This window comes from Acidovorax sp. FG48 (assembly GCF_057809085.1).
This window is the reverse complement of sequence record NZ_JBMDJH010000023.1, coordinates 1-57,671: the sequence shown is the minus strand read 5'-3', so window position 1 is coordinate 57,671 and position 57,671 is coordinate 1. Positions and strand designations below refer to the sequence as shown.

Genomic DNA, 57,671 nt, shown 5'->3' with positions numbered 1-57,671 from the left:
TGCGGGCCGTATCCTGGGCATGGGCGACATCGTGGCGCTGGTGGAGCAGGTCACCGCCGGGGTGGACATGGAGGCCGCACAAAAGCTGGCGGCCAAGGTCAAGAGCGGTGACGGGTTCGACCTGAACGACTTTCTCTCGCAGATCCAGCAGATGAAGCAGATGGGCGGGCTTTCGAGCCTGATGGACAAGCTGCCCTCTCAGCTCACCGCCAAGGCCGGTTCGCTGGACATGGACAAGGCCGAAAAAGACATCAAGCGCAAGGAAGGCATCATCCAGAGCATGACCCCCCTGGAGCGCCGCAAGCCCGAACTCATCAAGGCCACGCGCAAGAAGCGCATCGCCAACGGCGCGGGCGTGCATGTGCAGGAGGTCAACCGCCTGCTCAAGGAGTTTGAGCAGATGCAGGGCATGATGAAGAAGATGAAGGGCGGCGGCCTGATGAAGATGATGAAGCGCATGGGCGGCATGAAGGGCATGGGCGGCGGAGGCATGCCCAAGATGCCTTTCTGAAAGGTTTTCAAGCCTTTTTGGCACCAGGCGCTACAACCATATGCCTGAGCTGCTATGAAAATATGAGTGAACAAAAAAGCCGACATGTGTCGGCTTTTTTATGGCCCGCCCGGCTGGGGGCGGTGGTTCGGTCTGGCACCTCAGGCGGTTTGCAAGGCCATGGGCCGCCCCATGCGCCCCGCATGCAGCCAGGCGCGGCGCAGCACCGGGGGCGACCACGACTCTTCAGGAATCAGCAGCAGTCGCTGGGCACGCAGCGCACGGCCCAGCGCGATCTGGCTGGTCCACACCGCCAGCGGAATCGCCAGTGCCAGCGGCAAGCCCACGGGCATCAGCCACAACAATGCGCTGCTGTCGATCAGCGCCACGCCCGCTGCCAGCAGGGCGATCACGGCGCTCATGGAGGCCAGCTGGCGCACGGCGTGGCGCCAGGGCACGGCATGGGCTTCGCGCGGGGGCGACTTCCACTCCAGCTTCAGTCCGGTCAATGCGATCAGCACGAACAGCGAATGCGCCAGCATGCGAACGGGCGCCTGCAGGATGGCCATGACGCTCTCCAGCACGGCGCTCTTGAGCAGGCTGAAAGCGCCGCCGTACTGCTTTTGCTCGCGGCGCATGAACACCGCCGTCACGCCCAGGATGCGGGGCAGGAACAGCAGGCACAGGGTCCAGGCCCACAGCGCTAGCAGCTCGGCGGGCAGGATGTGCCAGTCCGCCACCAGCTTGGCGCCCGACAGCCACAGGGCCGTGCCCAGCGTGAGGAAGGCCAGCCACAGCGGCGCCGACAGATAAGCCATGGCGCCGGTGATGAACATGGAGCGGTGCACGGGGTGGATGCCGGGCTCGGCCATCAGGCGCGCGTTCTGCAGGTTGCCCTGACACCAGCGCCGGTCGCGCTGCAGTTCGGCCAGCAGGTCGGGCGGCTGCTGCTCGTAGCTGCCGATCAGGTCGGCCACCAGCCACACGTGGTAGCCCGCGCGGCGCATCAGTGCGGCCTCCACAAAGTCGTGCGACATGATGCCGCCAGACAGACCACCCGTGCCCTGGATGGGCGCCAGCGCGCAGTGCTGCATGAAGGGCGCCACGCGGATGATGGCGTTGTGGCCCCAGTAGTGCGATTCGCCCAGCTGCCAGTACTGCATGCCCAGCGTGAACAGGCGGCCCGTGACGCGCGACGCGAACTGCTGGGCGCGGGCGTGCAGCGTGACATGGCCGATGGCCTGCGTGGCGGTCTGGATGATGCCGGCCGTGGGGTGGGCTTCCATCAGCTTGGCCATGGAAACGATGCAGTCGCCGCTCATCACGCTGTCGGCGTCCAGCACCACCATGTAGCGGTAGTCCTTGCCCCAGCGGCGGCAGAAGTCGGCCACGTTGCCTGCCTTGCGGTGCGTGCGGCGCGTGCGCAGGCGGTAGTACACCTGCACCTGGGGCTGCTGGCTGAGCTGCGCCAGGGCGTTGCGCAGCTCTTCCCAGGCAGCGCGCTCGGCGCGAGCAATGGCGGGGTCGTTGCTGTCGGAAAGCACAAACACGTCGAACGTGGTGCCGTTGCCGGTGGCGGCCACCGACTCGCAGGTGGCCCGCAGCCCGGCAAACACGGTGGCCACGTCTTCGTTGCAGATCGGCATGATGATGGCGGTGCGGGCGTCGGGCGCCAGGGTGTGCCCAGCTACGCTACGTGCCGAGAGCGCATGCCGGTCGCCGCGCAGCATCACCCAAAAGCCCATCAGCCCGGTCAAAAAGCCGGTCACCACCCAGGCGGACAGCAGGGCAAACAGCGCGATCTGGCCGTAGCTCAGCCACGCGTTTTCGTAGTCGGGCTGCACGCTGGCAAACAGGGTGCTGGCCAGGGCCGTCGTCAGCACGGTGAGCAGCGCAAACGTCCAGCGGCGGCGCTGCGCTGCGCCTTGCCAGGCGGCGGTGGATTCAGCGGGGGCCTGTGCCACCGTGGCCGGTGCGGGTTGCGGAGATGTACGGCCCGTCAGGCGCAGCAGCACGGCAGTGCCCACGCTGTTCCAGAAGCCGCGCCAGGGCAGGGGCACCATGGAGCCGCGGTGCAGGGGCGGTGCCGTCACCGCATTGGGGTGGCGCTCCTCGCGCAGGGTGCTGCGTCGGCTGGGGGTTGGCCGGGGGTAGGCCACACCGCGCCGCGCGACCACGGCAGGGCCGGTGGATGCGTGGGTGCCGTGGGGGTCATGAGGGCTTACTCGGGAAGACTGATGTGCGTCCATGTTTCACTCACAGCGTGGTTGTCGTGTTGTAGAAAAGCGCGCAGCTCGATGGGCCGGTCGGCCTGCAGGCGCTGGATGCGAACGGTCATGCGCCACCCGCCGGTGGCGGGGTTGCGGTAGGCAATGTTTTCCAGCACCTTGCCGTTGGCATCGCTGGTCACAACGGCCTTGAGGGAGGCCTCCGCAGGCAGGGCCTCGAGAGCAGGGCCCTCGAAATCGACCACGTACTGCACCTGCTGGCGCAGGGCCTGGGCTGACAGTTTGGTGTAGCCCATGCCGCGGCGCGACTGGGTGGCCCAGGCGCTGGGCGGGCGCTGCTGTTCGTCGCCCTGCCAGCTGAGCTCATAGGCAAATTCCAGCGGCTGGCCGGGGGCCGGCATCTGGGCGGGCACCCAGTACGCCACGATGTTGTCGTGCGTCTCGTCGGGCGTATTCAGCTGCACCAGCTCCACACGGCCCGCGCCCCAGTCGTGCAGGGGACGGACCCAGGCGCTGGGGCGGCGCTCGTAGCGGGCCTCCACGTCCTCGTAGCTGGCCCACTGGCGGTCGCGTTGCATCAGGCCAAAGCCCTTGGGGTTTTTGGTGGCGAACGAGGTGACCAGTGTTTGCCGGGGGTTCTGCAGCGGGCGCCACAGCCACTCGCCTTCGCCCGTGGCCACCATGAGTCCGTCGGAGTCATGCACTTCGGGGCGGAAGTCTTCCTTGCGCGGCTGGTTCTCGCCAAAGAAGAACATGCTGGTCAGCGGCGCAACGCCCAGCGTGGCGATGGGTGGGGTGCCCGAGGCGGCGCGCACAAAAATGCGGCTGCGCACCGTGGTGGTGGTCTGCGCGCCGGGCTGGATGTCGAAGCGGTAGGCGCCCGTTGCGCGTGGCGAGTCGAGCAGGGCGTATACCGTGACCTGGGTGGACAGCGGGTCGGGCCGCACCAGCCAGAACTCGGTGAAGCGGGGGAATTCCTCGCCCCGGCCGCCCACGGTGTCGATGGCCAGCCCGCGCGCCGACAGGCCGTACTGCTGGCCTTGGCCCAGCGCGCGGAAGTAGCTCGCACCCTGGAAGACCACCAGTTCGTCCTTGTAGGCGCTGGAGTTCAGGTGGTTGTGCAGACGAAAGCCTGCAAAGCCCAGGTCGCCCCAGGCCTCGGGCCGCAGCTGGTTCTTGCCGTAGTCAAAGTCCGCGCGGCTGTAGGGGAGGTGGCGCACGCCCTGGGGCGTCACCTCGTTGATCAGCACCGGCTCTTTCTGGTACAGCCCCAGATGGAAGAACATGGCCTCGTAAGGCAGCTTCTCGGCGCGCCACAGGGCGCGATCAGGGCGCCAGCGGATGTCGCGCACCTGGTCGTAGTTGAGCTTTGCGAGGTCGGCCGGGAGCTTGTCGCTCACGGGCCGGTAGGGTTGGCTGGCGCGTTCGCGGGCGAGGCGGGTCACGCTCTCGAAGTCAAAGCCCTGTGCGTGCGCGCCCCCAGCCAGCAGGGCGGTGGCCAAGGCCACTGCGGGCCCTGCGCGCCTGCCGATTTGGCAAAAAAAGGAGGGAAAAACTGCGTGCATGCCAGGCATAGGGCAAACCCTGTGCCAGCTGTAAAAAACGCTTTGAAATCAATGGGTTGGAGTGGCCTCTGCGTGTAAGCAGTTGTGCAATGGCCTGTGGGCGCCGATCAGCCCCTGCTTTTTGTCGCCGGATGGCGACAAGGGGTGGGTGGTTGGATCAAAACACCCGGTAAATCAATGACTTATTCGTGTCGCTCATCCACGACATCGTCTGAATCGCCTGCATCCTGCTTGAACTGCCCCGGCGTCAGCGCGTGCTTTTGCAGCAGGCGGTAGAACTCGGTGCGGTTGCGTTGCGCCAGCCGCGCCGCATCGGCCACATTGCCATCGGTCATCTTGAGCAGGCCCACCAGGTACTCGCGCTCGAAACGCTGGCGGGCCTCCGCAAAGCTGAGCACCTGGGTGGATGGGGTGCGGAGTGCGCGCTGCACCAGCGTCAGGGGCACCAGGGGAGTGGTGGACAGGGCGCACACCTGCTCGACCACGTTGTAGAGCTGGCGCACGTTGCCTGGCCAGGCGGCGGTGGTCAGTGCCTTGAGCGCCTCAGGCGCAAAGCCAGACAGGCGCTTGTCGTATTTGCGGGACAGGCGGTCCAGAAAGTGGTTGGCCAGCAACGCAATGTCCTCGCGCCGCTCGGCCAGGGTGGGCAGCACCAGCGACACCACGTTCAGTCGGTAGTACAGGTCCTCGCGGAACTGCGCGCTGGCCATGGCGGCTTCCAGGTCCCGGTGCGTGGCCGAAATGATGCGCACGTCGATGGGCGTGGCCTGGCTGGCACCCACGGGGCGCACGGCGCGCTCCTGCAGCACCCGCAGCAGCTTGACCTGCAGGGCCGGGGGCATGTCGCCAATCTCGTCCAGCAGCAGGGTGCCGCCGTCCGCAGCCTGGAACAGCCCCTTGTGGTTGCTCACCGCATCGGTGAAGGCGCCTTTGACGTGGCCGAACAGCTCGGACTCCAGCAGCGCCTCGGGGATGGCGCCGCAGTTGACGGCCACAAACGGGCGGGCCGCACGCGGACTGGCGCGGTGGATGGCGCGTGCCAGCAACTCCTTGCCAGAGCCGCTGTCGCCGCGCAGCAGCACGCTGGCGTCGGACTGGGCGACCATGTACGCCTCGGACAACAGGTCCGTCATGCGGTGCGACCGGCTCACGATCTCGGCCCGCCAGTCCTCGTTGGCATGCGGCTGCGCCACGGCAGGGGCGCTGAGCGCCAGCGCCTGTGCGATCTTTTCCAGCAGCTCCTTGCCGTCGTAGGGCTTGGTCAGGTAGGTGAACACCCCGCGCGACGTGGCCTCGACGGCATCGGGAATGGTGCCGTGTGCGGTCAGCAGGATCACGGGCAGTGAGGGGTGGCGGGCGCGCACTTCGTCAAACAGGGCCAGGCCGTCGCGCCCGGGCAGGCGCACATCGCTGAGCACCAACTGCGGGCGCGCAATGTCCAGCTGCGCCAGTGCCGCTTCGGCAGAGCCCACGGCCACCACGTCGTGCCCGGCGGCTTTCAGGCGCAGCGACAGCAGCCGCAGCATGTCAGCGTCGTCGTCCACCACCAGGATGCGGGCGGGAGGGGCGGCACGGTGGGGGGCAGAGGAGTCCATGGCGGGGGGAGATGGTCAGGGCGCGGGCCGTGGCGCGGAGCCGCTGCCCACCGCTGGTGCGGACGGAGATGCGGCGGGCGCTGGGCGGGTGCTCAGGCTGCGTTCGATGGCGCGCACGGCTTCCAGGCGTTCGCTGAGCTGGTCGTTGCGGCGTTGGGTGTCGCGCAGTTGCTGCGCCTGGCGGTCGAGCTGGTCCTCCAGCCGGCGTTGTTGCAGCAGTCGGGCCTCCAGCAGCCGGGCCAGGGGGTGCAGCGGCTGCGCTGCGGGGCTGGTGTTGCCCAGCACACGCTGCACCAGGCCCAGCGCGCGGGCGGTGTCCACGGCCTGGCGTGTTTGCGCCAGGGCCGTGGCCAGCAACAAGGGGGTCTCGGGGGGGGCGTCCTCCGCTTCGCCCAGTCGGGCGATCTCCTTGGCGAGTTCGGCAGGGGGCAGCTTGAGCACACGGTCCGTCTGGGTCAGCAGCAGCGCGACGGGGGTGTGGTGGGTGTCCGCGTCGTTGCCCCGTGCTTCGGCAGGGCCCACTTCCACGGTCGGGGCCACGGGCACGGCAATGATCATCGCGACCGGTGGCGTCTGGGCGGGGGCGGGTGGGGGCGTGGTGGTGGCACAGCCCGCCAGCACGGCGCCCAGCGCAAGCAGCGGCCATCGCAGGGCGTGGGAGGGAAGGGGAGGACTGCTAGGCGGCATGGGGAAGTTCGATGCGAAAGAAGGAGTGTGCGCCTTCGTCCACCAGGCGCACGCTGCCGCCATGGGCGTGCACATATTCCTGCACGATGGACAGACCGATGCCGGTGCCGCGCACGGCATCGTCCGGTTGGCGAACACCCCGGTAAAAGGGTTCAAACACGCGGTCGCGGTCCACCCGGTCCACACCGGGGCCTTGGTCAAAGACGTCCAGACGCACATGACCGGGAGGTTGCGAGAGCACCAGCCGCACCGTGCCCCGGGGCGGCGAAAAGCGGATGGCGTTGGACAGCAGATTGCTGACGGCGGAGGTGATCTTGTCGGCGTCGATGAGCATGCGCACGGGCGGCCCCTCTACCCGCACGGTCAGGCCCTTGGCCTGCCACTGCAGCCGCTGGGTCTCGATCTGGGCCTCCAGCAGCGCCAGCAGGTCGGTGTCGCGACGCTGCAGTTGGCGAGCCTCAAAAGCGGCGGCATTGAAGCGCAGCAGGGCCTCGATCTCACCTTGCAGCTGCAGCGTGTTGTGGTGCAGGATTTGTGCGACCTCGCGCTGGCCTGCGGTGAGTTCGCCCGTCACGCCGTCCTGCAGCAGCGCCACGCCTTCGCGCAGCGCGGCCAGCGGCGTCTTGAGTTCGTGGGACACATTGCGCAGGAAGCGCGCCTTGTCGGCATCCAGCTCCAGCAGCCGCAGCCGCAGCCACTCCAGTTGCTGGCCCAGCCGGCGCACGTCGTCCGGGCCGGAGATCAGCACCGGCTCGTCCAGCTGGTTTTCGCCCAGCTGACGGATCGCACCCTCCAGCCGCTTGAACGGCCGCGCGAGCCAGATGCCCAGCGACAACGCCAGCACCAGCGCCAGCACAATCGCGCCCACCACCTGGTGCGTCACGCTGCGGCGGCTTTGCTCCACCTCGTCCTGCAGCGCGTTGTTGCGTTGGGTGTTGAGGTCCTGTACCGTCTGCACCATGGTGCCGTGCAAGGTCTCCAGGGCCACAAACTCTTCGGCAACCAGGCGTTCGTTGTCCAGTGCGCGGTCCGGCGGTGCGTCCAGCAGGGCTTTGACGGCATCGAGGTGGGTACGCCATGCCCCGGTCTGCGCAGCGGGCAGGCCTGCGGCCTGCAAATGGTCGAGCACCGTGAGGGCCTCGACCGCCATGTCGTCGAAGCTGCGGCGCAGGGGCGCATCCCGCAGCACCAGGGACTGCCGCGCCGCGCGCTCCAGGGCCTGGCCGCGCTGGTTCAGGCCCTGTGCGGCTGCAGTCAGCGCAGTGGCCTCGGCTGTGCCGTGGCGGCTGAGCACCATGAGCTGCTCCAGCGTGTGCAAAGCCCGCAGCGAGCTGACCCCCAGCAAGCCGGCAATCAGCACGAACGCCAGCAGCAACAGTTGCTGGAAGGAGAGGCCATGCAACAGGCCTTCGGCGGGTGGCGGTGCCTTGGGCGGTGTGCTGGGGGTGGGCATTGCAGCCAAAAGGGCGCGGGGCGTGCGGGGTGTCGGTACCCGCGCGTCAGCCTGCCAGTGCGGCGGTTTCGTGCGTCAGCACCTCGCCCCGCAGGGTGTAGGCCTTGGCTTCGGTGATGGTCACATCCACCATCTGCCCCACCAGGCGGGGCTGCCCGGCAAAGTTGACCACGCGGTTGCATTCGGTGCGGCCCATCAGCTCGCCCGCATCGCGCTTGGAGGCGCCCTCCACCAGAATGCGCTGCACCGTGCCCACGCGGCTTTCGCTGATGGACTTGATGTTGGCGTTGATAACGCCCTGCAGGTGCTGCAAGCGGCGCAGCTTCACATCGTGCGGCGTGTCGTCGTGCAGGCCCGCAGCAGGCGTGCCAGGGCGTGGGCTGAAGATGAAACTGAAGCTGTTGTCAAAGTGGATGTCGTCGATCAGCTTCATCATCTTGTTGAAGTCGTCTTCCGTCTCGCCGGGGAAGCCCACGATGAAGTCGCTGCTCATGGCCAGATCGGGGCGGATGGCGCGCAGCTTGCGCACCGTGCTCTTGTATTCCATGGCGGTGTAGCCGCGCTTCATGGCCATCAAAATGCGGTCGCTGCCGTGCTGCACGGGCAGGTGCAGGTGGCTGGCCAGCTTGGGCAGCTTGGCATAGGCCTCGATCAGCCGGGGCGTGAACTCGTTGGGGTGGCTGGTGGTGTAGCGGATGCGCTCGATGCCGGGAATGTCCGACACGTATTCGAGCAGCAGCGCAAAGTCGGCAATTTCGGCCGTGCCGCCCATCTTGCCCAGGTAGGCGTTCACGTTCTGGCCCAGCAGGGTGATTTCCTTCACGCCCTGGTCGGCCAGGCCCGCCACTTCGACCAGCACATCGTCAAACGGGCGGCTCACTTCTTCGCCACGGGTGTACGGCACCACGCAGTAGCTGCAGTATTTGCTGCAGCCTTCCATGATTGACACAAAGGCCGAGGCACCTTCGACGCGCGCGGGCGGCAGGTGGTCGAACTTTTCAATCTCGGGGAAGCTGATGTCCACCTGTGGCTTATCGAGCTGCTCGCGCTGGTTGAGCATCTCGGGCAGGCGGTGCAGGGTTTGCGGGCCAAACACCACGTCCACATACGGGGCGCGCTTGATGATCTCGGCGCCTTCCTGGCTGGCCACGCAGCCTCCCACGCCAATCTTCACGCCGCGCGCCTTCAGGTGCTTGATGCGACCCAGGTCGCTGAAGACCTTCTCTTGCGCTTTCTCGCGCACGGAGCAGGTGTTGAAGAGGATGAGGTCGGCCTCGTCCACGTTCTGGGTGGGCTCATAGCCCTGCGCGGCGTTGAGCACGTCGGCCATCTTGTCCGAGTCGTACTCGTTCATCTGGCAGCCGAAGGTTTTGATGAAGACTTTTTTGGCCATGGCAATTTCGCAAAAAGGCAAGCAAACACCGCGCCCTGCGTGGCGCGGAGACTGTGAAGGAGCAGCGGCGCAGCGGCCTGGCAGTAGCGCGGCGGAGGGGTTACTTCAGCGCGGCGCCCGAGCTGGTCGTGATGTTGGTGATGACGGCGTCACTGCCCTTGCGGGGCTGCGCGGCCTCGCCTTCGGTCAGGATCCAGGCAGCGTGCAGCATGCCGGTGCTGTTCTCCAGCACATAGTTGACCTTGAAGGTCTGGCCCATCACGGTGTGCGCCATGACCAGGGTGTTCTGGGGGCTGAACAGCCGCATGCCCGGGGCCATGCGGATGGTCTTGCCATTGAGTGTGGCTTCGGACGCGGTGTTGATGCTCAAGGTGCCACGCAGTGCGGCTTCAGGGAACGGGCGTGAAAGGCCCAGGCCGGGCTGGGTCTGGGCCGAGGCGGGTGCCAAGGCGCAGAGGGCTGTGCTGGCCATCACTGCCAGCACAGCAGCATGGAAACATCGAGGTGCCCGACGGGAGGGGGCTGGGCCGGAAGAGCGTGTGGTGCAGCGGTTCATGGTTTACATCCAGGGGCTGAAGGCACAATTTTAGAAGGGGGTTGCCAGCGTGGCACATCCCTCCGACAAGTCAAGCGGCCCGTGCATCAATGGTCACTGGAGCGGGTTCTTGGGCTTGCCTGAAAGAAAAAACCCACAGTGGGTTGCCTCACTGTGGGTTTTTGCATTTGGTGGTCGTAGGTGGACTTGAACCACCGACATCAGCATTATGAATGCTGCGCTCTAACCAACTGAGCTATACGACCGCAGACCAAGATTATAGAACAAAAATTATTGGTGTGTGAAGTTTGCCGTGCGTTTGTTCATGAACGCGTCCATGCCTTCCTTCTGGTCCTGGGTGGCAAACAGCGCGTGGAACAGGCGGCGCTCGAACATCACGCCGTCGGCGAGCGTTCCCTCGAAGGCGCGGTTGACCGACTCCTTGGCCGCCATGACGGCAATCTGCGAGAAGCCGGCAATGATGATGGCAGCGCCCAGCGCTTCGTCCATGAGCTTGTCGTATGCCACCACGCGGCTGACCAGCCCGGCGCGCTCGGCTTCGGTCGCGTCCATCATGCGGCCTGTCAGTGCCATGTCCATGGCCTTGGACTTGCCCACGGCGCGGGGCAGGCGCTGCGTGCCACCGGCACCAGGGATCACGCCCAGCTTGATCTCGGGCTGGCCGAACTTGGCATTGTCCGCAGCGATGATGAAGTCGCACATCATTGCCAGCTCGCAGCCACCGCCCAGCGCAAAGCCGCTGACGGCTGCAATGACGGGCTTGCGGATGGAGCGAATGGTCTCCCAGTTGCGGGTGATGTAGTCGCCCTTGTAGGTGTCAGCAAAGCTGTACTTGGCCATAGCGCCAATGTCCGCGCCCGCCGCAAAAGCCTTTTCGCTGCCGGTGACGATCATGCAGCCGATCTTTTCGTCCGCATCGAAGGCCTTGAGGGCAGCGCCCAGTTCATTCATGAGTTGGTCGTTCAGCGCATTGAGCTGCTTGGGCCGGTTGAGGGTGATGATGCCGACCTTGTCCGCTTCAACGCGCACCTCGATGGTTTCGTAAGCCATGAAATCTCCTGGGGGTTATGGTTGGTTATGAAAGCTGCAGCAATATACCCAAGGCAGCGGGGCTTTGCTGTCGTCAGGTCAGCCAGCGTCCCAGCGCGGCGGCGTCTGTCACCGTCAGGCTGATGGTGTCTGGCGTCATGGATGGGGCTGCGGTGCTGCGTCGGCCTTTGGCCGAGGCTCCAGTCGACTGGACCGGCGGCATTTCCAAGGGCAGGCGAAGGAGCCACCCGTCGCGTGCCACCAGGGCCTGCAGGGTGGTGTGGGTTCCCGCGTAGAAAGTGACGTCGTCGAGCTTGCTGACGCGCCAGCCCTGGCCCTGCACTTCTATGCCCAGCCACTCGTCGCCGGCAGACATTCCTGCCTTCTCTGCGGCTCCGCCACGCAGCACGGTCTTGATCTGCACGCTGTGGTTCTCGGCCACACGCAGACCCAAGCGCTGGGCCAGCTGCGGCCGGTCGGCCTTGAGCGCCACGCCGTGGGCGGCCAGCAGTTCCTCCAGGGGCATTTCTGCGGTGCTGTGCACCCAATCGGCCAGCTCTTTGTCGAATGGGCGGCCGGCCAGGTCGTGGAGCACGGCGCGCAGATCTGCTTCGGTCATCGGCCCGCCCGCGCAGCGCTTCCACAGTGCACGCATCACATCGTCCAAAGTGGCTTTACCCTCGCGCCGCAGGGCCAGGTCCAGGCACAGGGCCACCAGAGAGCCCTTGGTGTAGTAGCTGACGGTAGTGTTGGGTGTGTTCTCGTCCTGCCTGTAGTACTTCACCCAGGCGTCAAAACTGGCCTGGGCCACCGTTTGTACCGACCGGCCGGGTGTTTGCAGCACCTGGTTGATCGTTTTGGTGATGAGCTTGAGATAGGTTGCGTCGTCCAGCAGCCCTGCGCGGCGCAGCAGCAGGTCGTCGTAGTAGCTGGTGAAACCCTCGAAGAACCACAGCAGCTCGGTGTAGTTCTCCTGCGCATAGTCGTAGCGGGCGAACTCGGCGGGCCGCAAGCGCTTGACGTTCCAGGTGTGAAAGTATTCGTGGCTGATGAGGCCCAGCAGCGTGGTGTAACCCTCGCTGGCCCGCGCCTCGCCCTGGCGCGGCAGGTCACGCCGTCCGCAAATCAGCGCCGTGGAGTTGCGATGCTCCAGCCCGCCATAGCCATCTCCCACGGCGTTGAGCATGAAGACGTAGCTTTTGAAAGGCGCCTTGCCCTCGCGGTGCCAGAAGCGGATGGCGGTTTCGCAAATTTTCTGCGTGTCGGCCAGCAAGCGCTTGCCGTCGAACGACGGAGCCGCACCCGCCACCACAAACTGGTGAGTAATGCCGCAGGCCTTGAAGCGCCCCACCCAGAAGTTGCCCAGCTCCACCGGGCAATCCACCAGCTCGTCGTAGTCGGCCGCCAGGTACAGGCCAAAGCAGTGCTTGTCGGCATCCAGGGGCCGCAGACCGGTGGCGGCAGCCCAGGTCGCCGTGGCAGCCGTGCGCGCCAGCTCCAGGGTGTGGGGCTGCGTCTCCTGCCCATGCACGCGCAGGCACAGACTGGTGCCGTTGAAAAAGCCGCGCGAGGTGTCCAGCCAGGCGGTGCGCACGGAGCTGTCGTAGGCGCACACCTGATAGGTCAGCACCAGGGGCTTGCGCTCCGTGCATTGCACTTGCCAGCGGTGCTTGTCCAGCTGGGCCGGTTGCAAAACGCGTTGGCCTTGCCGAGCCGTCAGAACCTGAAGATTCTTGGAGAACTCCCGCACCAGGTAGCTGCCTGGAATCCAGACCGGCAGAGACAGCTCTTGCGATGCCGCTGGCCGCTGCACCGTCAGCGTCACAGTGAACAGATGTGCGTGCAGGTCTGTGGGTTCGACGCGGTAGTGAATGTCTGCAGCAGAGGCTTGGCGTGAGAGGGGCATGGCGTGTGCGACACAAGGGCCGCGCGGGGTCGTCGGTCAGGGGCGTTCAGCGGCTATCAATTGGCGGAGGGCGTTTCGCTGGCTGCTTCGGCCAGTCGCTTTTCGACCTCCTGGGCGCCGATCGCACCTGGCACACGCGTGCCGTTGGCAAAAATCAGGGTGGGGGTGCCGGTGATCTTGTACTTCTTGCCAAAGGCCAGGTTGCGCTGCAGCGCGCTGGTGTCACAGCTAGCCGCCGGTGCGGGCTTGTCACGCACCATCTGGTCTTGCCACGCCGTGGCCTGGTCCTTGGAACACCAGATGTTGCGCGACTTTTCGGCCGAATCCGGGCTCAGGATGGGGTACAGGAACAGGTATACCGTCACGTTGTTGATCTGCTGCAAGTCGCGCTCAAAGCGCTTGCAGTAGCCGCAGTTGGGGTCCTCGAACACGGCCACCTTGCGCTTGCCGTCGCCGCGCACAATGGTTACGGCATCTTTGAGAGGCAGGGCCGAGAAGCTGACGGCTGTCAGCTTGCTGATTCGGTCTTCGGTCAGATTGCGGCGCGCCTTGGAGTCGATGAGTTCACCCTGGATCACATAGTCGCCCTTGGCGTCTGTGTAGAACAGGTCGGTACCGATGCGCACTTCGTACAGACCCTTCATGGGAGTGGGGCGCACTTCGTCGATCTTGTCCATCTGAGGAATACGCTGGGCCAATGCCTTGCGGATGGCGTCCTCTTGCGCCGTGGCGCTCAGGCTCAGGGTGGCTGCCGCAGCGGTCAGCAAAGCAGTGGTCAGTTTCATCGTATTCCTGTCTATCAAACTTGCGCGTTCAGCGCATTCCCATGGCTTGGCGGGCCACAAAATCTTTCAGCAGGCCGCTGCGCTCAAAACCCTTCATGCCCCAATTGCGCAGGGCTTGCCAGGGGGCTTCCGGGCGCGCAAACAGTTGCTGCAATCCATCGGTGGCCAAGCCCATCGCTGCCAGGGCTGCTTTTTGCTGCCGCTCATAGCGTCGCAGCAGTCGCAAGTCGGCCACGCTGCGCCAGTAGTCGCGGGTGCGCAGTACCTCGGCCAGGGCTGCCACATCAGCCAGCCCCAGATTCAACCCTTGCCCCGCCAGCGGGTGCACGTTGTGGGCTGCATCGCCTGCGAGCACCCAGCTTCGTGCAGCATTTCCGGCCGAGGTGGCGCCGCACCAGCGGTCTGCCTTGGCCAGTTGCAGCGGCCACGTTGCACGCTCTGCAATGAGTTGAACGTTGCCCAGTGTTTGCTGGCTCGCCGTCTGCAACTCTTGCGCAAAAACGTCGGCAGACAATGCCATCAGCCCGGACACCCGGTCCTCAGGAACGGACCACACCACGGCCACAGAGTTCCCCTGGGCGCCCTCCAGCGGCAAAAAAGCCAGGATGCCTTGTGGCGAAAGCCACTGGCGTGCCACCTGTCCATGCGGGTGTTCGCAGCGCACCCGCGTGGCAATCGCGTGCTGGGCATAGGGCGTCACGTCAAAGCGCACGCCAAACTCGGCCCGGGTGGTGCTGGCGCGGCCTTCGCACACCACGGTCAGGGGCGATGCCACCGGGCTGTCCACCACCTCCACCAGGGGCTGAAACCGCACAGCCTGGGCCAAGCGCTCTTCCAGCGCCGGTACATCCACGATCCAGGCGAGTGCTTCCACCCCCTGGGGAGCGGCATCGAAATGCACGCAGCCGTCCTGATCACCCTGTACCTGCATGTGCTTGACGGCAGTGGCGTGTTCAGCATCGGGCCAGCTGCGCAGCGATTCGAGCAGGCTGCGGGACGCTGCATTCAAGGCATAGGCCCGTACGTCGGCGGCCGCCGCGCTGTGTGGGCCCGGTGCGGGCACCAGGGCCACCTTCAGTCGTTCCCGTGCCAGCAACAAGGCCAAGGTTCGGCCCACGATGCCGGTGCCACGAATACAGATATCAAAGGTTGGGGCCATGAGAGGCATTGTAGGAGGGGTCTTACTCCCTGCGATGAGAGGGCAGAATTGAGGTCTGGCCTTTCTGGCCCCCTTCTTCAGGAGCCCCCGGCGTGAGTTTCCCTTCCGAGTCTGATCTGTCCGGCACCATTGCGCGGCTGTTTGTGTACCCCGTCAAATCCTGTGCGGGCATCGAGGTGCAGCAGGCGCTGCTCACCGAGACCGGGTTGGATCTGGACCGCGCCTGGATGGTGGTGGATGCGCAGGGCATGTTCCTCACCCAGCGCAGCTTGCCCCGCCTGGCGCTGATCCGGCCCCAGCTCAAGAGCGACGAAATGGTGCTGCGGGCTCCGGGCATGCTGGCGTTGCATGTGGCGATCGACGCGGTGGAAGCGCCGGCCACGGTGACCGTCTGGCGCGACACGGTCCCTGCGTGGGACATGGGCCCTGTGGCGGCGCAGTGGTTCAGCGATTTTCTGGGGCAGCCTTGCCGCCTGGTGCGGTTTGACCCAGAGCATCGGCGCCTGTCCAGCCTGGAGTGGACGGGGGGCGTGGAGGTCCCCAACCAGTTTGCCGACGGGTTTCCGCTGCTGGTGACCAGTGAGGCCTCCTTGCAGGACCTTAATGTGCGGCTTGCCGCCGAGGGGCATCCCTCCGTCGGCATGGAGCGGTTCCGGCCCAATGTGGTCTTGGCCGGAGTGGATGCCCACGACGAAGACCGTGTGGACATGATTCACGTGGAGGGCGATGGCACCGCCGACGTCCACCTGCAGCCGGTAAAGCCCTGCGCGCGATGCCCTATTCCTGACATCGACCCGGCCACAGCTGAGAGCCATCCGTCGGTGGGTGACACCCTGCGCACCTACCGCCAGGACAAGCGGCTGGACGGCGCCATCACCTTTGGCATGAACGCCATCGTGCGCAGCGGTGCGGGGCAGTGGCTGCGCGTGGGGCAACGCATGGCCGCCGATTTGCGGTTTGAATGAAGGCCTGATGCAGGCCCTCGGCAGCGGGTGCTGGGCGGGCCCGTAAAATCGGCGGTTTGTCTCCAGAACACCAGAAAGCCCTGCCATGAGCCTCCAATGCGGCATCGTGGGCCTGCCCAACGTCGGCAAGTCCACCCTTTTCAACGCGCTGACCAAGGCTGGTATTGCCGCCGAGAACTATCCCTTCTGCACCATCGAGCCCAATGTGGGCGTGGTGGAAGTGCCGGACCCCCGCCTCCAGCAACTGGCCGAGATCATCTCGCCCGAGCGCATCGTCCCAGCCATCGTCGAGTTTGTGGACATTGCCGGCCTGGTGGCTGGCGCCAGCCAGGGGGAAGGCCTGGGCAACCAGTTCCTGGCCCACATCCGCGAAACCGACGCCATCGTCAACGTGGTGCGCTGCTTTGAAGACGACAACGTGATCCACGTGGCAGGCCGTGTGGACCCGATCTCGGACATCGAAGTGATCCAGACCGAGCTGTGCCTGGCCGACCTGGGCACGGTCGAGAAAGCCCTGAACCGCTACACCAAGGCCGCCAAGTCGGGCAACGACAAGGATGCTGCCAAGCTGGTGGCGCTGCTCACGCGCATCCAGGCTGCCCTCAACGATGGCAAGCCTGCCCGCTCGGTCGAGATCACCAAGGAAGAGCAGCCCCTGCTCAAGTCCCTGTGCCTGATCACGGCCAAGCCCGCAATGTTCGTCGGCAACGTGAGCGAAGACGGTTTTGAGAACAACCCGTTCCTGGACCGCCTCAAGGACTACGCGGCCAGCCAGAACGCCCCTGTGGTGGCCATCTGCGCCAAGATGGAAGCCGAGATGGCCGAGATGAGCGACGAAGACCGCGACATGTTCCTGGCCGAGATGGGCCAGACCGAACCAGGCCTCGCGCGCTTGATCCGTGGCGCTTTCAAGCTGCTGGGCCTGCAGACCTACTTCACGGCGGGCGTGAAGGAAGTGCGCGCCTGGACCATCCACATCGGCGACACCGCCCCCCAGGCGGCGGGCGTGATCCACGGCGACTTCGAGCGCGGCTTCATCCGCGCGCAGACCATCGCCTTTGAGGACTTCATTGCCTACAAGGGCGAGCAGGGGGCCAAGGATGCCGGCAAGATGCGCGCCGAAGGCAAGGAGTACGTGGTCAAGGACGGTGATGTGCTGAACTTCCTGTTCAACGTCTGACCGCCCCCCAGACCCGTGTGGGTCTGCCGTGCTCCCCGCCATCCCTGTCTGCCCTTGGGCTGGCAGGGATTTTTTCTGGCGATGCCGCGTTCGATCCCGCGGCTGTCCACCCATTCACCCGTTCTGGGTTTTTTGCGCATGAATACCGGAATCCTCTACGCCGCCCTGGCCTATGTCGCCTGGGGATTGTTCCCGCTGTACTTCAAGCAGGTGGCCGATGTGCCCTCGCTGGAGGTGGTGATGCACCGCACGCTGTGGTCGCTGGCCGTGGTCCTGGGGCTGCTGGCGGTGCGCAGGCAATGGGCATGGATGGCGTCGGTGGTGCGCCAGCCGCGTGTGCTGGGGGCCTTTGCGCTGTCGGCAGTGCTGCTGTCGGGCAACTGGCTGACCTACGTGTGGGCCGTGCAGAACCACCATGTGGTCGATGCGAGCCTGGGGTATTTCATCTTGCCGCTGGTGAATGTGGCGCTGGGCTTCGTGTTCCTGCGCGAGCGCCCCCGGCCTGGGCAATGGCTGGCCGTGGCGGTTGCTGCGGCTGGTGTGCTGTGGCTGGCCGTGCAGGCAGGGCGCCTGCCCTGGATCGCGCTCGTGCTGGCCCTGACTTTCGGGTTCTATGGCCTGTTGCGCAAGGTCGCGGTGCTGGGCGCGCTGGAGGGACTCACCCTGGAAACCTTGATGCTGGCGCCGGTGGCGGCCGTGGTGCTGGCGTGGTGGAGCTGGCAAGGGCAGGGCGCTCTGGTGCAAGGGGACCTGTCCACGGTGGGGTGGCTATTGTTGGCCGGGCCCATGACCGCCATTCCTTTGTTGCTGTTTGCCGCCGGTGCCCGGCGCATTCCCATGTCCACGCTGGGCATCCTGCAATATATCTCTCCCAGCCTGCAGTTTGCGTTGGGCGTCTGGGTTTACAACGAGGCCTTTCAGCCTGCGCGTCTGGTGGGCTTTGTACTGATCTGGGCGGCGCTGGTGGTGTACAGCGTGGAGGGCTGGTGGGCGCGCCAGCGGGCGGTGCTCGCATAGCACGCCTGCGGGTGGACGGTTGTCGCCTGGGCTACTGGAAAACGCGCAGATCGATTTTGTCAGCCACGCGTAAGATCCTGCGATTTGTCTGACGGGTGCCGCATGTGTGTTGCTGCGCCACCTTTCCTTCCTCTTCCAGGCCTGAGCCCGCCACCACATGCTTTTTGGACGCAAAAACCTGTTTTCGGCGACGGATGCCTTCCCGTTGACCGATGCCGTGCTGGAGTTCGACGATTCTTCGTCGGTGGCCGTCCGACCTGGACGGCGCGCGCTGGACGGCTTTGGCCCCCGGGGCGAACGCAGCGCTTCGTCCAAGTGGTGGGCCGTGGCAGGGCTGATTGGCTTGTATGCGGTGGCCCTCGCAGGGTTTTACGCCCTGGGCGTGGTGGGGGCTCAGGTGCTGTGGGTACTGGCTGGCCTCACGGCTGCGGGCTTTGCCGTGTTCGGTGCCGTGTTCCGGTCGGGCTTGCAGCGCAAGCTCAGGCTGCGCCACCTGAAGCTGGGCATCGTGACCACGGCCATCAGCGGCATGCTGGTGGTGTTTTATCTGGAGCCGGTCACGCAGATTCTGTTGGCACCGTTCATGTTCGTGGCAGTGGCCTACGGCATCTTCACCGTGCCCCGGCGCACGCTGCTGGTGCTGACGGCCGCTGTGTTGTGCGCCTATGCGGCGGTGATTGCTGCTCACTATGCAGAGCAGGGCAACGACGCCCTGTTGCGGCTGGAGCTGATGCACCTGTTGGCGCTGGCCGTATCGGTGCCGGCGTTCATCGTGCTCATGGGCCGCGTGCAGCGGCTGTACCGCAGCCTGTACCAGGCCAGCCGCAAGATCAAGAACATCCAGGAAGACGCGCAGCGCGACACCTTGCTGGGCTGCTTCAACCGCCGCTACATCCTGGCGGCGCTCGAAGAACAAAAGCAGCTGGCCGATGAAAGCGGGATTCCGCTGTGCCTGGCCGTGCTGGACATCGACCACTTCAAACGCATCAACGACGAGCTGGGTCACCTCGGGGGCGACGAGGTGTTGCGCACCTTTGCCCGCATTGCGCAGCAGGGTGTGCGCGGTGGCGACGTGTTTGGGCGGTATGGCGGGGAAGAGTTCTTGCTGATCTTCCCTGCCACCTCGCTGCTGCCCTCGCTCAACACCTGTGAGCGCATACGGGCCCAGGTCGAGTCGCACGCCTGGACGGGCCTGCTCAAAGGCCGCGTGACGGTCTCCATCGGCGTGACGCAGTATGTGCTGGGCGAGTCGGTGCTGGAGTTCTTCTCGCGGGCAGACACCGCCATGTACATGGCCAAGGAGGGCGGGCGCAACCAGGTGGTGGTCGAGGAGCCGATTGCCAAGGGCGACTCGCAGATGTCGGACTTGTCGATTCCCAGCAGCCACGCGTTCTTGTAAGGACTCGCCCGCATGGGCGCACAAGCCCCCGGGTGCCCTGCGCATCGGAGGCATCGACCCACCATGAGTCCAACGCCAAAGCCAATTGCAGCAGAGCTCTGACCGGCAACCTAAATCGCCAGATGACCAGGCATGAAATACAGCAGCACGCTGGTCATCGCCAGATAGCGCAGAAACTTGCCCACTGCCATATAGGCCAGGCATTGCCAGAACGGCAGCTTGAGCCAGCCGGCCACCGCGCACAGCGGGTCGCCCACCACCGGCAGCCAGCTCAGCAGGCAGGCGCGCGCGCCAAAGCGCTTGAGCCAGTTCAGTGCCTGTACCTCGGTGGCACTGCCGCGCGCCTTGTCCACGGCCTTGTGCGCCCCCAGACCCATCCACCAGCTCACGCTGCCGCCCAGGGTGTTGCCCACGGTGGCGACCAGGATGGCAGGCCAGAACAGGTCCGGGTTGAGCTTGATCAGGCCAAACACGGCGGGCTCGGAGCCCAGTGGCAGCAGCGTGGCCGAAACAAACGACACCACAAAGACCGTGCTCAGCCCGAACTGCGGCAGGGCCAGCCATTCGAGCAGCTGGTGCATCCAGATTTCCATAGCGGTTGAGTGTAGGGGGCTGCCAGGGCTCCGTTGGCCCCTGGGGGATCTGTCCTACAGCGGCGCGCGCCATCGGCGCATGGCCGGGCTGGAGGGGCTTCTGTATCGTGAAAACACATTGGCCCTGAATGACACACCCAGGAGGTCGCCCATGCTGGCATTGCTCACCACGCCCACTCCCCGCCGCTTGAATCCCATCGCTGCCATGCCGCCAGCGACCCGCTGGTCGTCCGTGGCCGTGGCCTTGCTGCTGTCGGCGTGTGCGCACAGCCCCCAGGCCGCGGTGCCTACCCCGGGACTGCAAATCGGGGTCATGCCGTGGGAGCAGATGGCCATCTCGCCCTGCGACAAGGAGCCCACCGCAAGGCCCGCGCTGGAGCGTATTGGCCGTGAGCTGCAGTCCCAAGGGATGGCATTGGAGGCCACCTGCAACGCTGCCAGCGGGGGCTGGGTGGTGCAGGTGCAGGTGGTGGATGGCACCAAGGCCCACAAGGTGGTGCGCGGGCCGCTGGCCGACGGGCAAGCGGTGGACATGGGCACCCCGGCGGGCGCTGCACGATCCGAGGCCGCAGCGGGAGCCACGGGTTTTTCCCCCGATGTGTTGTACAACCGCCAGTGGCTGCGTGCGCTCATGGCGCGCCACCAGTTCGACAACCTGCCGGATGCCTGGTGGCATTTCGCGCAGCGGGGTCTGCCGCCCGCGCAGGCTGCAGACACCGATCTCGCCGCACGGTGAAGTGAGGCTCTGTCCCCGGGGCACCTGACCTCAGGGGGAGGTTAGAGGGCGCAGGCCCATAGCGGTCCGTCAATGGAGCCTTGGCCGCAGATAGAAAGCGCGTGCACCCCATTTCAGTTGCTGAAATTTTGAGCAGGTACAATCCCGCCTCCTTTTTCAGCATCTTTTGCTGCCTCCCCGCTTCCTACCCCGCCCATGCAAATCGGCCACATTCCTTTGGCGAACCGGTTGTTCGTCGCCCCGATGGCGGGCGTCACCGACCGGCCGTTCCGCCAGCTGTGCAAGGCGCTAGGGGCAGGCTATGCGGTGAGTGAGATGGTGACCTCGCGCAAGGACTTGTGGAACAGCCTCAAGACCTCGCGCCGGGCCAACCATGAAGGGGAGCCGGGGCCCATTGCCGTGCAGATTGCCGGCACCGATGCGCCGATGATGGCCGAAGCAGCGGTCTACAACGTGGAGCGCGGCGCGCAGATCATCGACATCAACATGGGCTGTCCGGCCAAGAAGGTCTGCAACAAATGGGCGGGCTCTGCGCTGATGCAGAACGAAGCCCTGGCGGTGGAGATTGCCGCTGCCGTGGTCGAGGCCTGCGCTCCCTACAACGTGCCCGTCACGCTGAAGATGCGCACCGGCTGGTGCCAGGAGCACAAGAACGCTGTGCAGCTTGCGCGCCAGTTCGAGGCCGTGGGCATCCAGATGCTCACGGTGCACGGCCGCACACGCGAGCAGGGCTACAAAGGTCAAGCCGAGTACGACACCATCGCAGCCGTCAAGGCGGCGGTGAAAGTGCCCGTGGTCGCCAACGGCGACATCACCTCGCCCGAAAAGGCGCGCGACGTGCTGGCCGCCACCGGCGCCGACGCGATCATGATCGGCCGCGCTGCCCAGGGCCGGCCGTGGATCTTCCGCGAGATCGGCCACTTTCTGGCCACGGGCGAACACCTGGCACCGCCGCTGGTGGCCGAGGTGCGCCGCCTGCTGCTGGACCACCTGCACGACCACTACAGCCTGTACGGCGAGCTGACCGGGGTGCGCAGTGCGCGCAAGCACATTGCCTGGTACCTGCGCGCGCTGCCCGGCGGCGAGGCCCTGCGGGCACACATCAATACGATCGAAGACTGCACCACGCAGTGGCAGGCCGTGGCCGACTACCTGGACGCCCTGGGCCAGCAGATGGACCGCCTGCCTGCCGCCACCGACGTGGATGCCGACACAGAAGAACAAGAGGGATTGGCTGCATGAGCAAGAAACACATAGAAGAATGCGTGCGCGAGAGCCTGCAGGGCTACTTTCGCGACCTGGGCGGCGAGACGCCCGATGGCATGTACGACATGCTGGTGCGTGTGGTCGAAAGGCCGCTGCTGGAAGTCGTGATGCAGCAAGCCGACAACAACCAGTCGCGCGCCGCCGAATGGCTGGGCCTGAACCGCAACACCCTGCGCAAGAAGCTGGTCGAGCACAAGCTGCTCTAAGAGACTGAGAGTCTCTTGTCCGAACCCGCCATGCACGCCAAAACACTCCGGCTCGTCGTTCCAAATGCTCGCCATAGCCTGAGCTATGGCTGTGCTTTGCGCCTAGATCCGAAGCGTTTTCGCACGCCTTTCGGGCTCGGCCAAAAAACTCTCAGCCTCTGACTGCTCTACAAGATATACAACTACTAAATTAATAGCTGCCAGCGCATGATGCACTAGCGCTACAGCCCGTTTTTATTCAAAACCTCCGCACCACCACCATGAACGCACTCCTCTCCGTCTCTGACAAGACCGGCATCGTCGAATTCGCGCAAGCGCTGCACGCGCTGGGCATCAAGCTGCTGTCCACCGGCGGCACCGCCAAGCTGCTGGCCGACAAGGGCCTGCCCGTGACCGAAGTGGCCGAGGTCACGCAATTCCCCGAAATGCTCGACGGCCGCGTGAAGACGCTGCACCCCAAGGTGCACGGCGGCCTGCTGGCCCGCCGCGAGCTGCCCGAACACATGGCCGCGCTGAAGGAGCACGGTATCGACACCATCGACCTGCTCGTGGTCAACCTGTATCCCTTTGAAGCCACCGTGGCCAAGGCCGGCTGCACGCTGGCAGACGCCATCGAGAACATCGACATCGGCGGCCCCGCCATGGTGCGCAGCGCCGCCAAGAACTGGAAGGACGTGGGCGTGATCACCTCGGCCGACCAGTACGACGCCGTGCTGGCCGAACTGAAGGCCGGTGGCAAGCTCAGCGACAAGCTGCGCTTTGCACTGTCGGTGGCCGCGTTCAACCGCATCGCCCAGTACGACGGCGCTATCAGCGACTACCTCTCGTCCGTCATGTTCGAAGAAGACAAGCTGTCGGAAACCTACGTGCCCACGCGCACCCAGTTCCCCGGCCAGAGCAACGGCATCTTCACCAAGATGCAGGACCTGCGCTACGGCGAAAACAGCCACCAGCAGGCTGCGCTGTACCGCGACCTGCACCCTGCACCCGGCTCGCTGGTCACCGGCGTGCAGCTGCAGGGCAAGGAGCTGAGCTACAACAACATCGCCGACGCCGATGCCGCGTGGGAATGCGTGAAGAGCTTTGAAGCCGCGGCCTGCGTGATCGTCAAGCACGCCAACCCCTGCGGCGTGGCCGTGGGCCTGGACGCCCTCAGCGCATACACCAAGGCCTTCCAGACCGACCCGACCAGCGCTTTCGGCGGCATCATCGCCTTCAACCGCGTGGTCGACGGCGCTGCTGCAGCGCAGGTGAGCAAGCAGTTTGTCGAAGTGCTGATGGCCCCTGACTTCACCGCCGAGGCGCTGGAAATCTTCAAGGCCAAGGCCAACGTGCGCCTGCTCAAGATCGCGCTTCCCTCGACATCTTCCGCCCATGGCGGCAAGACCGACTGGGAGCGCGGCCGCAATGCCATGGACGCCAAGCGCATTGGCTCGGGCCTGCTGCTGCAGACGGCCGACAACCACGAGCTGTCTCTCATCGACCTCAAGGTCGTGACCAAGAAGCAGCCCACGCTCGAAGAGATGGAAGACCTGCTGTTCGCCTGGAAGGTCGCCAAGTACGTCAAGAGCAATGCCATCGTCTTCTGCAAGGGCGGCATGACCATGGGCGTGGGCGCCGGCCAGATGAGCCGCCTGGACTCGGCCCGCATCGCCAGCATCAAGGCGGGCCACGCAGGCCTGACCTTGCAAGGCACGGTGGTGGCGAGCGATGCGTTCTTCCCCTTCCGCGACGGCCTGGACGTGGTGGTGGATGCGGGTGCGACCTGCGTGATCCAGCCCGGTGGCTCGATGCGCGACAACGAAGTGATCGACGCTGCCAACGAGCGCGGCGTGGCCATGGTCTTCAGCGGCGTGCGCCACTTCCGCCACTGAGATGATAGGGATGGCGACGGGGCCTGCAGCGGTGCGCGTGCATGATGCACCGCGACGATGAGACCCCGCCACCCCGGCCCCGCTGGCTGGGTTGGGCCCTGATGGGGTTCATGGCGCTGGTGGTGTTGGGCATGCTCAACCTGGGCTGGCGCATGTTGCAGCCCGTGTCGGGTGCTGGCGGGCAAGACAGCGCTGCTTCACCGCCCTCCGCATCGGCCGGACTTCGCCTGGTGGAAGCATTCGATTGCCTGCGCTGCCATGGCATGGAGCGCCACTACGTCGGTCCGTCGTTTCAGCAGATTGCAGCGCGGTACCGTGACCGCGCCGACGCCGTCGATTACCTGGCCGGCAAGATCCGCAACGGCAGTGTGGGCGCGTGGGGGCGCACCGTGATGCCCCGCCACCCGCAAGTCACGGAAGCCCAGGCGCGTGAGATGGCGCAGTGGCTGGTGTCGCTGCCGGTGCCGTCCGCTGCGGCACCGGGCGCGTCGGCCTCAGAGGCCGCATCGGCGCCACGCTGACGGCGGCGGCAACCGGGGCAACAGGGGTAAGGAGCGAGATGCTCGCTGGGGCTCAGGTCCCAAAGTTCATCGGCAGGCCCACATAGTTTTCCGCCAACGACACCGAGGCCGCACGCGAGTGCACCAGGTAGTCCAGCTCCGCTTCCTGGATCTTCTGGCCGAACTCGCCGGTTTCCGGAAAGCGGTGCATCAGCGAAGTGAACCACCAGGAGAAGCGCTCGGCACGCCACACACGGCGCAGGCAGCGGTCGGAGTAGGTGTCGATGCCAACGGCTGACTTCTCTTTGTAGAACTCGGACAGCGCGGTCCACAGATAACCCACGTCGCTGGCGGCCAGGTTCAGGCCCTTGGCGCCCGTGGGTGGCACGATGTGGGCGGCATCACCGGCCAGGAACATGCGGCCAAAGCGCATGGGCTCGGCCACAAAGCTGCGCAGCGGGGCGATGCTCATCTCCAGCGCCGGACCGGTCACCAGGTTGGCGCGGGCCTCGGGGTCCAGGCGGTTGCCCAGCTCGGTCCAGAACTGGTCGATGGTCCAGTTCTCGACCTTGTCAGTCGTAGGCACCTGCACGTAGTAGCGGCTGCGCGTGGCGCTGCGCATGCTGCACAGCGCAAATCCGCGCTCGGTGTTGGCGTAGATGAGTTCGTGCGACACGGGCGGCACGTCGGCCAGCACGCCCAGCCAGCCGAAGGGATACACGCGCTCATAGGTCTTGAGCAGGTTGGCCGGAGCGCTGGCGCGGCACACGCCGTGGTAGCCGTCGCAGCCCGCGATGAAGTCACAGGCCAGCTCGTGGGTCTGGCCGTCCTTCTCGTACGTCACGCGCGGGTGCTGGCCATCAAAGTCGTGCACTTGCACATTCTGTGAGTCGTACACGGTGATCAGGCCCGCCGCTGCGCGCGCATCCATCAGGTCGCGGGTCACTTCGGTCTGGCCGTACACGGTCACGCGGCTGCCGCCGGTCAACTCGTGCAGGTCGATGCGGTGGCGCTGGCCCTTGAACAGCAGCTCGATGCCGTCGTGGGGCAGACCCTCGGCATGGGCACGGGCGCTCACGCCTGCCTGGTCCAGCAGGTCCATGCAGACCTTCTCCAGCACCCCGGCGCGGATGCGGCCGAGCACGTAGTCGGGGCTGCGCTGCTCGATGATGACGGCGTCAACGCCGGACTTGTGGAGCAACTGACCGAGCAGCAGGCCGGCGGGGCCGGCACCAATGATGGCAACCTGGGTGCGCATGGGAAACCTCTGGGAAAGGGATGTGGAAGCTGGGGAGATACCGAAAACCAATGGCCTTGAGCGTAGGTTGATCCAGATCAAAGCGATATCCGACAATGCCGATTGCGTGCGATCAGTAAATGCTTTGTGCGATGATCGCGCAGTCTCAAGGGTGGCCGATGTCTGCAATCTGGGCCGCCATGGCTCTGAGCCGCTGCAGGGTCTCCGCCAGCGCTTGTTTCCCCCCGAGTCTGTCCACCTGCAATTCACTCATCACCTCTCATGGCCTCCACCCCCATCGCCAAGGCAGACTTCATTGAAGGCATGGCCAAGGGCATGGCCGTGCTGGAAAGTTTTGACACCGAGCGCCAGCGCCTGAACGCCACCCTGGCAGCGCAACGCACGGGCCTCACGCGCGCGGCGGCGCGGCGGCACCTGTTGACGTTGGCGCACCTGGGGTACCTGGAGACGGATGGCAGCTACTTCTGGCTGGCGCCCAAGGTGCTGCGGTTCTCGGGCAGCTACCTTGCGTCTGCACGGCTGCCGCGCGTGCTGCAGCCCACGCTGAACCGGCTGGCCGCGCAAACCCAGCAGTCGTTCTCGGCGGTGGTGCTTGACGGGGATGAGGTGGTGATCGTGGCGCGCAGCGGCGTGTATGGCGCGCCGGCGCGGGTGCTGGCCTATGGCTTGCACCTGGGTGCGCGGCTGCCGGCCCACCCCACGTCCACCGGGCGGGTGTTGCTGGCGGCGCTGCCCCCGGCGGAGCTGACGGCCTGGCTCAAGAACCGGCCCCTGCACCGCCTCACGCCGCTCACCATCACGCAGGTGGGCCCGCTGCGGCAGGCGATCGCCAAGGTGCGGCGCGACGACTATTGCCTGGCGGTGGAGGAGCACGAGCTGGGCGTGCACGCGCTGGCCGTGCCGCTGCGCAACCTGCAGGGCCACACGGTGGCGGCGCTCAACGTGGTGGCATCGCCCAAGCAGATGGACGAGGGCAGTCTGCAGCGCGATATGCTGCCCCTGCTGCAGGAGGCCGCCCGCGAGTTGCGCGGACTGCTGTGAGTCTCCTCCGTTGCAAGCCTCGCCGCCATGAAAAATGGCCCTCGTGAGGGCCATTCAGTGCCAAATTGGCAGGAAGCGCTAGTGCAATATGCGCTGCTAGCTATTATTTTGAGAGCGTTTTGAACACTTCACGCGCAGCAGCCACCGTGGCTGCCACGTCGTCGGCAGTGTGGGCGGCGCTCACAAAACCGGCTTCGTACAGGGCCGGTGCAATATAGATGCCCCGGTCCAGCAGACCGTGGAACAGCTGGTTGAAGCGTGCGCTGTCGGTCTTGAGCACCTGGGCATAGTTCTGCGGCAGCTCCGGCAGCAGGAAAAAGCCGAACATGCCGCCTTCGCAGTCACCGCAGACCGGCACACCTTCAGCCTTGGCAGCCCCTTGCAGCCCATCGACCAGCGAGCGGGTGCGGGCCGACAGCGCATCGAAGAAGCCGGGCTTTTGGATCTCGCGCAGCGTGGCCAGCCCGCAAGCCGTGGCCACCGGGTTGCCCGACAGCGTGCCCGCCTGGTACACGCCGCCCAGTGGCGCAAGGTGTTCCATGATGGCGCGCGGCCCGCCAAAAGCCGCCAGCGGCATCCCGCCGCCGATCACCTTGCCCAGCACGGTGAGGTCGGGTTGGAAGCCGGGGATGCTCTTGGCGTACACGCTTTGGGCGCTGCCCAGGGCCACGCGGAAGCCCGTCATCACTTCATCCAGCACCAGCAGCGCACCGTACTCGGTGCACAGCTCGCGGCAGCGCTTCATGAAAGGCACGCTGGCGCGCACCAGGTTCATGTTGCCCGCGATGGGTTCGATCATCACGCAGGCCAGCTCCCTGCCGTGCAGGGCAAAGGCTTCTTCGAGCTGCGGGATGTTGTTGTATTCGAGCACGATGGTGTGCTGCACTACCTCTGGCGGCACACCGGCGCTGGTGGCATTGCCAAATGTGGCCAGGCCCGAGCCGGCCTTGACCAGCAGCGAGTCGGCATGGCCGTGGTAGCAGCCCTCAAACTTGATGAACTTGCTGCGACCCGTGGCGCCGCGCGCAAGGCGAATGGCGCTCATGCCCGCCTCGGTGCCCGAGCTGACGAGGCGGATCATCTCCATCGAAGGGACCAGGCTCAGGATCTCTTCGGCCAGCTCCACTTCGCGCTCGGTGGGTGCGCCAAAACTGAAGCCTTCGAGCGCGGCCTTCTGCACGGCCTCCAGCACCGCCGGGTGGCCGTGGCCCAGAATCATCGGGCCCCAGGAGCCGATGTAATCAATGAAGCGCTGGTCGTTGGCGTCCCAGAAGTAGGCGCCTTGTGCGCGTTTCACAAACCGGGGCGTTCCGCCCACCGCCTTGAAGGCCCGCACTGGCGAATTCACGCCGCCGGGGATCAGCGCCTTGGCGCGTTCGAACAGGGGGATATTGAGATCAGTGCTTGGTGTCATGGGGTGGCATCACAAAACCCTCCAGGGCCTGTGTTTCGTCAATCGTGGGTTCTTCTTCGTCGCCGTCGGTCTCTTCGTCCTCGGGCTGCGCCCAGAACATGCGGTCGGGCACGATGTGCCCCATGCCGGGGCGAAAGCCTGCATCCAGGCAGCGGTCCAAGTAGCCCAGCGCTTCGCTGGTGGCTTCGCCCAGATCGTTGCCGGCGGCCACCAGGGCGGTTAGGGCTGCCGACAGGGTGTCGCCTGCGCCGGAGAAGGTGGCATCGAACAGCTCGAACTTGCCGCTACCCAGCACGGTCTGGGGCGAGGCCAGTACGTTCTCGACAAACTGCTCGGGCAAGGGGATGCCAGTGACTAATGTGTAAGGCACGCCCATCTCGGAGGCTGCGCGGGCAATGTCGCGCGCGGTGGGGCTGCGCCCGCCCGTCCAGTCCGGCAGCAGCCAGCGCCACAACGTGCTGTGGTTTCCAACCAACACCGAGGTCTGGGGCAGCAGCAGCTCGCGGAAGGCGTCGAGGTACTCGTCGATCAGCTCGTCGCGCCACCAGGACAGGTTGGGCATGTAGGCGATCACGGGGACTTCGTCATAGTCGGTCGTGATCTCGGCAATGGTGCTTATGTTCTCGGGGCTGCCGACAAAGCCGACCTTGATCGCCTGCACGGGCAGGTCTTCCAGCACCGCGCGTGCCTGCTCGGACACCGCCTCGTCGTCGAAGCTGAAGTGGTCAAAAATCTGAGCCGTGTCGCGGGCATAGGCTCCGGTGACCACGGCGATCGGGTGTCCGCCGACGGAGGCGATGGTGGTGATGTCGGCGGTCAGTCCGCCCGCTCCACTGGGGTCGCTGGCGTTGAAGACCAGCACACAGGCCGGGCTCGCTTCCTCCGCGTCATCGTCGTCAATATCTGGGATTTCAGAGGGGGGAAGGGAGGCTTTGGTGGTCATGGACCAGATCCTGCTGGAGGGGTGGCACGGAAGCTGCAGGTCGCGGAAATCGCTAGATACAATCGTTGCATTCTATGTGAAGGCCCTTTAAGCTGTGACCGACTTTAAAACTTGGATGTGTTTGATTTGCGGCTGGATTTATGACGAAGCGGCGGGGTCTCCCGAGCACGGCATTGCACCCGGCACGCCCTGGGATCAGGTCCCGATGAACTGGACCTGCCCAGAATGTGGCGCCCGCAAGGAAGATTTCGAGATGGTCCAGATCTGAGGCGCTCCAGCACCACTCGCTGCTGCGTTGTTTATTTTCTCCATCGGGAGCAGTGACAATTGACTACAACAGGCGCATCTTTCAAAGTGCTCGTGGTGGATGACAGCAACACCATCCGTCGAAGCGCCGAGATTTTTCTCAAGCAGGGGGGGCACGAAGTCTTGTTGGCCGACGACGGCTTTGATGCTTTGGCCAAGGTCAACGATTACCAGCCTCAGCTGATTTTCTGCGACATCCTCATGCCCAAGCTCGACGGGTACCAGACCTGCGCCATCATCAAGCGCAACGCCCGTTTTGCGGATACCCCGGTGGTCATGCTGTCCTCCAAGGACGGTGTGTTCGACAAGGCGCGTGGGCGCATGGTCGGCTGCCAGGAATATCTCACCAAGCCGTTTACCAAAGACCAGCTGTTGCAGGCCGTGCAGCAGTTTGGCAATTCCCAACAAGGAGCCCTCTAATGCCCATTCAGAAAGTATTGGTCGTCGACGACTCGAAGACCGAGTTGATGTTTTTGACGGACCTGCTTCAGAAAAAAGGCATGCAAGTCCGTACTGCAGAAAATGCCGAAGAGGCATTTCGCCGTCTGGCCGAAGAAAAGCCCGACCTCATCCTGATGGATGTGGTGATGCCCGGCCAAAACGGATTCCAGCTCACGCGTGCCATTACCCGCGACCCCCTTTACGCTGATGTGCCCATCATCATGTGCACCAGCAAGAACCAGGAAACCGATCGTGTCTGGGGCATGCGCCAAGGTGCGCGCGGCTACATCACCAAGCCGGTGGACCCCGCAGAGCTGCAGGCCAAAATCGACGCTCTGAACTAAGGCAGCGGCGCGCTCATGGCAAACCGCGAAGCCCTACGGGAGCTCCAGACCCGACTTGCCAGCCGCTTGCAGGCTGCAAGGTCCGAAGGTACGTCCGTGTCCTCCTGGCTGGCTGTAGAGTCCGCCGGGAATTTCTATTTGCTGCCCCTGGGGCAGTCCGGGGAGATCTTCCCCTGGGTGTCGGTGCAGGCCGTGCCTTACACCCAGAGCTGGTTTCTGGGCGTGGCCAACCTGCGCGGTGGCCTGGTGGGGGTGGTGGACCTGGCGGGTTTGCTCGGTTCCACCGTACCGCGCACCGAGCAAGCCTTGTCCGAGGCCAGCCTGCTCGCGTTCAACGCCGCGCTCGACGTCAATGCCGCCCTGCTGGTGGACCGCTTGGCCGGGCTGCGCGGCACGGACGCGTTTGTGTCGTCCGAACCGCCGGCCGAGGATTCGCCCAGCTTCTTCGGCACCACCTATATCGATTCCAGTGGCACACGCTGGCAGGAGCTGAACTTGCAGATCCTGTCCCAACATCCCGCTTTCCTGAGCATCAGTGCTTGAGTTTTTCTGTAAGGCTGCACCATGTCCGTCGTCAATCAATTTGGAAAACTGTTCAACCGGAAACCCGCCACGCCTGATACCGGCGCAGCCACCGGCGCGACCGACGATGGGCAGGACCTCCTGGCCACGGGAGCCCTGGATGGCTCGCAACTGCGCGACTCCTACCAGGCCGAAGCCATGAACAGCGTCCAGGGCGATCCCGACGACTACACGCCGGAACTGACCGCGCCCGAAGCGGAAGAAGACCTCATCAGCCTGCCCTTGCTGGGCCGCTCGACCGCTGCCGGCCATCAGCGCCGGCTGCTGGCCTTGCTGGCCGTGGGGGTGGTGGTGCTGGCACTGATCGCCGGTTGGGTGCTGCAGCAGGCCGATCGTTCCGCGCAACAACTGGCGGCTACCGGCCAGTCGCTGATGCAGTCGCAACGTCTCGCCAAGTCGGTGTCGCAGGCGCTGGTGGGTAGTCCACAGGCGTTCCCGGACGTGGTGGAAAGCTCGGGCGTGTTGGCCCGCAACGTGCGCGCCCTGAATTCGGGTGACAACGAGCTGGGTGTGCAGTCGCTGGGCGAACCCTTCAAGCCCGATCTGGACGCCGTCAACCCCCTGATGGAGCGCGCAGAGCGCAATGCTAGCGTGGTGATGGGCCAGCAAAAGATCCTGACGCAGGTGGGTGACGCTCTGCGCACTATCAACCGCCAGTCGTCCGACCTGCTGGAAATCGCTGAAACGGTGTCGTCGCTCAAGCTGCAGCAAAACGCTCCTGCGGCCGAAATCTCTGCCGCAGGCCAGCTGGTGATGTTGACCCAGCGTATCGGTAAGTCTGCCAACGAGTTCCAGACCATGGAAGGCGTGAGCCCCGAGGCGGTGTTCCTGCTGGGCAAGGACTTGAATTCCTTCAAGGAAATCGCGCAAGGCCTGCTGGAAGGCAGCCCCGAGTTGCGCCTTTCGGCCACCAAGGATGCGCAGACCCGCGAACAACTGGAAGCCCTGATCAAGCTGTACGAACAGACCCGCACACAGGCCAGCGCTATTTTGGGCAATCTGCAAGGTCTGGTGTCTGCCCGCGAAGCGCAGTCCGCCATCATTGCCGACAGCGAACCCCTGCGCCGCCAGCTGGAAGGTCTGCAGAGCAAGCTGTCCGCCCAGACCGGTCTGGGTGCAGGCCAGTTCGCCGCGCTGGCGCTGGCAGGCTTGTTCGTGCTGCTGTGCGGTATCGGTATTTCGCGCGTTCAGCTGCTGGACAGCCGTGGCCGTCAGGCAGCTGCTGAAAACCAGCAACGCGACGCCAAGCGCCAGGAGCAGGAAGCCAAGCGCGTCAACGACGCCAACCAGGCCGCCATTTTGCGTTTGATGAACGAACTGCAATCGGTTGCTGAAGGTGACTTGACGCAAGAAGCCACGGTGACGGAAGACATCACTGGCGCTATTGCCGACTCGGTGAACTACACGGTGGAAGAGTTGCGTCAGCTGGTGGGCAGCGTGCAGAACACGGCGACCCGCGTGGCGCAGACGACCGCTCAGGTGGACAACACCTCGACCGAGCTGCTGGCGGCATCGACCGAGCAGCTGCGCGAAATTCGCGAAACCGGCCGCTCCGTTCTGGACATGGCGACCCGAATCAACGAGGTGTCCACACAGGCGCAAGAGTCCGCCACGGTGGCCCGTCAGTCGCTGCAAGCTGCTGACTCGGGTCTGCAGGCCGTGCAGAACGCCATCGGCGGTATGAACTCCATCCGCGACCAGATCCAGGACACTTCCAAGCGGATCAAACGCCTGGGCGAATCGTCGCAGGAGATCGGTGAAATCACCGAGCTGATTTCTGACATTACCGAGCAGACGAACGTGCTGGCTCTGAACGCCGCCATTCAGGCCGCATCTGCGGGTGAAGCCGGTCGCGGCTTCTCGGTGGTGGCGGAAGAAGTGCAGCGCCTCGCTGAACGCTCCGCAGACGCTACGCGCCAGATCTCGGCGCTGGTGAAAGCCATTCAGACCGACACCCAGGACGCCGTGGCCGCTATGGAGCGCTCCACGCAGGGTGTAGTGGAAGGGGCTCGGCTGTCCGACAGCGCCGGTACCGCACTGACCGAAATCGACCGTGTGTCGCGCCGTCTGGCTGAACTGATTGAGCAGATTTCGTCTTCGACTTCCCGGGAAGCTGTTCTGGCCAACGAAGTGGCCGACAACATCCAGCACATTTTTGCGGTGACCGAACAGACGGGTGAAGGTACCCGCACGACTGCGCAGCAGGTGCGCGAGCTTTCGCACATGGCCGAAGAACTGCGCCAATCGGTGGCACGGTTCAAGATCGCCTGACGCAGCAGTTAGTCATCAACCAGCTGGCTCATTGCAGCCGGGGACGAATCCATGTCATCTATTGATGTCAACAATGCACCGGCCGCCGACGGGACCCAGGGAGATCAGGACCTGGGTCCTTTGGCTTGGGTGCTTGACGAGCTGCGCAAATCGCTGGACGGCGCCGTCAAGGCGATGCGGCGCTTTGTGCGTGATGCCGAGGTAGCACGCGAGTCCGATCTGGCGGCGCTGGACGCTGGCCCCCTTCGCATTGCGCGCCAGCAGTTGCACCAGGCCTGCGGTGCGCTGGAAATGGTGGGCATGGGCCCGCCCGCACTGGTGCTGCGGTCCATGGAATCGGCGGTGCAGAAATTTGTTCAGCGCCCCGAGACTTGCAGCGATGACGCTGCCGCCGTCATCGAGCGTGCCAGTTTTGCACTGATCGAATACCTGGAAACCGTGCTGGCGGGCAAAGCTGTGTCGCCGGTGGCGCTGTTTCCGCAATACCGCGATGCCCAGGCCCTGGCGGGCGCTGATCGTGTTCACCCCGCAGACCTGTGGCCGGTGGAGCGCCGTTTCCGCGAGCCTGAAGGCGCGGTGTCGCTGCCTCCCTTGCCTTATGGTCCCGAGGCGCGTGCGCGGCTGGATGCTGCAGTGCTGCGCATCGTCAAGTCGGGTGATCTGAAGGCCGCCCTCAGCTTGCGCGACACCTGCCTGGGCTTTGTGGCTGCCCAGACGGATCGGCAAGCGCGCGCGTTCTGGAAAATCTGCGCGGGCTTTTTCGACGCCTTTGGCTCGGGCCTTTTGCCGCCGGATGTGTACGTCAAGCGCGTGGCGTCCCGCGTGCTCATGCAGTACGCCACCCTGGCCAAGGGTGATCCGACGATTGCCGACCGGCTGGTGCAGGATCTGCTGTTCTTCTGCTCGCAGGCACGGGTGGCAGATCTCCCGGATGATGCTGCCCCCTCGCTGCGGGCGGTTCGCCAGGCTTTTGCGTTGGACCGCTTCAAGCCGGTGGACTACGAGACCGCCCGTTTTGGCCGTTTTGACCCGGCGGTGTTGGCCCAGGCGCGCAAACGCATTGCCTCGGCCACGGAAACCTGGTCCGCCTTGGCGGGAGGCGATCGCAACAAACTCAAGCCAGCGGCAGACCAGTTCAGTCTGGTGTGCGATTCGCTGCGCAAGCTCCACCCCGGCAGTGAGAACCTGGCGCAGGCGCTGACGCGTGCCCTTGATTCCACCACCCGATCGGGTGAGCCTCCATCGCCCGCGTTGGCCATGGAAGTGGCCACCTCGGTGCTGTATCTGCAAGCGGCTTTTGAAGAGCTGGACACGGCGGACGAGCAGATGGAAGCCCGCGCCAGCCGTCTCGCAGAGCGTCTGGACGCGGTCACGGCGGGTGCTGAACCCGAACCGCTCGAACAATGGATGGAAGAGCTGTACCGCCGGGTCAGCGACAACCAGACCATGGGCAGCGTGGTCGATGAACTCCGCGTGACCCTGGGCGAGGCCGAAAAGGCCATGGACCAGTTTTTCCGAAACCCCAAGGACACCGCTGTGCTGGCGACCGTGCCAGGGCATCTAGCGCAAATGCGTGGCGTGCTGTCGGTGCTGGGGTTGGACCAGGCGTCGCTGGCCGTGGTTCGCATGCGCGACACGGTGGAGCGTCTGCTGATCAATGAAGTGCCCGAAGAAGAACGCCAGGGCGCATTTGAAAAGCTGGGCAACAGCCTGGGAGCCTTGGGCTTCCTGATCGACATGCTGAGCTACCAGCGCACCATGGCGCGCAAGCTTTTCGTCTACGACGAAGATCTGGGCGAGTTGCGCATCCTCATGGGCAAGACCCGTGCGCGCGCCTCCGATGCGGTGGAAGAAGCGCCCGCCAAGCTGGAAGAGCGTTCAGCCACCGTGGTGCCCGACGTGATTCCCCGGTTCCCTGTGCAGGAGCCTGCCAGCGAGCCCACGGACTTTGCGCCGTTCCCTGATTTTGATTCGGCCCCTGCGGCCGATGCTGGCGTGGCGGCTGAGCCCGCCGGCCTGGCCCCGGACATTTCTTTTGACGTTCCGGCCCCTGCCGTGGTGGCCCCTGCGCCAGCCGAGGCGGCGTCGCCGGTGCCCGCCGCTGCGCCCGCCGCAGTGCCCGATGTGGAAGACGAACTGCTCGACGTGTTCCTCGAAGAGGCGCGCGAAGTGGTGGTGAACGGCCTGGCTGCCATCGAGCAGCTGCGGGGCGAGCCCGGTGACCTGAGCGAGCAGACCACACTGCGTCGTGCGTTCCATACGCTCAAGGGCAGTTCGCGCATGGTGGGGCTGAACGACTTTGGCGAAGCCGCGTGGTCGATGGAGCAGGTGCTCAACGTCTGGCTTGCCGAACAAAAGCCCATGCAGCCCAGCTTGCTGCAGTTGTCGACCGATGCCCTGCATGCCTTCAGCAGCTGGGCCGATGACATCGCCGCAGGCCGGGCGACGGGCTGGGACCCCGAGTCCTTCCGTCGATCTGCCGACGCCATGCGTCTGGACGGCACATTGGTGCCGCTGGCCATGGCCTCTGGCGGCACTGCCGCGCTGGAGCCCGTCCTGGACTCGGCAGTGGCAGACGTCGCAGAGGAGCCCGCACCGGAGCCGACCATGGCGGCGACGGCCCTCCCTGCTGATACGCTCGAAGACGAACTGATGGTGCCGGACTTCCAGGCCACCGAGATCTCGGACCATGTGCCCGAACAGCCTGCCGAAGCTGCCAGCGCTGCGCCAGAGGTGGCCGAGGAGATCGACTTCTCCGTGTTCACCGCAGCACTCAACGAGTCCGCTCCCGAGCCCGCACCGGCGGTGGATCCGTCCAGCGCAGACTTCGTACTCGACCTGGAGCTGCCCGATCTGGAACCCGTGTCGGCCGAGACGCCTGCGCCAGCAATGGCTCACGCAGAGCCCGTCGACGCGCCGCTGGAAGTCCCCGCAGACGCTCTGGGCGACGAATTCCTGCTACCGGAAGACCTGGTGCTCGACGCGCCCGAACCGGAAACCGGGGTGGTCACGGAGGCCAGCGTTCCTTCGGACGGGTTGGAAGCGCTGGATGTGGCCGAGCTGGAGAAGCTGCTGGAGGCCGAGTCTGCCGAGTCTGCCGAGGCTGCTTCACTGCAGGCACCTGCCTCCGAGGGCGTTGCCGAGGCAAGTCCCGAAGCCTTGCCAGACGACCTCGCTGAGGCAGGGTCCGCGCAAGACGTGGCGAATCTGCTCGATGTCCTGCCGCAGGAAGAAGGCGGCAGCGACGATGCCGTCAAGGTTATCGACACGCTGCGCATTGGCATCCCGCTGTACAACGTGTACCTGAATGAGGCCGATGAATGGTCTCGTCGCCTGGTGACCTGCTTGCAGGAATGGGCGCTGGAGCTGCACGAGCCGCTGCCTGACACGGCCGTGGCCTTGTCGCACTCGCTGGCCGGCAGTTCGGCCACGGTAGGCTTCACCGCGTTGTCCGAAATGGCCCGCGTGCTGGAGCACACGCTGCAGCATGTGCAATTGCAGTCGGGGGGCACCGAGGAACAGGCGTCCGCCTTCATGGCAGCGGCGGAAGACATCCGTCGCCTGCTGCACCAGTTTGCTGCCGGGTTCCTCAAAGAGCCCAGCCCGGAAGTGCTGGCCCAGTTGCGCCAGATTCTGGAAACCGAGGTGGTCAGCACCCAGTCTCCGCCCGAAGAGGATGCGCAGGCCTACCTCGACGCCGCCGAGCAGGAAGCGTCCGAAGCTGCCGCTGCCGAATTGGCACCAGAGCCGGTGGCGCAGGCGCCCGTGGCGGATGCCGAGCCTGAGCCAGCTGCACCAGCCGTGCCCGAGCCCGTGTCCGCACCTGCCGTGGGCCATGTGGCCCCCGCGCTGTCTGCGGTCGTCCACGACCATGATCAGCACATTGACGATGCCATCGCGCACGCCATTGCCTCGATCCCGGATGCGGACGACGACATTGATGCGATCGACGTTATCGACCCCGACCTGTTCCCCATCTTCGAGGAAGAGGCGGCCGAGTTGCTGCCCCAGCTGGGTGGTGCGCTGCGCCAGTGGGCCTCGCGCCCCGACAACCTCAGCGCTCGCAGCGAAGTGTTGCGGGCCCTGCACACGCTCAAGGGCAGTTCACGACTGGCCGGTGCGATGCGCCTGGGCGAAATGGCCCACCGGCTGGAATCTGCGATCGAACAACTCGACGCGGAAACCGTCACGGCCGACCAGATCGAGCCGCTGCAAGGTAGTTTCGACGGTCTGCAAGCCAACTTCGAGGCGCTGCGTGCCATTGGCCAGGCTCCCTCGGACGATGTGGTGGCCCTGCCGGTGGAAGCCGTGCCTGCCGCCCGCGCCAGCGTGGCGGATGTGGCGGAGGCCTCCTTACCGTCGGCGGCCGCACCGTCTGCCAAGCCAGTGGCGATGACGGCCCCGGCCGTGCGTCTGCCCGGACCCTCGCAACTGGCGCCCCTGCGGGTGGCGGCCAACCAGTCGGTGCGCGTGCGTGCACAGCTGCTGGACCGCCTGGTCAACCAGGCGGGCGAGGTGATGATCAGCCGTTCACGCCTCGACGCGCGCCTGGGCCAGTTCCGCAGCTCGCTCACCGATCTGTCGGGCAACCTGGACCGCTTGCGCCAGCAATTGCGCGACATCGAGGTGCAAGCCGAGTCGCAGATGCAGTCGCGCCTGGCGCTGTCCAAGGACTCTGCGGCAGGCTTCGATCCGCTGGAGTTCGACCGCTTCACCCGGGTGCAGGAGTTGACCCGCATGATGGCCGAGTCGGTCAACGACGTGGCCACGGTGCAGCGCAATCTGCAACGCGCCATGGAAGGCGCCGAAGACGACCTGATCGCCCAGGGCCGCCAGGCGCGTGAGTTGCAGCGCGATCTGCTGCGCACCCGCATGGTGGAGTTCGAAGGCATTGCCGAACGCCTGTACGCCGTGGTGCGCCAGGCCTCCAAGGAAACCGGCAAACAGATCAAGCTGGACATCACCGGCGGCTCCATTGAAATGGACCGTGGCGTGCTGGACCGCATGACACCCGCCTTCGAGCACTTGCTGCGCAATTGCGTGGCCCACGGCATCGAAGAGCCGGAGGTCCGCATGGCGGCTGGCAAGCCGGCGTCGGGCACCATCACGGTGGACCTGCACCACGAAGGCAATGACGTGTCGGTCGAGTTCCGTGATGACGGTGCGGGCCTGAACCTGCCGCGCATCCGCGAAAAGGCCCTGTCCCAGGGCATCGTGGAACCCGGCGTGGAGCTGAGCGACGCCGATGCCGCCAACCTGATCTTCATGCCGGGCTTCTCGACGGCCTCGGAGGTCACGGGCCTGGCAGGTCGTGGCATCGGCATGGACGTGGTGCGTGCCGAAATCAACGCGCTCGGCGGCCGCATTGAAACCACAACGGAGGCCGGTAAGGGCGCTGCATTCCGTATGGTGCTGCCGTTGACCACGGCGGTGACGCAGGTGGTGATGCTGCGCTCGGGCGATCTGGCGATCGGGGTTCCGGCCAACGTGGTCGAGATCGTTCGCCGCACCTCGGCCCCCGACCTCGCAGAGGCGTATCGCACCGGTGTGTTTGACGACGGCATGGAGAAGATCCCGTTCTTCTGGTCGGGAGCCCTGCTGCAGTCGTCCGCCCGCAGCACCGAGCCAGCGGGCAAGACCCGCCCGGTGGTGATCTTCCGAAGCGCTGCCCAGCGCGTGGCCATGCACGTGGATGAAGTGTTGGGCAACCAGGAAGTCGTGGTGAAGAACCTGGGGCCGCAGTTGTCCCGTCTGCCAGGTCTGGCGGGCATGTCCGTGCTGGCCTCGGGTGCCGTGGTCCTGATCTACAACCCGGTGGCCTTGGCCACGGTGTATGGCGACCAGGTGCGTGCGGCCAGTGCCGACATGGCGCCAGCACCCGACACCCCCGCTGCCGGCGGTACGGGCAAAGCCGTGGTGTCCCAGCAGTTGTCGGGCCCCAGCCAGGTGCCTTTGGTGCTGGTGGTGGACGACTCCATCACGGTGCGCCGCGTCACGCAGCGCTTGCTGCAGCGCGAAGGCTACCGTGTGGCCCTGGCGGCCGATGGTCTGCAGGCGCTGGAGCGCTTGCAGGAAGAGCGCCCGACGGTGGTTCTGTCCGATATCGAAATGCCGCGCATGGACGGCTTCGATCTGGCGCGCAACATCCGTGCAGACGGTGCCTTGCGTGATCTGCCCATCATCATGATCACCTCGCGCATTGCTGAAAAGCACCGCGAGCATGCGATGGAGCTGGGCGTGAACCACTACCTGGGCAAGCCGTATTCGGACGAAGAACTGCTGAGCCTGATCCAGCACTACGCCCGCATTGCCGCAGCGGCCGAGGCCTGACACCTTGCCGGCCCACTCCCGACCCTGCGAGTCAGCCTGGGTCGGGAGTGTCCATTCATCACCATCGCTTGTGTCCTGTGCATGGACACGGCGGACCGAGTCTCCGTGATGGACCCGCTGACACCAACTCCATCCCCCGATCCCCGGCTGCTGGCTTGCCTGGCCCTGGTGGCGCGCGAGCGCGCTTCGGACCTGTTTCTGATGGCCGGTGCTGCGCCCACCATCAAGCGGCAGGGCGCCTTCATCCCCATTGCGCAGCAAGTGCTGTCAGCCGACGATGTGCGGCAAATGGCCTATTCCATCCTGCGGGAGGCCCAGCGCAAGGAGTTTGAGGCCACGATGGAATGTGACCTCTCGCTGCAGACCGCCGATGGTGAGCGCTTTCGGGTGAATGTGCACATGCAGCGCGGGCAGGTTGGCATGGTGATTCGCCATGTGATTGCGCGGATTCCCACGCTGGAAGAACTGGGGTTGCCGCCCGTGCTTCAGCGGCTGGCGTTTCTCAAAGGGGGATTGGTGTTGACGGTGGGCTCGGCAGGCTCTGGCAAGACCACCACGCTGGCTGCACTGCTGGACCATCGCAACACGCACACCGGCGGGCACATCCTCACGGTGGAAGACCCCATCGAATACCTGCACAGCCACAAAAAATCCCTGGTGACGCAACGCGAGGTAGGGCTCGATACCCTGTCGTATGACGAAGCGCTGCGCCGCGCCATGCGCGAGGCGCCCAACGTGATCATGATTGGCGAGATCCGCGACCGGGCCACCATGCAGCATGCGCTGCACTACGCCGAATCCGGCCACCTGTGTGTGTCCACCCTGCACGCCAACAACGCCAACCAGGCCGTGCAGCGCATCGTCAACTTCTTCCCCGAGGATGCGCACCGCCAACTGCTCATGGACCTGTCGCTCAACCTGCGCGCCGTGATTGCGCAGCGGCTGGTCCAAGGGCTTGCGGGCCATCTGGTGCCCGCTACCGAGATCATGCTGCTGACGCCCTATGTGGCCGAGCTGATCCAGAAGGGGCAGATCGACGAACTCAAGACCGCCATCACCCGCAGTGGCGAGCAGGGCATGTGGAGCTTTGACCAGTCGCTGCTGGGCATGGTGGAGGCGGGCGCGATATCGCCCGAAGAAGCCATCGCCAACGCGGACAACCGCACCGATGTCCGCTTGCGGCTGCGGCTGGCCGCGGGGGCCTCGCTGGGCGGCGAGGGCATGCAGATGGCGCCGGAGGAGCCCCCGCCGGACGATCTGCCACCCACGGTCCATCGCTAATCCAACGTGTGCCCTGGTCAACAGGGCGTGCGGTGTTACCCCCCGGCCGTTTTGACGACGGCGTAGCGCTCCAGCGTGCGCTGCCGCGCTGCATCGTGCTCCACCACGGGCAGGGGGTAGGTGTCACCCAAGCGTACCCCCGCCTCCTGCAACTCCAGCGGCCGCGCCAGCCACGGGGCGTGCAGCGCCTTGGTGGGAAGCGCTGCGAGCAGGGGCAGGTAGCGGCGGATGAACTTGCCCTCCGGGTCGAACTTCTCGCTCTGGCTCACCGGGTTGAAGATGCGGAAATAGGGCTGGGCGTCGCACCCGCTGGAGCTGGCCCACTGCCAGCCGCCGTTGTTGGCGGCCAGGTCGAAGTCATTGAGGTGCGTGGCAAAGTAGGCCTCGCCGCGCCGCCAGTCGATGCCCAGGTCTTTCACCAGAAAGCTGGCCACTACCATGCGTAGGCGGTTGTGCATGTAGCCCGTCTGGTTGATCTGCGCCATGGCGGCGTCCACCAGCGGGTAGCCGGTGCGGCCCTCGCACCAAGCGGCAAACAGGGCATCGGCTTCAGGGCCGGTCTCCCAGGCGATGGCGTCGTAGGCAGGCTTGAAGCTCTGGCCCACCACATGCGGGTGGTGGTGCAGGATCTGGAAGTAGAAGTCCCGCCAGATCAGCTCACTGAGCCAGGTCGTGGCTCCGGGGTTGCCTTCCAGCATCAGGCGGTGCGCCGTGCGCGCGAGCAAGCGCGGCGAGATGGTGCCAAACCGCAGGTGCACGCTCAGGTAGCTGGGCCCTTTCACCGCCGGAAAGTTGCGCGTGTCCTCATAGCGCTCGATACGGCCCAGAAAATCGTCGAACAGCTGCTGCGCGCCCTGAGCGCCCGTGGGCAGGCGCAGCTGGGACAGCGCTGTGGGCTCAAACCCGAGGTCCTGCAAGGTGGGCACGGGCTGGCAATAGGCCTCGGGGCGCGCTGCCAGATGGTGGGCGTGGCGCTCCACCGGATAGCTCTTGAGCTGGAACGCGTCGATCTTCTTGAGCCACGCATTCTTGTACGGCGTGAACACGCTGTACGGTTTCCCGGTCTGCGTCAGCACCTCGCTGCGCTCCAGCAGGGTGTGGTCCTTGAAGGTGTGAAAGGCCTTGCCGGCCGCCGCCAGGCGCGTGCGTACCAGGCGGTCGCGGTCCAGCGCCTGGGGTTCATCGTCGTGGTTGGCAAAGACAGCCTGCACGTCCAGGGCGCTGGCCAGTGCTGGAATGGCATCGCTGGCCACCGCGTGCCACACGATGAGGCCGCCCCTTTCCTGCCCCGAAAGCGCGCGCAGCGTGTCGTCCAGCTCCACCAGCGACTCGCGGATGAACTCCACCCGCCGGTCGGCGCGGGGCAGGGCGTCGAGGATGTCCTTGTCAAAGACGAAGGCGCAGAACACCTGCTCGCAGCGCGTCAGCGCGTGGTACAGGGCGGCCTGGTCTTGGGCGCGCAGGTCGCGGCGGAACCAGACCAGGCCGCGGGGGTAGCGGGGCTCGGAGGAGGTGGGCATGTTCACCGTTAAAATTGCGGGATGTCTTTCGATTCTGCGCCCATCAACCTGACGCATCATTTCCTGATCGCGATGCCCGGCCTGGAAGATGAGTCTTTTGCGCGCAGCGTCGTCTATCTGTGCGAGCACAGCGAGCGCGGTGCGCTCGGCCTCATCATCAACAAGCCCACCGATATCACCCTCAAGGGCCTGTTCGACAAGGTGGACCTGTCCCTGCGCCGCGAGGACCTCACCAAAGAGCCTGTTTTTCAGGGCGGCCCGGTGCAGACCGAGCGCGGTTTTGTACTGCACGAACCGATGCTCATGGACAAGGGTGAAACCGACGAGTCGGCCTATGCCTCCACCATGACCATCCCCGGTGGCCTGGAGATGACCACCTCCAAGGACGTGCTCGAAGCCCTGTCCACGGGCGCAGGCCCCCGCCGCGTGCTCATCACGCTGGGGTACTCGTCCTGGGGCGAGGGGCAGCTTGAATCGGAGCTGGCCGAGAACGCCTGGCTCACCGTGGCGGCCGATCTGTCGGTGATCTTCGACACCCCTGTGCCTGAGCGTTACGACCGGGCCCTGTCGCTGCTGGGCCTGCAGGCCTGGATGCTATCGCCCGAGGCGGGGCACGCATGACTGGCGCGCCCGCTCAGTCCCTTCAGCCGCCAGCCGTTCCTGCGCATTTCCAGACTTTTCTTGCTTTTGATTTCGGGCTCAAGCGCACGGGCGTGGCCTCGGGCAACCGCATGCTCAAAAGCGCCACGCCCCAGCGCACCATCCAGGCCGAGGGCGACGCCCGTTTTGCACAGGTGGCCGAGCGCATCAAGGAATGGCAGCCTGACGCGCTGGTGATCGGCGTGCCTTACCACCCGGACGGTGCAGCTCACGAAAACACCGCACGCGCGCTCAAGTTCGGGCGCCAGTTGCGTGGCCGATTCGGCCTGCAGGTGTTCGAGGTGGACGAGCGCTACAGCACCACCGAAGCCATCGCCGGTGGCGCCAAGGATGCCGACGCCGCCTCGGCCTGCATCATCCTGGAACAGTTTTTGAGGAATCTCCCATGACTACCCCATCCCCCGGAATGTCCGGTAGCCTGGTGCTCGACGCCGAGGCGCTGTACCGCGAACTGCTGCGCGGCGTGCGCAGCATGTTGACCCCCACCACGCGCCTGGCGGGCATCGCCTCCGGCGGCGCCTGGCTGGCCGAGCGCCTGCAAAAAGACCTGGGCCTGGAAGGGCCCGCCGGTGTGCTCTCGTCGGTGATGCACCGCGACGACTTCGCGCAGCGCGGCCTGTCGGCCAGCGCACAGACCGCGCTGCCGTTTGATGTGAACGGAGCCGACGTGCTGGTGCTCGACGACGTGCTTTACACCGGCCGCACCATCCGCGCCGTGCTCAACGAGCTGTTCGACTACGGCCGCCCCGCCAGCGTGCGCCTGGCCGTGCTGGTGGACCGTGGCGGACGCGAGCTGCCCGTGCAGGCCGACTTTGCTGCTGCCCGGGTGGCCCTGCCGGTCGCCCATTCGCTGGCCCTGGCGCGAGGCGACAGCGGCACCTTCCAATTCCAAGTCCAAGACAAAGACTAAAGAGGCCTGACCGTGCTGCACAAGCGCAATCCCCAACTCAACGGCAACGGCGAACTCATCCACCTGCTGTCCATCGAGGGCCTGCCGCGCGACATCGTCACGCACATCCTCGACACGGCCGCCAACTTCGTCAGCGTCAACGACCGCGAAGTCAAGAAGGTGCCCCTCTTGCGCGGCAAGAGCGTGTTCAACCTGTTCTTCGAGAACAGCACGCGTACGCGCACCACGTTCGAGATCGCGGCCAAGCGCCTGTCGGCCGACGTGATCAACCTGGACATCGCGCGCAGTTCGGCCAGCAAGGGCGAATCGCTGCTCGACACCATCGCCAACCTGAGCGCGATGGCGGCCGATTTGTTCGTGGTGCGGCACAGCGAATCGGGGGCTCCGTACCTGATCGCCCAGCATGTGGCGCCCCATGTGCACGTGATCAACGCCGGCGATGGCCGCCATGCCCACCCCACGCAGGGGCTGCTGGACATGTACACCATCCGCCACTACAAGAAGGACTTCAGCAACCTCACGGTGGCCATCGTGGGCGACGTGCTGCACTCGCGCGTGGCGCGCTCCGACATCCACGGCCTGACCACCTTGGGCTGCGCCGAAGTGCGCGTGGTGGGCCCGCGCACGCTGGTGCCATCCGACATGGCGCAGATGGGCGTGCGCGTGTGCCACACGCTTGAAGAAGGCATCAAGGATGCCGACGTGGTCATCATGCTGCGCCTGCAGAACGAGCGCATGAGCGGCGCGCTGCTGCCGTCCAGCCAGGAGTATTTCAAGAGCTTCGGCCTCACGCAGGAGAAGCTGCAACTGGCCAAGCCAGACGCCATCGTCATGCACCCCGGCCCCATCAACCGTGGCGTGGAGATCGACTCTGCCGTGGTCGATGGCAAGCAGAGCGTGATCCTGCCGCAGGTGACCTTCGGCATCGCGGTGCGCATGGCGGTGATGTCCATCGTCGCAGGGAATGAAGCGTGATCCGTCGGATGAATGCTCCTTTTTTGATAGCTGATAGCGCATATATCACCGGCGCTATCGGCCTATTTGGCTTGAAATCATGAAGATACTGATCCAGAACGGCCGTGTGATCGACCCCGCCTCGGGTCTTGACCAGACCTGCGACATCGCGCTGGCGGCAGGCCGCATCGTGGGCGTCAACCGGGTGCCGCCCGACTTTGCGCCCAACCGCACCATCAACGCCACCGGCTGCATCGTGCTGCCCGGCCTGGTGGACCTGGCTGCGCGCCTGCGCGAACCGGGCCACGAGCACGAAGGCATGCTCGAATCCGAAATGGCTGCCGCCGTGGCCGGTGGCGTGACCAGCCTAGTCTGCCCGCCCGACACCGATCCCGTGCTCGACGAGCCCGGTCTGGTGGAGATGCTCAAGTTCCGCGCCGAGAAGCTGCACCAGTCGCGCCTGTTCCCGCTGGGCGCACTGACACGCGGCTTGGCTGGCGAGGTGCTGACCGAGATGGCCGAGTTGACCGAGTCCGGCTGCGTGGGCTTTGGCCAGGCCGAGGTGCCGCTGGCCAGCACCCAGGTGCTGCAGCGCGCGCTGCAGTACGCCGCCACCTTTGGCTACACGGTGTGGTTGCGCCCGCAGGAGATGCACCTGGGCAAGGGTGTGGCCGCCAGCGGTGCGCTGGCCACGCGGCTGGGCCTGTCGGGCGTGCCCGTGGCGGCCGAGACGATTGCGTTGCACACCATTTTTGAACTGCTCAAGACCACCGGCGCGCGCGTGCACCTGTGCCGCCTCAGCAGCGCTGCGGGTGTTGAGTTGGTGCGCCGCGCCAAGGCCGATGGCCTGAAAGTCACGGCCGATGTGAGCATGAACTCGCTGCACCTCACCGAGAACGACATCGGCTTCTTTGACAGCCGCGCGCGCCTGACGCCGCCGCTGCGCCAGCAGCGCGACCGCGACGCCCTGAGCGCAGCGCTGCTCGACGGCACCATCGATGCGCTGGTGTCCGACCACACCCCGGTGGATGAAGACGCCAAGACGCTGCCGTTTGCCGAGGCCGAACCCGGCGCCACGGGCCTGGAGCTGCTGCTGTCGCTGGCACTCAAGTGGTCGCAGGACAGCGGCGTGCCCTTGCAGCGCGCGCTGGCCGTGGTCACCGCCGAGCCCGCACGCGTGCTGGGCAATGCGCTTGGCACCTTGCAGGCCAGCGTGGGCCAGATCGTGGAAGGCGGCGTGGGTGACCTCTGCATCTTCGACGCGCAGGCCGCCTGGACGGTGCAGGACGACGCGCTCGCCAGCCAGGGCAAGCACACGCCGTTCTCGGGCTACGAGCTACCCGGCCGCGTGCGCATGACCCTGGTGGGCGGGCAGGTCGCTTTCGACCGCAGCTGAGACGACTCAACGCGATAAGGCCCAGCCGTGAAGTTCCTGCGCGCCAGCTGGCGCCTCTTGCGGCTGCTGGGCCATATTGCCAAGGGCCTGTGGATCGTGGCGCTGCGGTTTCCGTCGCTGTCGCCGGACCAGCAGCACGCCCGCGTGCAGGTGTGGTCGATGGAGCTGCTGGCCCATGCGGGCATCAGCCTGCGCATCCTGGGCCAGCCCCCGGTCACTGGCCCGGTGATGCTGGTGGCCAACCACATCTCGTGGCTCGACATCCCGGTGATGCACGCCGCGCGGCACTGCCGCTTTGTCTCCAAGTCCGACGTGCAGGGCTGGCCGCTGATCGGCACCCTGGCCACGGCCGCTGGCACGCTCTACATCGAGCGTAGCTCGCGCCGCGATGCGCTGCGCATGGTCCGGTCCATGCAAGAGGCGCTGGAGCGGGGCGAGGTGCTGGCCGTGTTCCCTGAAGGCACCACGGGCGACGGGCGCGGGATGCTGCCCTTCCACGCCAACCTGCTGCAGGCCGCCGTGGCCGCGCAGGCCCCGGTGCAGCCCGTGGGTCTGCGCTTTGCCGACAAGGCCACCGGCGCCACCAGCTTTGCGCCGAGCTACATCGGCGACGAAACCCTGGTGGGCTCCATCTGGCGCACGCTCAGCGCCCCGCCCATCGAAGCCGTGGTGCACTACGGCGCCCCCGAACTGGCGGGCGAGCGCGACCGCCGCACCTGGACGCAGCACCTGCACGACACCGTCGACAAGCTGCGCAAAGCCTGAGAACGCTCGCAGGCTCCGGGTCCTGCGCTAGGTTCCCCAAAAGCCGTCTTTGTGCGGCAAAAGCGTGCATATTCCACGCTTTGGGTCGTGCAGGCGATGGCGCGGGTGGTCTGCACGGTGCAATGTCCCTTATCGTCCGCGCTTTCCGTTTGCCTGCGGGTCATCGCAGGCCTTTGCACACTGCCGGGAGGGCACCATGAACCTGATTGAACGCGCCAAAAGCATTCTTCTGCAACCCAAGGAGGCCTGGGGCACCATCGACACGGAGGCCACCGATACCGCCACCCTGTTCACCCGTTACGCGATGATCCTGGCGGCCATTCCGGCGGTCTGCGGTTTCATCGGCATGTCGCTGATTGGTTTTGGCGGCTTCGGCGTCACCATCCGCGTGCCGTTTGTGTCCGGGCTGGTGAACATGGTCGTCTCGTACGGGCTGAGCCTGGTGGGCTTGCTGGTGCTCGGCTTCATCATCGATGCGCTGGCGCCCACCTTCGGCGGGCAAAAGAATGCCATCCAGGCACAGAAGGTGGCGGTGTACGCCAGCACGGCTGCCCTGCTGGGCGGCATCTTCAGCCTGCTGCCCTCGCTGGCCATGCTGGGCCTGCTGGCGGCGCTGTACTCCATCTACCTGCTCTATACCGGCCTGCCGGTGCTCATGCGCAGTGCGCCCGAAAAGTCGGTGGGCTACACGGTGGTGGTCATCATTGCGGCCATCGTGATGGGTGTGGTCATCGGAGCCGTCAGCGCGCTGTTCATGCCGCGCAGCGGTGCGCTGTTTGGCGGCGCCGACGCCCCTGCCATCACCATGAACACGCCCGGCGGCAAGGTCTCCATCGACACCGCAGGTCTCGAAGCCGCAGGCAAGAAGATGGAAGAAGCCGCCCGCAAGATGGAAGAGGCCCAGAAGAGCCAGGACCCGGCCGCCATCGCCGCCGCCACGGGCGATGCCGCCAAGGCTGCGGCCGGTGTGCTGGGTGGGGGGCAGGCCATCGCGGCCCAGTCGCTCAAGGCGGCACTGCCGGAGAAGCTGGCAGGCCTGCCCCGCACGGGTTTTGATGTGCAGGACGGTGCCGCCCTGGGCTTGCCCACCAGCCAGGCCAGCGCGCAATACGGCAACGACGACAAGCAGCTGCGCCTGGAGATCGTGGATGTGGGTGGCCTCGGGCAGATGGCGGTGATGGCCATGGGCATGGTGCAGGGCGAGAAGGAAGACCAGACCAGCGCCGAAAAGACCTGGCAGGAAGGTGGTCGCACGCTGCACCAGCGCTACGACAAGGACGGCAGCCACGCCGAGTTCAAGACCATCCTGAAGAACGGCCTGGTGGTCAGCATCGAAGGCGACAAGATCGGCGTGAAAGAGCTGCGGGGCCTGATGTCGCAGGTGGACCTGAACGGCCTGGAAGGACTGCAGCGCAAGGGCAAGTCCTGAGCTGAAGGGTATTTGCTATTGATTTAATAGCTGCTCGGGCATGCTCGACTAGCGCATCCGGCCGATTTTGATCCCATAGTGGTCTCAGCCACGCGGAAACGTCACCACGTGGTCCACCTGGGCGCGGATGCCGATCCACTCGCCCAGCGCGTGGTCGTGGTGGCTGGGCACATGGGCCAGCACCGTGTGGCCGCTGGCCAGGCGCAGGGTGTACAGAAACTCCGAGCCCCGGAACGACTTGCGCACGATCTGCGCCTGCACGGGCGCATGGTCGTCGTGCACGATGTCGTCGGCGCGCAGCAGCACATCACATTCCCCAGCGGGGTAGCTGCTGGGCAGAGGGCACTCGTCCAGGTCGGTCAGGTCGCCTAGAGGAGTTTGTGCCACCACGTTGTTGCCGCGCTGCACCAGCGTGGCCGGCGCAAACACGCCGTGGCCGATGAAGTCCGCCACAAACCGCGTGGCGGGGCGGTGGTACAGGGTGTACGCGTCGTCCCACTGGTGCAGGTGGCCTTCGTTCATCACGCCGATCACGTCGCCAATCGCAAACGCCTCGAACTGGTCGTGGGTGACGAACAGGGCCGTGGCGCCAGCGGCTTTCAGGATGCCGCGCACCTCGTGCGCCAAGCGCTCGCGCAGGTCCACATCGAGGTTGGAGAACGGCTCGTCCAGCAGCATGAGTTGCGGGCGCGGCGCCAGCGCGCGGGCCAGCGCCACACGCTGTTGCTGGCCGCCAGAGAGTTCGTGCGGGTAGCGGTGCTCGCTGCCTTCCAGCCCCACAAGCTTCAGCACCTCGGCCACCCGCGCGGCCTGCTCGGCCCGGGGCAGCTGGTGGATGCCAAACGCTACATTGCGGCCCACCGGCAGGTGCGGGAACAGCGCGTAGTCCTGGAACACCATGCCGATGCGACGCAGCTCGGGCGGCACGCTCAGGGTGGCGCTGCTGACCACGCTTTTGGTCAGGCGGATCTCGCCGCCCGTCACGGGCTCCAGCCCGGCCACGGCGCGCAGCAGGGTGGTCTTGCCGCAGCCGGATGGGCCGATCAGCACGCCGATGTCACCCGCTTTCAGGCTGAGCGTGACGCCTTGCACGGCGGCCTGTGCGCGGCCTGCGTAGCGCACTTCGAGTTGGGAGACCTCAAGAAACATATCCACGCATTTTAGGCGGCGTGGAGTGAATGCTTAAAATTCGCATTTGCATTCCTGGGTTCCAATGTGCCCATGCCCTTTGGCAGGTGTGCGCTTTCTTCCTTCTGCCGAGCCCACCGCCTTGCGCCGCACCCCGTTCTCTGTCTTTCGCAGCATTCCGCTGATCCTGTTTGCAGGCTTTCTGGCCTTGCCAGTGCTGGCGGTGCTGGCGTCGTGGTTGCCGCTGTCGGCCACGGGGCAGGGCGATGCGCAGGCGGGCGCCATCCTGCGCGAGATGGCTTCCACCGTGCTGCCCGGCTACGTGTGGACTACGCTGTGGCTCAGCGTGCTGGTGGCGCTGGGCGCCGCCGTGGTAGGCACGCTGGCGGCTGCGGCCGTGACGCTTTTCGACTTTCCGGGTCGCCGCACCTTTGAGTGGCTGCTGCTGTTGCCCCTGGCCATGCCCGCCTACGTGACGGCCTATGCGTACACCGACTTCCTGCAGTTCAGCGGCCCGCTGCAGGTGGGCCTGCGCAACACCTTCGGCCTGGAAGGCCGCCTGCTGCCCGAGGTACGCAGCCTGGGCGGCGCCGTGTGGGTGTTCATCTTCTCGCTCTACCCCTATGTGTACCTGCTGGCGCGCACGGCCCTGGGGGAGCGCGCCGCCCACCTCATGGAGGCCGCTCGCCTGCTGGGCGCGCCGCTGCCCCGCCGCATCCGCGCCGTGGCCTTGCCGCTGGCGCGTCCGGCTGTGGCGGCCGGCGTGGCGCTGGTGCTGATGGAAACCCTTGCCGACTTCGGCGTGGCCAGCTACTTCGGCATCCAGACCTTCACCACCGGCATCTACAAGGCCTGGCTGTCGATGGACAACCGCTTGGCTGCCGCGCAGCTGGCCACTATGCTGCTGGTGGTGGTGATGGCGCTGCTGCACCTGGAGCACCGCGCGCAAAAGCGCATGCGTTTTGCCACCGGCGGCGGACGCGCAGGCTCGGCCGAGGCGCAGCCGCTTCGCCTGCGGGGCGCGCGCCGCTGGGCGGCCTGGGCCGTCTGTACCGCGCCTGTGCTCATGGGGTTTGTGGCGCCCGTGGCCTTCATGTTGCGGCCGCTCGCGGCCGACTGGTCTGTGCTGCCGTGGGAGCGCTTCATGGAATGGGCCTGGCACAGCGTGCGCCTCGGCGGTATCACCGCCGCACTGGCCGTCGCCATCGCGCTCGCCTTGGCTTTTGCGGTGCGCCGCCAGCCGGATGCCGTCACACGTGGCGTGGTGCAACTGGCCAGCGTGGGGTATGCAGTGCCCGGCGCCGTCATCGTCGTGGGGCTGTTGTTGCCCGTGGGCTGGCTGCAGGCGGCCATGCCGCAGTGGGGCGTGGGCGCGCTGGTCACCGCCACGGCGTTTGGCATTGTGTGGGCCTACTTGGTGCGGTTCTGTGCGGTGGCCTTGCAATCCATGCAAAGCGGCTACGCGCGCATTCCGCCCAGCCTGGACGACTCCGCCCGCATGCTGGGCATGGGCAGCGCAGGCCTGCTGGCGCGCGTGCATTGGCCCCTGCTCAAGCGGTCCACCGCCGCAGCCGCGCTGCTGGTGTTTGTGGATGTGATGAAGGAGCTGCCCGCCACCATGGTGCTGCGCCCCTTTAACAGCGACACCCTGGCCGTGGTGGCCTACCAGCTGGCCCGCGACGAGCGCCTGGGCGAAGCGGCCTTGCCGTCACTGGCGCTGGTGGCTGTGGGGCTGGTACCGGTGATTTTGCTTAGCCGTACGTTGCGCAGTCGGCACTGACACCAGGACGCCGTAGCGAGCCCACCAGCAGGGTCCCGCTTACTGAGATCCCATGCCCGGCTCGCGGGGCAAAGTCAGCGTGAAGCGCGACCCCTGGCCCTCCGAAGAGGTGCCCCCCATCAGCACCGCCAATGCCCGCGACAACGCCAGCCCGAGGCCTGTGCCGCCGTGCTGGTAGCTCACCTGGTCGTTGCCTTGGCGAAATTTCTCGAAGATGGTTTCGTGCAGGTGCGCGGGGATGCCGGGGCCGGTGTCCACTACGTGGAAGCTCACGGCGTCTGGGCTGGCATCCACCTCGATGGCGACCGAGCCCGTGTCGGTGAACTTCATGGCGTTGGACAGCAGGTTGTTGAGCACCTGCTTGAGCCGCAGACCGTCGCACATCAACGTGTGCGGGGCGTCCGGGGCGATGCGTACATGGAGCACCAGGTTCTTGTTGGCGGCCGTGACGGCAAAAAAGTCGGCGGTGGACTGAACAATCTCCGCCACGTTTTGCTCGGTGGGGAGATGGGGCATGGCGCCGGCTTCCACCTTGGCCAGGTCCAGGATCTCGGTGAGCAGGGCGTTCAGGTGCTCGGCGGCCTTGCGGATCAGGCTGGCCTGTTCCTTGAAGCGGGGCTGCTCCAGCCGCATTTCCATCAGCTCGGCAAAGCCCCGGATGCTGGTGAGCGGCGTGCGCAACTCGTGCGAAACGGCGGCCAGAAACTCGCTTTTGGCCTGGCTGGCCGAGCGGGCCTCGGCCTCGCTGATGCGCAGGGCGGCGTTGGTGCTTTCGAGCTTGTGCACGCTGCGCAGAAAGATGACGGCCGCCCCCACGACTGCCACGCTGAACAGTGCCATGGTGAACAGCGCCACGTTGCGGTTGCCGCGCCACCCGCTCAGGGCCTCGTCGGTACTGGTGGCCACCACCAGCAGCAGCGGGTAGTTGCCCACGCGGCTGTAGGCGTAGATGCGCTCGATGCCATCCAGCCCGCTGGCGCGTATGTAGTGGCCGTTGGCCCCCAGTTCTTCGGCGTTGTTGTTGGCGGCACGGGCCACCACCTCGCCCATGCCGATGCTCTGGCCGCCCATGACGCGGGCACGTACGGCGCGGTCGTTGCCGACCAGGGTCACGATGCCCGTCTTGCCCAACTGCACGTCCCGGTACACGTCCTCGAAGTAGCCGGGGTTCACCGAGGCCACCACCAGCCCGGCAATGCTGCTGGTGCCATACGAGATGCTGCGCGACAGCTGGATGGTCGCCTTGCCTGAGACCTTGCCCACCACCGGTTTGCCGACGAACAGGCCGCTGGGCGTCATCTGCAGGCGCGCGGCTTCCGTTGCGGTGCGGGTCAGGTGCACCTGTACATGCTCACGCTCCGACAAGTCCACATGGCCTGTTTTTTCGCCGGTGGGATCGATGGTGCTGCCGACAAACCGGCCATCAGGACCTACCAGCGATAGCTGGGTGAGGATGTCGGGGGCGAGGCCCGTTTCGTTGGCAAAGCGCGTGAAGTCGGCCTTGTCAAAGTCACCTGCCAGCACTGCGTCGCGCATGCGGATCGTGGCCTGGTCTACCGCCGCCATGACCCGCACGGTCTGCTCGCCCAGGCTCAGTGCCAGGTTGCTGTTCTGGCGGATCTGCGCGTTCATCGCGTCGCGCCACGACACATTGAGCAAGATGGCCACGGTGGCCCACGCCAGCAACAGCACCAGTGCGGTGCCCAGCACCACCATCGTCCGCAGGGGCAGGCTGGAGTGGGGTGGCTTGGACTGCGCGAGGTGCGCGGTCGGTGGGTGCAAGGCGGGGTTGTTTGCAGGTGGGGATGCTGGGGCCGTCATGGGCAGGTGTTTCAAAACGCAACTGCAACCATCATAGGCCTGCGACCTGTCATGGTCACGGCCTTGCGCCCCGACCCGGTATCGGCCGCAGTTTCACGCCCAGCCTGCGCCACCCCAGTACAACGCCTGTCACGCTCATCGCCGCCCCGCCCAAGCTCAGCGCGATGACCAGCACATCCCACAGTGGTCTGCGCTCCAGCAGGGGCAGCCAGTCCCAGCTGTGCAGCATGGCAAACAGCCAGCGGCTGGTACGGCGGTGGCTGTCGGTGCGGCCCAGCACGGTGCCGGTGTGCAGGTCGATGTGCACCCAGGTGGCGTGCGGGTCGTCGAACACCACGCGCAGCACGGGCAGGGGTTTGTCGACGCCGCCAGTCATGGTGTGGGCAGCGCGGTCGTAGTAGTGCAGGTCGTAGGCCGTCAGCGTTTCGGTGCGCACCACCGCGTGGGGCAGCAGGTGCGCGGCGGCTTCTGCCACAGCACCCGGGGCCCACACGTGCGCGGTGGCGGTGGTGGCGTCCAGCACCGTCGGGGCGCCGGTGGGGCTGTAGGCCAGCACCAGCGTGTGCCCGGCATGGCGCACCCACCGCAGCTCACGGGTGTTGGGCGATGCCGCAGAGAGCAAGGCGTGTACCGTTGCTGCCTGCGCGGGCACTTGCAGGGGGCCGCCATGCATGGCCTGCTGGCGCAATGGCACGGCACCGCTGTCGAAAATCTTCCACGGGTTCATGGACATGAGGCCGCTGAAGATCCAGGTGAACGTGATGACCGCAAACACCAGCCCGAACACATGGTGCCAGCGCATCATGAAGCCCCGGTATGGCGTGCGCGAGCCTGTCTTGTATCGCCCCTTGAAGCGCCAGCGCAGCACGCCCACCACCGTGCCGGTCACGGTGAGCACGATGCCCGCGATAGACAGCCAGTTCACGATGTCCGTCCAGTAGTCATTGAAGACATTGCCCCGGAAGGGGTAGAGCCAGTGGATCCAGGCACCGGCGTAGTTCCATGCGCGCTCCTGCAGCGGCGCATCGCGCACCACCTCGCCGGTGGTGCCCGACACATAGACCACGGTCCCCGCGCTGTCGCCCAGGTGCAGGCGGTGCAGCGGGCGGTGCACATCCAGCGCACGCGAGTGGGTGAAGGCGTCTTCGTCCATCGTGCCCTGGTAGTCGATGGCGGCATCGGGCTGCTGCGCGAAGGCGCGGGCCGAGGCGATGGCGTGCGCGGCGTCCACACGCTGCAACCGTTCGCCGGTGGTGGCGTCGATGACCGAAGGCGCCGGTGCCCGGCGCGGGCTTGGCGCGGCGTCGCCGGTGGGGGCGGCGGGCACCACCAGGTACACCGCGCGCCCGCCGCTGGCCACCGCCAGCCGCAGGTCCTGCAGCGGGCCTGCCATGCCCGCGCGCTGCAGGGCGTCGGCAGGCTCCAGCAGGCGCTCCGTGCCCAGCGTGGCGCTGCGCAGGGGCGGCAGGTGGGCCAGGCGCTCGGCCTGCGTGAGCTTGGGGTAGCCCACATACATCATCACCACGCCAGATACGAACCACATGGCGAAGAAGGCGCACAGCAGCACGCCCAGCCAGCGGTGGACGAGGTACAGCCAGTGTTTGGCGTGCGGCATGTCTGGTGCTCCGCCTGCGTCAGAACGCGGTGTGCAGCGTCACGTCCAGCGTGCGCGGTGCGCCCAGGTAGACCTGGTCGCGCGTCTCGGCTGCGTAGATGCGGTCGGTGGCGTTGCGCACGCGGGTGGTGAGCGTGGTGGTCTTGTTGACCTTCCAGGCCAGGCCCAGGTCGAGAAGCGTGTAGGACGGCCAGAACTTGGTGTTGGCCGCATTGCCATACACCTTGCCCACATGGCGCACCCCCGCGCTGGCGGTGACGGTGGGGGTGATCGCGTACGACGCCCACAGGTTGGCCACCTGCTGCGGCACCAGTTGCGGCACATTGCCCGCGCGCGAGACGCCGCCCTGCACAAAGTTTTCATACCGCGCGCGGACCAGCGACAGGTTGCCCTGCAGTTGCCACTGCGGTGTGAGGCGGATGCCTGCCGACAGCTCGATGCCCTTGGACGACTGTTCGCCCACCAGCACGGTGAGATTGGGGTTGGACGGATCTTGCGAGGCGATGTTCTTGCGGCGGATGTCAAACACCGCCACCGTGGCGCTGCCCTTGCCGTCCCAGAAGTCGAACTTGCTGCCCACCTCGACCTGGCGCCCCGTGGTCAGCTCACTGTTGTTGCGCACATCGGCAAACGAGGCCGAGGCCAGCGAACCCGATGGCGGATCGGCCGCATTGGAGGCCTGCGCGTACAGGTTGGCGCCGGGCGCAATGTCCCACACCACGCCCAGGCGGCCCGTGGTGGGGCTGTAGCTGCGGCTGAAGGTGGCGGGCGAGGTGGCCGTCACGGCACGGCGGTTCACCAGGTCCAGCTCGATGCGCTCGTGCCGCAGTGCGGTGATGAGGTTGACCCCGGAGGCCACCAGGGTGCGGTTTTCAAGGTACAGCGCCGTGTTGGTGATCTTGTTGTCCTTGTCCGGGTTCAGGACGGGCGACATGCCGGGAATGTCGAAGAAGTTCTCGGTGGAAAAGTGGTACGGATTGACCGTGCTCACGGTGACCGAGGGACCGAACGGGAAGCGCGTCTGCTTGCTCACGCTCACATCGAGGCCAAAGGCCCAGTCGCTCTTTCGGCCTGCGAGCTGGCCCTGGTAGGTGCCCTCCAGCCGGTCGCCCACCAGCTGTTGGTCGTGGCGTTGCAACAGCGGCGATGTGCGCGTGACCGTCGTGTTGGTAGCGTTGAAGGTGTAGATCTCCACGTTGCGGTAGTCTCGCAGGGCGTCGTACACGTAGAACGTGTTCTTGAGCTGCAGCGCATCCGAAACGCGCCATTGCGCCACCGAGCGCAGCCACTGCACGCGATGCTCGTACAGGCCGTCGGCGCTGTTGTAGTTCTTGAAGCGTGTGTAGGGGTCGATGGTCAGCGCGCCCACGGCGGGGTTCAGCACCGGCGTGCCCCAGTACGGGCGGTCCACATGGTCCTTCTGGTATTCGTAGGCCAGCGTGTGGCTGAAGCCGCTGCCCAGGTCCGACAGCAGCGAGGTGGCGAGCTGGGTGGACTGGGTTTGGGTGCCCTCGGTCCAGCTGCCTGCGTTGCGGTGGTTGAGGTCGATGCGCGCGTAGTGCGCAGGGCCTGCAGTGCCGTCGCCGCCTGCGATGCGGCGGTTCAGGCCTACCGACACTTCCTTCATGTCGTAGGAACCCAGGCGCAACTGGCCCTCGGCAAAGTCACTGCGCTCGGCCGTTTTGGTGATGTAGTTGATGGAGCCACCCACGCCGCCCGAGCCATACAGAAAACTCGACGCACCGCCGATAGCCTCGACGCGGTCGTAGATCCAGCTATCGACCGCACGCGTGGCGCTGCCGTATTGCGGGTTGATGCCGTTGTAGAGCTGTGCGACCGAGTTGCTGCTAAAGCCCCGGTAGTGCGCAGACATCGAACCCGGTGCGTTGTGCGCCACCACACCCGGCACGGCGCGCAGGATCTCCTGCGTGTCTTGCGCGCCGCGTGCGTCGATGGTGGCGCGGTCCACCACCGTGACGGAGGCGGGGTTCTCGCGCACCGTCAGGCCCAGGCGGCTGCCGGTGTCTACGGGGGTGTCCAGGCTGAGCTTGCCGTTGGGGGATGCAGCGGCATCGACCACATCCACAGCCTGCAGTGTGGGTGTAGTGGTCTGTGCATGGGCTGCGGCCGAGGCCAGCGCGCAGGTGGCAAGCACGCCAAGGCACAAAGGAGAAAGGGGCAGGCGCGGAAAGGCCGCAGCGCTGCGCGAAGCAAAAGAAATACGGGACATGAAAACGCTCTTGTCTTGATGCGACAGCGCAGCCAGGCCCGCGTGGATTGCACGCAAGGCTGCGCCATCTGGAAACCAGCGGGAACAAGGCAGCACCCGCCCACCAGGTACCGGGCACTGCCAACAAGCTTCAGATCAAGAGCGCGATGGGGGCCCGCGTGCGGGCAGGGGGGCTGCAGTGGCGGCCGCAATGCGGGCCGCCTCGACGGGCTGCAGCGCATGGGCCAGGGGGTGGGGCGGCAGCACGGCGGCTACCGGTGTGGGGGGCGGGGCGCTGGGGGTGGAGCACAGCGGGCAGTCCATGCCCATCGCGCCCATTTCGACGGTGCCATCGTCGGTCTGCACCAGCAGCTTGATGACACCCGTGCCCGAGCAGATCACCTCAAAGGCCTGGGGGTGCACCAGCGGCGATGCGATGGCCACCCCCATCGACGCTACGAACCATGCGAGCACCCACAGGCGCAGCGCAGAGAAGGTTCGGAGGGCGGTCATGGGGCGCGATGATAGCGGCTGCCGTTGTGGCCGGAATCAGCGGCACAGAGCAGACGGATTGTTGTTGCTATACAAATAATAGCTGCTGGCGCATGATTCACTAGCGCTTGTGGTCGATTTGGCGGCGGTTTCAACAACGAAGTGCGCCAGTCCCCAGTGTAAGTGGGGTCACTTTGTA

The 57,671-nt window shown here is 65.8% G+C and carries 47 protein-coding genes and 1 tRNA gene (1 of these 48 running past the window's edge); 26 read left to right on the top strand and 22 right to left on the bottom strand.

Annotation, left to right across the window (positions count from 1 at the left end; translation table 11 throughout):
• Positions 1-511, top strand: partial view of a signal recognition particle protein gene (gene ffh, locus ACODSU_RS22345; RefSeq protein ID WP_015015616.1) — the 3' end only. 869 nt of this gene lie to the left of the window's left edge; 511 of the gene's 1,380 nt are visible here — the last part of the coding sequence; the start codon falls outside the window, past its left edge; its stop codon occupies positions 509-511.
• Between the two features lie 140 nt (positions 512-651).
• Here ffh and mdoH read toward each other — a convergent pair whose 3' ends face one another.
• From mdoH to ACODSU_RS22285, 12 genes are all read right to left on the bottom strand, one after another.
• A complete protein-coding gene (mdoH, locus tag ACODSU_RS22340) occupies positions 652-2,739 on the bottom strand; it encodes a glucans biosynthesis glucosyltransferase MdoH (protein ID WP_488844878.1) in 2,088 nt (695 codons plus the stop codon).
• On the bottom strand, positions 2,712-4,226 hold the full coding sequence (locus tag ACODSU_RS22335) for a glucan biosynthesis protein G (RefSeq protein ID WP_488844876.1): 1,515 nt from the start codon (positions 4,224-4,226) through the stop codon (positions 2,712-2,714). Before ACODSU_RS22335 ends, mdoH begins: the two co-directional genes overlap by 28 nt.
• Positions 4,227-4,465: 239 nt before the next feature.
• Positions 4,466-5,878 carry a sigma 54-interacting transcriptional regulator gene (locus ACODSU_RS22330; RefSeq protein ID WP_488844874.1) on the bottom strand — a complete coding sequence of 471 codons (1,413 nt, stop codon included), beginning with the start codon at positions 5,876-5,878 and terminating at the stop codon, positions 4,466-4,468.
• A gap of 15 nt (positions 5,879-5,893) precedes the next feature.
• Positions 5,894-6,565 carry a hypothetical protein gene (locus ACODSU_RS22325; RefSeq protein ID WP_488844872.1) on the bottom strand — a complete coding sequence of 224 codons (672 nt, stop codon included), beginning with the start codon at positions 6,563-6,565 and terminating at the stop codon, positions 5,894-5,896.
• A complete protein-coding gene (locus ACODSU_RS22320; protein WP_488844870.1) occupies positions 6,555-8,018 on the bottom strand; it encodes a sensor histidine kinase in 1,464 nt (487 codons plus the stop codon). Before ACODSU_RS22320 ends, ACODSU_RS22325 begins: the two co-directional genes overlap by 11 nt.
• Before the next feature lie 46 nt (positions 8,019-8,064).
• Positions 8,065-9,411 (bottom strand): tRNA (N6-isopentenyl adenosine(37)-C2)-methylthiotransferase MiaB, encoded by a 1,347-nt coding sequence (gene miaB, locus ACODSU_RS22315; RefSeq protein WP_015015610.1) that lies wholly within the window; start codon positions 9,409-9,411, stop codon positions 8,065-8,067.
• 100 nt (positions 9,412-9,511) lie between these two features.
• The gene (locus ACODSU_RS22310) at positions 9,512-9,967 is read right to left on the bottom strand and encodes a hypothetical protein (protein WP_488844867.1); all 456 of its coding nucleotides are present in this window, start codon (positions 9,965-9,967) and stop codon (positions 9,512-9,514) included.
• A gap of 168 nt (positions 9,968-10,135) precedes the next feature.
• A tRNA-Met gene (locus ACODSU_RS22305) sits at positions 10,136-10,212 on the bottom strand.
• 25 nt (positions 10,213-10,237) lie between these two features.
• Positions 10,238-11,017 (bottom strand): enoyl-CoA hydratase, encoded by a 780-nt coding sequence (locus ACODSU_RS22300; protein WP_291443782.1) that lies wholly within the window; start codon positions 11,015-11,017, stop codon positions 10,238-10,240.
• Positions 11,018-11,090: 73 nt separating this feature from the next.
• Entirely contained in the window at positions 11,091-12,902 is a 1,812-nt protein-coding gene (locus ACODSU_RS22295; protein ID WP_488844865.1) for a M61 family metallopeptidase, read from the bottom strand.
• 56 nt (positions 12,903-12,958) lie between these two features.
• The gene (locus ACODSU_RS22290) at positions 12,959-13,687 is read right to left on the bottom strand and encodes a DsbC family protein (protein ID WP_488844863.1); all 729 of its coding nucleotides are present in this window, start codon (positions 13,685-13,687) and stop codon (positions 12,959-12,961) included.
• 28 nt (positions 13,688-13,715) lie between these two features.
• Positions 13,716-14,855, bottom strand: a complete 1,140-nt coding sequence (locus ACODSU_RS22285) for an FAD-dependent monooxygenase (protein WP_488844861.1) — start codon at positions 14,853-14,855, stop codon at positions 13,716-13,718.
• 83 nt (positions 14,856-14,938) lie between these two features.
• On the opposite strand from ACODSU_RS22285, the gene ACODSU_RS22280 reads away from it, so the two are divergent.
• From ACODSU_RS22280 to ACODSU_RS22265, 4 genes are all read left to right on the top strand, one after another.
• Positions 14,939-15,811, top strand: coding sequence for an MOSC domain-containing protein (locus tag ACODSU_RS22280; RefSeq protein WP_110960204.1), 873 nt, complete (start codon positions 14,939-14,941; stop codon positions 15,809-15,811).
• Between the two features lie 85 nt (positions 15,812-15,896).
• A complete protein-coding gene (gene ychF, locus ACODSU_RS22275) occupies positions 15,897-16,991 on the top strand; it encodes a redox-regulated ATPase YchF (RefSeq protein WP_488844859.1) in 1,095 nt (364 codons plus the stop codon).
• Positions 16,992-17,129: 138 nt separating this feature from the next.
• On the top strand, positions 17,130-18,008 hold the full coding sequence (rarD, locus tag ACODSU_RS22270; RefSeq protein WP_309822117.1) for an EamA family transporter RarD: 879 nt from the start codon (positions 17,130-17,132) through the stop codon (positions 18,006-18,008).
• Positions 18,009-18,165: 157 nt separating this feature from the next.
• Positions 18,166-19,407 carry a GGDEF domain-containing protein gene (locus ACODSU_RS22265; RefSeq protein WP_488844857.1) on the top strand — a complete coding sequence of 414 codons (1,242 nt, stop codon included), beginning with the start codon at positions 18,166-18,168 and terminating at the stop codon, positions 19,405-19,407.
• Between the two features lie 110 nt (positions 19,408-19,517).
• Here ACODSU_RS22265 and ACODSU_RS22260 read toward each other — a convergent pair whose 3' ends face one another.
• Positions 19,518-20,000 (bottom strand): YqaA family protein, encoded by a 483-nt coding sequence (locus ACODSU_RS22260; RefSeq protein ID WP_295942497.1) that lies wholly within the window; start codon positions 19,998-20,000, stop codon positions 19,518-19,520.
• 151 nt (positions 20,001-20,151) lie between these two features.
• On the opposite strand from ACODSU_RS22260, the gene ACODSU_RS22255 reads away from it, so the two are divergent.
• From ACODSU_RS22255 to ACODSU_RS22235, 5 genes are all read left to right on the top strand, one after another.
• A complete protein-coding gene (locus tag ACODSU_RS22255; RefSeq protein ID WP_488844855.1) occupies positions 20,152-20,736 on the top strand; it encodes a M15 family metallopeptidase in 585 nt (194 codons plus the stop codon).
• 195 nt (positions 20,737-20,931) lie between these two features.
• Positions 20,932-21,978, top strand: a complete 1,047-nt coding sequence (gene dusB / locus ACODSU_RS22250; protein ID WP_295942493.1) for a tRNA dihydrouridine synthase DusB — start codon at positions 20,932-20,934, stop codon at positions 21,976-21,978.
• A complete protein-coding gene (locus tag ACODSU_RS22245) occupies positions 21,975-22,208 on the top strand; it encodes a Fis family transcriptional regulator (RefSeq protein WP_015015597.1) in 234 nt (77 codons plus the stop codon). The genes dusB and ACODSU_RS22245 overlap by 4 nt, the downstream gene beginning before the upstream one ends.
• A 260-nt stretch (positions 22,209-22,468) precedes the next feature.
• Positions 22,469-24,082, top strand: coding sequence for a bifunctional phosphoribosylaminoimidazolecarboxamide formyltransferase/IMP cyclohydrolase (gene purH, locus ACODSU_RS22240; RefSeq protein WP_488844852.1), 1,614 nt, complete (start codon positions 22,469-22,471; stop codon positions 24,080-24,082).
• A 41-nt stretch (positions 24,083-24,123) separates the two neighbouring features.
• On the top strand, positions 24,124-24,603 hold the full coding sequence (locus tag ACODSU_RS22235; RefSeq protein WP_488844850.1) for a c-type cytochrome: 480 nt from the start codon (positions 24,124-24,126) through the stop codon (positions 24,601-24,603).
• Between the two features lie 52 nt (positions 24,604-24,655).
• On the opposite strand, the gene pobA is transcribed toward ACODSU_RS22235, so the two are convergent.
• Positions 24,656-25,840 carry a 4-hydroxybenzoate 3-monooxygenase gene (gene pobA / locus ACODSU_RS22230; RefSeq protein WP_488844848.1) on the bottom strand — a complete coding sequence of 395 codons (1,185 nt, stop codon included), beginning with the start codon at positions 25,838-25,840 and terminating at the stop codon, positions 24,656-24,658.
• Positions 25,841-26,101: 261 nt separating this feature from the next.
• On the opposite strand from pobA, the gene ACODSU_RS22225 reads away from it, so the two are divergent.
• Positions 26,102-26,881, top strand: coding sequence for an IclR family transcriptional regulator domain-containing protein (locus ACODSU_RS22225; RefSeq protein ID WP_488844846.1), 780 nt, complete (start codon positions 26,102-26,104; stop codon positions 26,879-26,881).
• 103 nt (positions 26,882-26,984) lie between these two features.
• Here ACODSU_RS22225 and hemL read toward each other — a convergent pair whose 3' ends face one another.
• Positions 26,985-28,295, bottom strand: coding sequence for a glutamate-1-semialdehyde 2,1-aminomutase (gene hemL / locus ACODSU_RS22220; RefSeq protein ID WP_488844845.1), 1,311 nt, complete (start codon positions 28,293-28,295; stop codon positions 26,985-26,987).
• Complete coding sequence (gene thiD / locus ACODSU_RS22215; RefSeq protein WP_488844843.1) at positions 28,279-29,238, bottom strand: bifunctional hydroxymethylpyrimidine kinase/phosphomethylpyrimidine kinase; 960 nt, start codon at positions 29,236-29,238, stop codon at positions 28,279-28,281. The genes hemL and thiD overlap by 17 nt, the downstream gene beginning before the upstream one ends.
• Before the next feature lie 94 nt (positions 29,239-29,332).
• Between thiD and ACODSU_RS22210 the strand changes: the two genes are divergently transcribed.
• From ACODSU_RS22210 to ACODSU_RS22180, 7 genes are all read left to right on the top strand, one after another.
• Entirely contained in the window at positions 29,333-29,506 is a 174-nt protein-coding gene (locus tag ACODSU_RS22210) for a rubredoxin (RefSeq protein ID WP_082753119.1), read from the top strand.
• A 59-nt stretch (positions 29,507-29,565) separates the two neighbouring features.
• Complete coding sequence (locus ACODSU_RS22205; RefSeq protein ID WP_060984016.1) at positions 29,566-29,964, top strand: response regulator; 399 nt, start codon at positions 29,566-29,568, stop codon at positions 29,962-29,964.
• On the top strand, positions 29,964-30,329 hold the full coding sequence (locus ACODSU_RS22200; RefSeq protein ID WP_005796104.1) for a response regulator: 366 nt from the start codon (positions 29,964-29,966) through the stop codon (positions 30,327-30,329). Before ACODSU_RS22205 ends, ACODSU_RS22200 begins: the two co-directional genes overlap by 1 nt.
• Before the next feature lie 15 nt (positions 30,330-30,344).
• Entirely contained in the window at positions 30,345-30,872 is a 528-nt protein-coding gene (locus ACODSU_RS22195) for a chemotaxis protein CheW (RefSeq protein WP_209818234.1), read from the top strand.
• A 21-nt stretch (positions 30,873-30,893) separates the two neighbouring features.
• Positions 30,894-33,182, top strand: coding sequence for a methyl-accepting chemotaxis protein (locus ACODSU_RS22190; RefSeq protein ID WP_295942471.1), 2,289 nt, complete (start codon positions 30,894-30,896; stop codon positions 33,180-33,182).
• A 51-nt stretch (positions 33,183-33,233) separates the two neighbouring features.
• Positions 33,234-39,512: a hybrid sensor histidine kinase/response regulator gene (locus ACODSU_RS22185; protein ID WP_488844840.1), complete on the top strand. Its 6,279-nt coding sequence runs from the start codon at positions 33,234-33,236 to the stop codon at positions 39,510-39,512.
• 108 nt (positions 39,513-39,620) lie between these two features.
• Complete coding sequence (locus tag ACODSU_RS22180; protein ID WP_488844893.1) at positions 39,621-40,793, top strand: PilT/PilU family type 4a pilus ATPase; 1,173 nt, start codon at positions 39,621-39,623, stop codon at positions 40,791-40,793.
• A 35-nt stretch (positions 40,794-40,828) separates the two neighbouring features.
• On the opposite strand, the gene ACODSU_RS22175 is transcribed toward ACODSU_RS22180, so the two are convergent.
• Complete coding sequence (locus ACODSU_RS22175) at positions 40,829-42,313, bottom strand: cryptochrome/photolyase family protein (protein WP_488844838.1); 1,485 nt, start codon at positions 42,311-42,313, stop codon at positions 40,829-40,831.
• 21 nt (positions 42,314-42,334) lie between these two features.
• Between ACODSU_RS22175 and ACODSU_RS22170 the strand changes: the two genes are divergently transcribed.
• The 7 genes from ACODSU_RS22170 to ACODSU_RS22140 all read left to right on the top strand — a co-directional run bounded on the left by ACODSU_RS22170 (position 42,335) and on the right by ACODSU_RS22140 (position 48,427).
• Complete coding sequence (locus ACODSU_RS22170) at positions 42,335-42,934, top strand: YqgE/AlgH family protein (protein WP_015015583.1); 600 nt, start codon at positions 42,335-42,337, stop codon at positions 42,932-42,934.
• Positions 42,931-43,362 (top strand): Holliday junction resolvase RuvX, encoded by a 432-nt coding sequence (gene ruvX / locus ACODSU_RS22165; protein ID WP_060987637.1) that lies wholly within the window; start codon positions 42,931-42,933, stop codon positions 43,360-43,362. The genes ACODSU_RS22170 and ruvX overlap by 4 nt, the downstream gene beginning before the upstream one ends.
• The gene (gene pyrR, locus ACODSU_RS22160; RefSeq protein ID WP_060987636.1) at positions 43,359-43,883 is read left to right on the top strand and encodes a bifunctional pyr operon transcriptional regulator/uracil phosphoribosyltransferase PyrR; all 525 of its coding nucleotides are present in this window, start codon (positions 43,359-43,361) and stop codon (positions 43,881-43,883) included. Before ruvX ends, pyrR begins: the two co-directional genes overlap by 4 nt.
• A gap of 12 nt (positions 43,884-43,895) precedes the next feature.
• Positions 43,896-44,858 carry an aspartate carbamoyltransferase catalytic subunit gene (locus ACODSU_RS22155; protein ID WP_056066217.1) on the top strand — a complete coding sequence of 321 codons (963 nt, stop codon included), beginning with the start codon at positions 43,896-43,898 and terminating at the stop codon, positions 44,856-44,858.
• A gap of 79 nt (positions 44,859-44,937) precedes the next feature.
• Positions 44,938-46,233 (top strand): dihydroorotase, encoded by a 1,296-nt coding sequence (locus tag ACODSU_RS22150; protein ID WP_488844835.1) that lies wholly within the window; start codon positions 44,938-44,940, stop codon positions 46,231-46,233.
• A 27-nt stretch (positions 46,234-46,260) separates the two neighbouring features.
• The gene (locus tag ACODSU_RS22145) at positions 46,261-46,998 is read left to right on the top strand and encodes a lysophospholipid acyltransferase family protein (protein ID WP_488844833.1); all 738 of its coding nucleotides are present in this window, start codon (positions 46,261-46,263) and stop codon (positions 46,996-46,998) included.
• Between the two features lie 196 nt (positions 46,999-47,194).
• Entirely contained in the window at positions 47,195-48,427 is a 1,233-nt protein-coding gene (locus tag ACODSU_RS22140; protein ID WP_488844831.1) for a Yip1 family protein, read from the top strand.
• A gap of 84 nt (positions 48,428-48,511) precedes the next feature.
• Here the strand turns inward: ACODSU_RS22140 and ACODSU_RS22135 are convergent, their stop codons facing one another.
• Positions 48,512-49,576 (bottom strand): ABC transporter ATP-binding protein, encoded by a 1,065-nt coding sequence (locus ACODSU_RS22135; protein ID WP_291443832.1) that lies wholly within the window; start codon positions 49,574-49,576, stop codon positions 48,512-48,514.
• 121 nt (positions 49,577-49,697) lie between these two features.
• On the opposite strand from ACODSU_RS22135, the gene ACODSU_RS22130 reads away from it, so the two are divergent.
• On the top strand, positions 49,698-51,335 hold the full coding sequence (locus ACODSU_RS22130) for an ABC transporter permease (RefSeq protein ID WP_488844829.1): 1,638 nt from the start codon (positions 49,698-49,700) through the stop codon (positions 51,333-51,335).
• 39 nt (positions 51,336-51,374) lie between these two features.
• Here the strand turns inward: ACODSU_RS22130 and ACODSU_RS22125 are convergent, their stop codons facing one another.
• The 4 genes from ACODSU_RS22125 to ACODSU_RS22110 all read right to left on the bottom strand — a co-directional run bounded on the left by ACODSU_RS22125 (position 51,375) and on the right by ACODSU_RS22110 (position 57,493).
• Positions 51,375-53,051, bottom strand: a complete 1,677-nt coding sequence (locus tag ACODSU_RS22125; protein ID WP_488844891.1) for a sensor histidine kinase — start codon at positions 53,049-53,051, stop codon at positions 51,375-51,377.
• Positions 53,052-53,211: 160 nt separating this feature from the next.
• Positions 53,212-54,771 (bottom strand): PepSY domain-containing protein, encoded by a 1,560-nt coding sequence (locus ACODSU_RS22120; protein ID WP_488844827.1) that lies wholly within the window; start codon positions 54,769-54,771, stop codon positions 53,212-53,214.
• 19 nt (positions 54,772-54,790) lie between these two features.
• Positions 54,791-57,001: a TonB-dependent receptor gene (locus tag ACODSU_RS22115; RefSeq protein WP_488844825.1), complete on the bottom strand. Its 2,211-nt coding sequence runs from the start codon at positions 56,999-57,001 to the stop codon at positions 54,791-54,793.
• A 135-nt stretch (positions 57,002-57,136) separates the two neighbouring features.
• Positions 57,137-57,493 carry a DUF2946 family protein gene (locus ACODSU_RS22110; protein WP_488844823.1) on the bottom strand — a complete coding sequence of 119 codons (357 nt, stop codon included), beginning with the start codon at positions 57,491-57,493 and terminating at the stop codon, positions 57,137-57,139.
• Between the last annotated feature and the right edge of the window lie 178 nt (positions 57,494-57,671).

Bases quoted from the DNA above. Each gene is read 5' to 3' on its own strand.
- ACODSU_RS22330 (WP_488844874.1), bottom strand. From the start codon at position 5,878: ATGGACTCCTCTGCCCCCCACCGTGCCGCCCCTCCCGCCCGCATCCTG.
- ACODSU_RS22225 (WP_488844846.1), top strand. From the start codon at position 26,102: ATGGCCTCCACCCCCATCGCCAAGGCAGACTTCATTGAAGGCATGGCC.
- ACODSU_RS22115 (WP_488844825.1), bottom strand. From the start codon at position 57,001: ATGTCCCGTATTTCTTTTGCTTCGCGCAGCGCTGCGGCCTTTCCGCGC.
- pyrR (WP_060987636.1), top strand. From the start codon at position 43,359: ATGACTACCCCATCCCCCGGAATGTCCGGTAGCCTGGTGCTCGACGCC.
- mdoH (WP_488844878.1), bottom strand. From the start codon at position 2,739: ATGGACGCACATCAGTCTTCCCGAGTAAGCCCTCATGACCCCCACGGC.
- ACODSU_RS22235 (WP_488844850.1), top strand. From the start codon at position 24,124: ATGATGCACCGCGACGATGAGACCCCGCCACCCCGGCCCCGCTGGCTG.
- ACODSU_RS22150 (WP_488844835.1), top strand. From the start codon at position 44,938: ATGAAGATACTGATCCAGAACGGCCGTGTGATCGACCCCGCCTCGGGT.
- ACODSU_RS22295 (WP_488844865.1), bottom strand. From the start codon at position 12,902: ATGCCCCTCTCACGCCAAGCCTCTGCTGCAGACATTCACTACCGCGTC.
- ACODSU_RS22175 (WP_488844838.1), bottom strand. From the start codon at position 42,313: ATGCCCACCTCCTCCGAGCCCCGCTACCCCCGCGGCCTGGTCTGGTTC.
- ACODSU_RS22170 (WP_015015583.1), top strand. From the start codon at position 42,335: ATGTCTTTCGATTCTGCGCCCATCAACCTGACGCATCATTTCCTGATC.
- ACODSU_RS22140 (WP_488844831.1), top strand. From the start codon at position 47,195: ATGAACCTGATTGAACGCGCCAAAAGCATTCTTCTGCAACCCAAGGAG.
- ACODSU_RS22265 (WP_488844857.1), top strand. From the start codon at position 18,166: ATGCTTTTTGGACGCAAAAACCTGTTTTCGGCGACGGATGCCTTCCCG.
- rarD (WP_309822117.1), top strand. From the start codon at position 17,130: ATGAATACCGGAATCCTCTACGCCGCCCTGGCCTATGTCGCCTGGGGA.
- ruvX (WP_060987637.1), top strand. From the start codon at position 42,931: ATGACTGGCGCGCCCGCTCAGTCCCTTCAGCCGCCAGCCGTTCCTGCG.
- ACODSU_RS22180 (WP_488844893.1), top strand. From the start codon at position 39,621: ATGGACCCGCTGACACCAACTCCATCCCCCGATCCCCGGCTGCTGGCT.
- ACODSU_RS22325 (WP_488844872.1), bottom strand. From the start codon at position 6,565: ATGCCGCCTAGCAGTCCTCCCCTTCCCTCCCACGCCCTGCGATGGCCG.
- ACODSU_RS22125 (WP_488844891.1), bottom strand. From the start codon at position 53,051: ATGGTGGTGCTGGGCACCGCACTGGTGCTGTTGCTGGCGTGGGCCACC.
- ACODSU_RS22120 (WP_488844827.1), bottom strand. From the start codon at position 54,771: ATGCCGCACGCCAAACACTGGCTGTACCTCGTCCACCGCTGGCTGGGC.
- ACODSU_RS22200 (WP_005796104.1), top strand. From the start codon at position 29,964: ATGCCCATTCAGAAAGTATTGGTCGTCGACGACTCGAAGACCGAGTTG.
- miaB (WP_015015610.1), bottom strand. From the start codon at position 9,411: ATGGCCAAAAAAGTCTTCATCAAAACCTTCGGCTGCCAGATGAACGAG.
- pobA (WP_488844848.1), bottom strand. From the start codon at position 25,840: ATGCGCACCCAGGTTGCCATCATTGGTGCCGGCCCCGCCGGCCTGCTG.
- ACODSU_RS22110 (WP_488844823.1), bottom strand. From the start codon at position 57,493: ATGACCGCCCTCCGAACCTTCTCTGCGCTGCGCCTGTGGGTGCTCGCA.
- hemL (WP_488844845.1), bottom strand. From the start codon at position 28,295: ATGACACCAAGCACTGATCTCAATATCCCCCTGTTCGAACGCGCCAAG.
- ACODSU_RS22190 (WP_295942471.1), top strand. From the start codon at position 30,894: ATGTCCGTCGTCAATCAATTTGGAAAACTGTTCAACCGGAAACCCGCC.
- ACODSU_RS22245 (WP_015015597.1), top strand. From the start codon at position 21,975: ATGAGCAAGAAACACATAGAAGAATGCGTGCGCGAGAGCCTGCAGGGC.
- ychF (WP_488844859.1), top strand. From the start codon at position 15,897: ATGAGCCTCCAATGCGGCATCGTGGGCCTGCCCAACGTCGGCAAGTCC.
- ACODSU_RS22195 (WP_209818234.1), top strand. From the start codon at position 30,345: ATGGCAAACCGCGAAGCCCTACGGGAGCTCCAGACCCGACTTGCCAGC.
- ACODSU_RS22290 (WP_488844863.1), bottom strand. From the start codon at position 13,687: ATGAAACTGACCACTGCTTTGCTGACCGCTGCGGCAGCCACCCTGAGC.
- ACODSU_RS22135 (WP_291443832.1), bottom strand. From the start codon at position 49,576: ATGTTTCTTGAGGTCTCCCAACTCGAAGTGCGCTACGCAGGCCGCGCA.
- thiD (WP_488844843.1), bottom strand. From the start codon at position 29,238: ATGACCACCAAAGCCTCCCTTCCCCCCTCTGAAATCCCAGATATTGAC.
- dusB (WP_295942493.1), top strand. From the start codon at position 20,932: ATGCAAATCGGCCACATTCCTTTGGCGAACCGGTTGTTCGTCGCCCCG.
- ACODSU_RS22285 (WP_488844861.1), bottom strand. From the start codon at position 14,855: ATGCCTCTCATGGCCCCAACCTTTGATATCTGTATTCGTGGCACCGGC.
- ACODSU_RS22320 (WP_488844870.1), bottom strand. From the start codon at position 8,018: ATGCCCACCCCCAGCACACCGCCCAAGGCACCGCCACCCGCCGAAGGC.
- ACODSU_RS22185 (WP_488844840.1), top strand. From the start codon at position 33,234: ATGTCATCTATTGATGTCAACAATGCACCGGCCGCCGACGGGACCCAG.
- ACODSU_RS22300 (WP_291443782.1), bottom strand. From the start codon at position 11,017: ATGGCTTACGAAACCATCGAGGTGCGCGTTGAAGCGGACAAGGTCGGC.
- ACODSU_RS22310 (WP_488844867.1), bottom strand. From the start codon at position 9,967: ATGAACCGCTGCACCACACGCTCTTCCGGCCCAGCCCCCTCCCGTCGG.
- ACODSU_RS22260 (WP_295942497.1), bottom strand. From the start codon at position 20,000: ATGGAAATCTGGATGCACCAGCTGCTCGAATGGCTGGCCCTGCCGCAG.
- ACODSU_RS22255 (WP_488844855.1), top strand. From the start codon at position 20,152: ATGCTGGCATTGCTCACCACGCCCACTCCCCGCCGCTTGAATCCCATC.
- purH (WP_488844852.1), top strand. From the start codon at position 22,469: ATGAACGCACTCCTCTCCGTCTCTGACAAGACCGGCATCGTCGAATTC.